The organism is Burkholderia sp. JP2-270 (genome assembly GCF_003233675.1).
Classification (GTDB): domain Bacteria; phylum Pseudomonadota; class Gammaproteobacteria; order Burkholderiales; family Burkholderiaceae; genus Burkholderia; species Burkholderia pyrrocinia_C.
On record NZ_CP029824.1, the window covers coordinates 1,531,627 to 1,589,297 of the forward strand.

49 protein-coding genes and 1 pseudogene (2 of these 50 only partly in view) are annotated in these 57,671 nt (G+C 64.4%); 25 read left to right on the forward strand and 25 right to left on the reverse strand.

Going from position 1 to position 57,671, the window contains the following annotated elements; all coding sequences use genetic code 11:
- On the reverse strand, window positions 1-1,225 hold the 5' portion of the coding sequence (locus DM992_RS07315; RefSeq protein WP_111016270.1) for a TnsD family Tn7-like transposition protein. The gene continues 245 nt to the left of window position 1, outside the view; the window shows 1,225 of its 1,470 coding nt (coding positions 1-1,225); its start codon is at window positions 1,223-1,225; its stop codon lies off the left edge, out of view.
- A 104-nt stretch (window positions 1,226-1,329) separates the two neighbouring features.
- Between DM992_RS07315 and DM992_RS07320 the strand changes: the two genes are divergently transcribed.
- Together DM992_RS07320 and DM992_RS07325 are read left to right on the forward strand one after the other, a co-directional pair.
- Complete coding sequence (locus DM992_RS07320; protein ID WP_162631607.1) at window positions 1,330-1,686, forward strand: helix-turn-helix transcriptional regulator; 357 nt, start codon at window positions 1,330-1,332, stop codon at window positions 1,684-1,686.
- On the forward strand, window positions 1,676-3,244 hold the full coding sequence (locus DM992_RS07325; protein WP_162631608.1) for a TniQ family protein: 1,569 nt from the start codon (window positions 1,676-1,678) through the stop codon (window positions 3,242-3,244). Before DM992_RS07320 ends, DM992_RS07325 begins: the two co-directional genes overlap by 11 nt.
- A gap of 199 nt (window positions 3,245-3,443) precedes the next feature.
- Here DM992_RS07325 and DM992_RS07330 read toward each other — a convergent pair whose 3' ends face one another.
- The 3 genes from DM992_RS07330 to DM992_RS41535 form a co-directional block, all read right to left on the reverse strand.
- Entirely contained in the window at window positions 3,444-3,950 is a 507-nt protein-coding gene (locus tag DM992_RS07330) for a hypothetical protein (RefSeq protein ID WP_059668182.1), read from the reverse strand.
- An 80-nt stretch (window positions 3,951-4,030) separates the two neighbouring features.
- A complete protein-coding gene (locus tag DM992_RS41530) occupies window positions 4,031-4,348 on the reverse strand; it encodes a hypothetical protein (RefSeq protein ID WP_131753839.1) in 318 nt (105 codons plus the stop codon).
- Window positions 4,349-4,485: 137 nt separating this feature from the next.
- Window positions 4,486-4,713 (reverse strand): hypothetical protein, encoded by a 228-nt coding sequence (locus DM992_RS41535; RefSeq protein ID WP_155626692.1) that lies wholly within the window; start codon window positions 4,711-4,713, stop codon window positions 4,486-4,488.
- A 589-nt stretch (window positions 4,714-5,302) separates the two neighbouring features.
- On the opposite strand from DM992_RS41535, the gene tssI reads away from it, so the two are divergent.
- From tssI to DM992_RS07350, 4 genes are all read left to right on the forward strand, one after another.
- Complete coding sequence (tssI, locus tag DM992_RS07335) at window positions 5,303-8,083, forward strand: type VI secretion system tip protein TssI/VgrG (protein WP_111016272.1); 2,781 nt, start codon at window positions 5,303-5,305, stop codon at window positions 8,081-8,083.
- A gap of 82 nt (window positions 8,084-8,165) precedes the next feature.
- Window positions 8,166-10,019: a GPI inositol-deacylase gene (locus DM992_RS07340; RefSeq protein WP_230943682.1), complete on the forward strand. Its 1,854-nt coding sequence runs from the start codon at window positions 8,166-8,168 to the stop codon at window positions 10,017-10,019.
- A gap of 98 nt (window positions 10,020-10,117) precedes the next feature.
- Entirely contained in the window at window positions 10,118-11,077 is a 960-nt protein-coding gene (locus DM992_RS07345; protein WP_111017849.1) for a T6SS immunity protein Tli4 family protein, read from the forward strand.
- A gap of 15 nt (window positions 11,078-11,092) precedes the next feature.
- Window positions 11,093-11,380: a PAAR domain-containing protein gene (locus tag DM992_RS07350; protein WP_111016273.1), complete on the forward strand. Its 288-nt coding sequence runs from the start codon at window positions 11,093-11,095 to the stop codon at window positions 11,378-11,380.
- Here DM992_RS07350 and DM992_RS07355 read toward each other — a convergent pair.
- A pseudogene (locus DM992_RS07355) lies at window positions 11,380-11,535 on the reverse strand (IS3 family transposase); the annotation flags it as partial. The gene DM992_RS07350 and the pseudogene DM992_RS07355 overlap by 1 nt on opposite strands.
- A gap of 297 nt (window positions 11,536-11,832) precedes the next feature.
- Between DM992_RS07355 and DM992_RS07360 the strand changes: the two are divergent.
- The 4 genes from DM992_RS07360 (at window position 11,833) to DM992_RS07375 (ending at window position 16,962) form a co-directional block, all read left to right on the forward strand.
- Window positions 11,833-13,362, forward strand: coding sequence for a patatin-like phospholipase family protein (locus DM992_RS07360; RefSeq protein ID WP_111016274.1), 1,530 nt, complete (start codon window positions 11,833-11,835; stop codon window positions 13,360-13,362).
- Window positions 13,363-13,498: 136 nt separating this feature from the next.
- Window positions 13,499-13,750, forward strand: a complete 252-nt coding sequence (locus DM992_RS07365; RefSeq protein WP_111016275.1) for a helix-turn-helix domain-containing protein — start codon at window positions 13,499-13,501, stop codon at window positions 13,748-13,750.
- A 97-nt stretch (window positions 13,751-13,847) separates the two neighbouring features.
- A complete protein-coding gene (locus DM992_RS07370) occupies window positions 13,848-15,575 on the forward strand; it encodes an ATP-binding protein (RefSeq protein WP_111017850.1) in 1,728 nt (575 codons plus the stop codon).
- A gap of 10 nt (window positions 15,576-15,585) precedes the next feature.
- Window positions 15,586-16,962: a UvrD-helicase domain-containing protein gene (locus tag DM992_RS07375; RefSeq protein ID WP_196483825.1), complete on the forward strand. Its 1,377-nt coding sequence runs from the start codon at window positions 15,586-15,588 to the stop codon at window positions 16,960-16,962.
- A gap of 504 nt (window positions 16,963-17,466) precedes the next feature.
- Here DM992_RS07375 and chrA read toward each other — a convergent pair.
- Complete coding sequence (gene chrA, locus DM992_RS07380) at window positions 17,467-18,678, reverse strand: chromate efflux transporter (RefSeq protein WP_111016276.1); 1,212 nt, start codon at window positions 18,676-18,678, stop codon at window positions 17,467-17,469.
- 87 nt (window positions 18,679-18,765) lie between these two features.
- Window positions 18,766-19,473 (reverse strand): Crp/Fnr family transcriptional regulator, encoded by a 708-nt coding sequence (locus DM992_RS07385; protein WP_111016277.1) that lies wholly within the window; start codon window positions 19,471-19,473, stop codon window positions 18,766-18,768.
- Window positions 19,474-19,554: 81 nt separating this feature from the next.
- Between DM992_RS07385 and DM992_RS07390 the strand changes: the two genes are divergently transcribed.
- On the forward strand, window positions 19,555-20,079 hold the full coding sequence (locus tag DM992_RS07390; RefSeq protein ID WP_111016278.1) for an Mpo1-like protein: 525 nt from the start codon (window positions 19,555-19,557) through the stop codon (window positions 20,077-20,079).
- Between the two features lie 142 nt (window positions 20,080-20,221).
- On the forward strand, window positions 20,222-20,827 hold the full coding sequence (locus DM992_RS07395) for a methyltransferase domain-containing protein (RefSeq protein WP_111016279.1): 606 nt from the start codon (window positions 20,222-20,224) through the stop codon (window positions 20,825-20,827).
- Between the two features lie 19 nt (window positions 20,828-20,846).
- Here the strand turns inward: DM992_RS07395 and DM992_RS07400 are convergent, their stop codons facing one another.
- Together DM992_RS07400 and mdtD are read right to left on the reverse strand one after the other, a co-directional pair.
- Entirely contained in the window at window positions 20,847-22,121 is a 1,275-nt protein-coding gene (locus tag DM992_RS07400; RefSeq protein WP_072442887.1) for an EAL domain-containing protein, read from the reverse strand.
- A gap of 192 nt (window positions 22,122-22,313) precedes the next feature.
- The gene (gene mdtD, locus DM992_RS07405; protein WP_034179410.1) at window positions 22,314-23,750 is read right to left on the reverse strand and encodes a multidrug transporter subunit MdtD; all 1,437 of its coding nucleotides are present in this window, start codon (window positions 23,748-23,750) and stop codon (window positions 22,314-22,316) included.
- 219 nt (window positions 23,751-23,969) lie between these two features.
- Here mdtD and DM992_RS07415 point away from each other — a divergent pair, with 219 nt between their 5' ends.
- Complete coding sequence (locus DM992_RS07415) at window positions 23,970-24,293, forward strand: DUF2917 domain-containing protein (RefSeq protein WP_072442888.1); 324 nt, start codon at window positions 23,970-23,972, stop codon at window positions 24,291-24,293.
- On the opposite strand, the gene DM992_RS07420 is transcribed toward DM992_RS07415, so the two are convergent.
- On the reverse strand, window positions 24,266-25,498 hold the full coding sequence (locus tag DM992_RS07420) for a citrate/2-methylcitrate synthase (protein WP_111016280.1): 1,233 nt from the start codon (window positions 25,496-25,498) through the stop codon (window positions 24,266-24,268). The two genes, DM992_RS07415 and DM992_RS07420, sit on opposite strands and share 28 nt — an antisense overlap.
- Window positions 25,499-25,646: 148 nt before the next feature.
- Here DM992_RS07420 and DM992_RS07425 point away from each other — a divergent pair, with 148 nt between their 5' ends.
- A complete protein-coding gene (locus DM992_RS07425; RefSeq protein ID WP_111016281.1) occupies window positions 25,647-27,038 on the forward strand; it encodes a CoA transferase in 1,392 nt (463 codons plus the stop codon).
- Between the two features lie 21 nt (window positions 27,039-27,059).
- Here DM992_RS07425 and DM992_RS07430 read toward each other — a convergent pair whose 3' ends face one another.
- On the reverse strand, window positions 27,060-27,806 hold the full coding sequence (locus DM992_RS07430; protein WP_105390077.1) for a GntR family transcriptional regulator: 747 nt from the start codon (window positions 27,804-27,806) through the stop codon (window positions 27,060-27,062).
- A 166-nt stretch (window positions 27,807-27,972) separates the two neighbouring features.
- Between DM992_RS07430 and DM992_RS07435 the strand changes: the two genes are divergently transcribed.
- Window positions 27,973-28,818 (forward strand): aldo/keto reductase, encoded by an 846-nt coding sequence (locus DM992_RS07435; RefSeq protein WP_111016282.1) that lies wholly within the window; start codon window positions 27,973-27,975, stop codon window positions 28,816-28,818.
- Window positions 28,819-28,845: 27 nt separating this feature from the next.
- On the opposite strand, the gene DM992_RS42635 is transcribed toward DM992_RS07435, so the two are convergent.
- From DM992_RS42635 to DM992_RS07465, 6 genes are all read right to left on the reverse strand, one after another.
- Window positions 28,846-30,480: a hypothetical protein gene (locus DM992_RS42635; protein WP_111017851.1), complete on the reverse strand. Its 1,635-nt coding sequence runs from the start codon at window positions 30,478-30,480 to the stop codon at window positions 28,846-28,848.
- A 289-nt stretch (window positions 30,481-30,769) separates the two neighbouring features.
- A complete protein-coding gene (locus tag DM992_RS07445) occupies window positions 30,770-31,783 on the reverse strand; it encodes a HoxN/HupN/NixA family nickel/cobalt transporter (protein WP_111016283.1) in 1,014 nt (337 codons plus the stop codon).
- 166 nt (window positions 31,784-31,949) lie between these two features.
- Complete coding sequence (gene fusA / locus DM992_RS07450) at window positions 31,950-34,061, reverse strand: elongation factor G (RefSeq protein ID WP_034178833.1); 2,112 nt, start codon at window positions 34,059-34,061, stop codon at window positions 31,950-31,952.
- Between the two features lie 216 nt (window positions 34,062-34,277).
- Window positions 34,278-34,778, reverse strand: coding sequence for a DUF192 domain-containing protein (locus DM992_RS07455; protein WP_111016284.1), 501 nt, complete (start codon window positions 34,776-34,778; stop codon window positions 34,278-34,280).
- Window positions 34,779-34,937: 159 nt separating this feature from the next.
- Window positions 34,938-35,156: a hypothetical protein gene (locus DM992_RS07460; protein WP_072444916.1), complete on the reverse strand. Its 219-nt coding sequence runs from the start codon at window positions 35,154-35,156 to the stop codon at window positions 34,938-34,940.
- Between the two features lie 280 nt (window positions 35,157-35,436).
- The gene (locus tag DM992_RS07465) at window positions 35,437-36,015 is read right to left on the reverse strand and encodes a pseudouridine synthase (RefSeq protein ID WP_111016285.1); all 579 of its coding nucleotides are present in this window, start codon (window positions 36,013-36,015) and stop codon (window positions 35,437-35,439) included.
- 277 nt (window positions 36,016-36,292) lie between these two features.
- On the opposite strand from DM992_RS07465, the gene icd reads away from it, so the two are divergent.
- On the forward strand, window positions 36,293-37,549 hold the full coding sequence (gene icd, locus DM992_RS07470; RefSeq protein WP_034178829.1) for an NADP-dependent isocitrate dehydrogenase: 1,257 nt from the start codon (window positions 36,293-36,295) through the stop codon (window positions 37,547-37,549).
- 281 nt (window positions 37,550-37,830) lie between these two features.
- Window positions 37,831-40,059: an NADP-dependent isocitrate dehydrogenase gene (locus tag DM992_RS07475; protein ID WP_111016286.1), complete on the forward strand. Its 2,229-nt coding sequence runs from the start codon at window positions 37,831-37,833 to the stop codon at window positions 40,057-40,059.
- Between the two features lie 123 nt (window positions 40,060-40,182).
- Here the strand turns inward: DM992_RS07475 and DM992_RS07480 are convergent, their stop codons facing one another.
- Window positions 40,183-40,407: a hypothetical protein gene (locus DM992_RS07480; RefSeq protein ID WP_034178827.1), complete on the reverse strand. Its 225-nt coding sequence runs from the start codon at window positions 40,405-40,407 to the stop codon at window positions 40,183-40,185.
- Between the two features lie 667 nt (window positions 40,408-41,074).
- Between DM992_RS07480 and DM992_RS07490 the strand changes: the two genes are divergently transcribed.
- A complete protein-coding gene (locus tag DM992_RS07490) occupies window positions 41,075-42,664 on the forward strand; it encodes a multicopper oxidase family protein (protein ID WP_111016288.1) in 1,590 nt (529 codons plus the stop codon).
- A 182-nt stretch (window positions 42,665-42,846) separates the two neighbouring features.
- Here the strand turns inward: DM992_RS07490 and DM992_RS07495 are convergent, their stop codons facing one another.
- Together DM992_RS07495 and DM992_RS41545 are read right to left on the reverse strand one after the other, a co-directional pair.
- Window positions 42,847-43,050, reverse strand: coding sequence for a cold-shock protein (locus tag DM992_RS07495; RefSeq protein ID WP_006478030.1), 204 nt, complete (start codon window positions 43,048-43,050; stop codon window positions 42,847-42,849).
- A gap of 87 nt (window positions 43,051-43,137) precedes the next feature.
- Window positions 43,138-43,305: a hypothetical protein gene (locus DM992_RS41545; protein WP_162631610.1), complete on the reverse strand. Its 168-nt coding sequence runs from the start codon at window positions 43,303-43,305 to the stop codon at window positions 43,138-43,140.
- A 289-nt stretch (window positions 43,306-43,594) separates the two neighbouring features.
- Between DM992_RS41545 and clpS the strand changes: the two genes are divergently transcribed.
- The 4 genes from clpS to DM992_RS07520 all read left to right on the forward strand — a co-directional run bounded on the left by clpS (window position 43,595) and on the right by DM992_RS07520 (window position 48,614).
- Complete coding sequence (gene clpS, locus DM992_RS07505) at window positions 43,595-43,909, forward strand: ATP-dependent Clp protease adapter ClpS (protein WP_006398529.1); 315 nt, start codon at window positions 43,595-43,597, stop codon at window positions 43,907-43,909.
- A complete protein-coding gene (gene clpA / locus DM992_RS07510) occupies window positions 43,906-46,206 on the forward strand; it encodes an ATP-dependent Clp protease ATP-binding subunit ClpA (protein ID WP_034178825.1) in 2,301 nt (766 codons plus the stop codon). The genes clpS and clpA overlap by 4 nt, the downstream gene beginning before the upstream one ends.
- A gap of 103 nt (window positions 46,207-46,309) precedes the next feature.
- Window positions 46,310-47,689 (forward strand): amino acid permease, encoded by a 1,380-nt coding sequence (locus tag DM992_RS07515; protein ID WP_111017852.1) that lies wholly within the window; start codon window positions 46,310-46,312, stop codon window positions 47,687-47,689.
- A gap of 154 nt (window positions 47,690-47,843) precedes the next feature.
- Complete coding sequence (locus DM992_RS07520) at window positions 47,844-48,614, forward strand: hypothetical protein (protein ID WP_111016289.1); 771 nt, start codon at window positions 47,844-47,846, stop codon at window positions 48,612-48,614.
- A 51-nt stretch (window positions 48,615-48,665) separates the two neighbouring features.
- Here the strand turns inward: DM992_RS07520 and dut are convergent, their stop codons facing one another.
- The 5 genes from dut to DM992_RS07545 all read right to left on the reverse strand — a co-directional run bounded on the left by dut (window position 48,666) and on the right by DM992_RS07545 (window position 54,881).
- The gene (dut, locus tag DM992_RS07525) at window positions 48,666-49,112 is read right to left on the reverse strand and encodes a dUTP diphosphatase (RefSeq protein WP_021160741.1); all 447 of its coding nucleotides are present in this window, start codon (window positions 49,110-49,112) and stop codon (window positions 48,666-48,668) included.
- Between the two features lie 55 nt (window positions 49,113-49,167).
- Entirely contained in the window at window positions 49,168-50,379 is a 1,212-nt protein-coding gene (coaBC, locus tag DM992_RS07530) for a bifunctional phosphopantothenoylcysteine decarboxylase/phosphopantothenate--cysteine ligase CoaBC (RefSeq protein ID WP_111016290.1), read from the reverse strand.
- A 67-nt stretch (window positions 50,380-50,446) separates the two neighbouring features.
- Window positions 50,447-50,947: a signal peptidase II gene (lspA, locus tag DM992_RS07535; RefSeq protein ID WP_111016291.1), complete on the reverse strand. Its 501-nt coding sequence runs from the start codon at window positions 50,945-50,947 to the stop codon at window positions 50,447-50,449.
- Window positions 50,948-50,949: 2 nt separating this feature from the next.
- On the reverse strand, window positions 50,950-53,787 hold the full coding sequence (ileS, locus tag DM992_RS07540; RefSeq protein ID WP_111016292.1) for an isoleucine--tRNA ligase: 2,838 nt from the start codon (window positions 53,785-53,787) through the stop codon (window positions 50,950-50,952).
- A gap of 101 nt (window positions 53,788-53,888) precedes the next feature.
- Window positions 53,889-54,881, reverse strand: a complete 993-nt coding sequence (locus DM992_RS07545) for a bifunctional riboflavin kinase/FAD synthetase (protein WP_072444889.1) — start codon at window positions 54,879-54,881, stop codon at window positions 53,889-53,891.
- A gap of 121 nt (window positions 54,882-55,002) precedes the next feature.
- On the opposite strand from DM992_RS07545, the gene purN reads away from it, so the two are divergent.
- The 3 genes in view from purN to DM992_RS07560 are tightly spaced (at most 18 nt apart) and all read left to right on the forward strand, a layout consistent with a single transcriptional unit that may run on beyond the window.
- On the forward strand, window positions 55,003-55,665 hold the full coding sequence (purN, locus tag DM992_RS07550; protein ID WP_043189977.1) for a phosphoribosylglycinamide formyltransferase: 663 nt from the start codon (window positions 55,003-55,005) through the stop codon (window positions 55,663-55,665).
- Window positions 55,662-56,924, forward strand: a complete 1,263-nt coding sequence (locus DM992_RS07555) for an RsmB/NOP family class I SAM-dependent RNA methyltransferase (RefSeq protein WP_111016293.1) — start codon at window positions 55,662-55,664, stop codon at window positions 56,922-56,924. Before purN ends, DM992_RS07555 begins: the two co-directional genes overlap by 4 nt.
- Before the next feature lie 18 nt (window positions 56,925-56,942).
- Window positions 56,943-57,671: the 5' portion of a mechanosensitive ion channel domain-containing protein gene (locus tag DM992_RS07560; protein WP_111016294.1), read on the forward strand. 669 nt of this gene lie beyond the right edge of the window; 729 of the gene's 1,398 nt are visible here — the first part of the coding sequence; its start codon is at window positions 56,943-56,945; its stop codon lies beyond the right edge, outside the window.

The following is a 57,671-nucleotide window of genomic DNA, read 5'->3' on the forward strand; positions in this document are numbered from 1 at the left end:
GCGATCGTGGAAGGGGGCGCGGCGTGTTTGCGGTAAGCCATGAGCGGTCATGCCGGTAAAGCCAACGCCAGGGACCACCGCACGCCTTGATGAGTTTTGAGCGCGTGCAGTCAGGGTGGGCGCGAACGTATTCGAGAATGATGGCCACACACTGATCTCGATGCGGCCCGTTTCTGTCGACGCGCGAGAGTCCGTTATGAGCGTTTGCGGAAGTGAGGTTCGTTTGCGAGCCGCGAGGTCGGTCCGGCTCTCGGCACATTGTGCGTTCCCATTCATACGTCGATACGAATTGATTCCACGATCCGAAGAGAAAATCAATTAGAACCAGATGAGGAAGCGTATTGAATGTCTTTGTTGTGGTGCGAAGTATGTCCGCGAGGGCATCGGTCTCTCTGGATAGTTCAGGACGGCACAGGCGCACGGACATCGGCAATCTACTAATGTACGAGCCCAAATGCTTTTGTAACGACGCAAGCCTCAGACGGTTTCCTCGTGATAAAAATCCGGCCGCGTTAAGCCCGTGTCGATACGTGTGGTAGAGCGCTTCGGCGCTGAATTCGCCAGGGAGCTGTTGCGCCAACGCTGCCGCGGCGAGAGTGGCTAGGTTCAGCGCACCGCTTTTTGCTGCTGCATTCTGCATCTCCCCGGCCGAGCGCACCCACCGCAACTCGTCAGGTAAGAGTAGCGTAGTCTGCTTGCCCTGACTGATCGGTGTCGATTCGACCAACGGTGATGAGTGTATTGGACACATGATCACGCCTGGCAATTGATGAACACGATGCCAATAGGCGACCCCCAGTGTCGCCAGGTCTTCGCTCATGCAGTCCTCGCAGGCCTTAACGGCCGACTGTGGTCCCGCCGCGCACGCACGGAGACCAAGATCGTCCTTTAGGGCTGCGACGGATTGGCCGCACATCTTTTGAATTGCACGCTCCTCAACCGTTCGATCGCGAAATCGAGTAAAGAAGGGCAGACAAGTTGCGGTTGTTGCGAGTACGGCAGGGTCCGACAGTTGCCCGTGCAGGTGATGGCTCAAATCGCGTAGCCGCCGAGGAAAATCGAAAAGCAGCGCCGCCTTGTCATCACCGAGAAAGATGCGGCTCGTGGTGATAGCGCTGGCATATCCACCCAAACGATGAGCGCGAGCGAGCAGACTGAATACGGTCTCGTCCGAAGCGAGGTCGGGGAGTGCAATTGGTTCGATGATAGTGCCGGATCGATTCATGCCCGCGACTCACTTCTGGTTGGTGTTTCCATGCTAGGCCCGGCAATGCGCAAGTGGCAATTTTGATATTGCATGGAATTATGCAAATATGCATAATCGGAAAAATGGACACTGCTGACAAAGAGCTACTTTCCTGGCTGCGGGCTGCAATCGCTGATCGACGGCTGACGCAGCTCGAAGTCTCGCGCGCAACTGGGGTTCACCAGTCGCAAATCAGCCGCATTTTGAAAGGGGAGGTCAAGCGAGCGTCGGAAAATGTTACTGCGCTATGCCGTTACGCGGCCGAAGCTTCCCGCCGGACTTCGATTCCGCAGGAAGTTCCGGCCGCAGCGCGGGCACGAGCGCTCCTCGATGAGCTCATGAATGGGAGCGCCGAGGAGCAGCGCGCGATTGCCGAATTGCTGGCTCAGCTTGTCGTCGCCCGGAATGCGTCGCGACGAAGGAGGAAACGTGAAGCATAGCGCGGTCTGCATCCCTGCCAGCCCACGAGGCGCGACATTGTTCTCAATTGTTGTCGCGGCACACAGGATCTCGGGTAACGGTCTGAAGAAAGCGACGCTGAGGCAGTTGTTTGGTCGCGCCGACGCAAACATTGTTAGTAGCTTCTCTGCGAGTGCAATTCTTGCCGAGGAAATGGGGCTCGTCGAAGACGGTGCCGATTTGCTTTCGCATGCAGGACTGTTTGGCTTTTATGCATCCGCAATGTCCAAGGTGCGAGCCGAAGGCTGGCTCTCAGCTTTGCGATGTAAAGCCTCCGGCCGCCACCGTCCGCAGCAGTTCATCACAGGTATGGCGCAGCAGAAGTTAGTCAAAAGAGCCATGTATTGCTGCCCACGGTGCGTGAGCGATGACGAAGAGAAATACGGTCTAGCCTGGTGGCACACAATTCATCAAATCCCGGGCGTCCACCATTGCCCTATCCATCGCGTACCGCTACTCGGCGCTTGTCTTGGCTGCGGACGCAGTCAAGGATCAGAACACGAATGGAATCTTCCTGCGTCTAGCTGCCCTCACTGTGGAGCCTCCGCATTTTCTACTTCGACGGCGGCAGGATCACATGGTTATGAGCGTCACCTTTCGCTCGTCCAGCAGGTATGCTTGGGGCAGGGCGAATTCCTCCGGCCGCAAGCGCGGAACAAGCTGTTCAAGATGGCGTTCGGCGGGCGAGGTCGTCCGGACGTCCAATTGATTATCCAAAGAATGCTCGAGATGTGGGGGTGTACGACTCTGTCCGAATTGTCCTCGGTATTAGGCTCGAAAATCACACCGCAATTCGTAGATAAGGCGATTCGCGGCGCGGATGCGGGCGTCAACCCGAGTGCTCATCTCGCTCTTGTATCCGTTGCGCAGTCAACTTTGCGGTCTCGATCAGGAAAGGGTAGGGATCCGCTTGGACCGAATGACGAACTGTCTCGGACCCGATATCCGCCTACACTCACGCGCCTCGAGGCTGCACTGGACAGCGTTGGTTTGCCAACGGGAATAGCCGCGCATCTCGGTAGCGGCTTCAGTCTTACAAAGATTGGCGCAATTGAGGCCATCCCTTATCCTCGGCTGAGGCGGCAAGTAGGGCGTGTGCTTGAGAGAAACATTGACGAACTCTGTTGCTTTGACGATGGCTCAGTCGACCAAACAAGCAAGCGAATGCTGGAAACATTGGCGGAGAAACTACGTGGACCGCTTCGCCGCAGCAACCGATTCAGCCCGCAAGCTAACGTCCGCGGATTTGAGGAGCTTCGAGCTCTGAACCGCGCCAAGGTTGATCGCTACCTCCAGCAGGGCATCCGCACACGTAAACAGTTGCACTACAAGAATTCTGATCTGGGTGACTGGTGCCGCATGTTTGACACAGAGTGGTTCGAGTCGGTGTTACCGATAGTTCCGCAATCGGAAAGAAGGGGTGTAGGACGACGAAAAGGCGGTCGAAATTCGAAAGTTCGGGACGCTATGAGGCACACGGCGTGCGCGGATCGTCCAGATGGAGAGGCGCTGACGCCAGAGACTCCCGAGCAGTGTTAAAACATCCATCGGTCTTGTCCGCGAAGTCACAGAGCTGATGAATGACGACGAACATTGTCGTTCCCGATATGGTCGCGATGTGGATCGAATACAGATGAAGTGGAACCACTCACGATCGAGGCTTATAGGATCTCGGCCGGGTCCTTCAGGGGTGTCGACAGCTGATCGCGGAGTGGGCGGCTCAAAGACAGTTGCGCTGTCAGACTTGACTGTCGCCCCCTGCAACTTTGCGAGCGTCCATCCACGCTAGCCAGCCACGGCGGTACGCGCGTGCATCAACAAGAGCGTTGTGCATGCGGTTATCCTTCTGATACCAACTAGATACCGCCTGATCGTAGACCGTCGTGTCGATCAGCGGCCGCAAGTCATAATACGTAGCGGCTAAATTGATCGGAGGAGGGTTACCCAATAATTCCAGCAGGAAGGCGAAGTCTGTGCCGGAATCGCAAGCGATTTGAACGGCCCTCGGAGCATTGAGAAACCATTCGCGTAGGCGAGCGCGTCCTTGCTCGCGCGTGATAGGCGCGCCTTCGAGCAACGGCAGCACTTCTTTTCTAACGAAAGCCGTGCAATCATCGATTTTCCACGTGTCCGCGAGTTCGAAATACAACTCTCGGCGACCATCCTCGGCGACAATCCCGAGGCTAATTAGTCCGGGAGTTCGCTGCTTGAGGCCGGTGTACTCGGTATCTAGGAACAGTAACATGATGGATACCTTTGTCCTTCATCGCGTCGGTGAGACTGGACTTGCCCCTGTATCTCCGGACACGCGCTAGAACAGACTCGTCAATATTGCGAATCAGGTGTTCGACAGATATCCGTAATGATGCCATCTGCGAAGACCTTGCCCTCCCACATCTGAATTTCCTTGCCGACGGCCAGAAGTGGGGCAACTAGGGCGAAAGACAGAAACTTTACCGGTACATCGTGTTCGTGACCAAGTTCGAGAAGTCGACCCTCCAGCAACCAGCGACAATCGAAATGCCGACCGTCGATGATCAGAGGGCAACCGAAGTGCGTGCCTGGATTTACGAACACCGGCCGATTTCGTCCTCCTTCGGCCGTGGTTCTGAGTCGAAGAAGAAGTACCACATCCGGTTGCATCAGACTCCTTCCCTGACCATGGATCGCCTGAACTCACGTGGAGAGCGATATTTCAAGGCGCCGCGAGGATGCTGCTCGTTGTAATGTTCGACGGCGGTGGCGAGATTGCGCACGGCATGCGTCTTCTGCGGTTTTCGCTACTGCCTGCCGATCGAAATCACTGCGGCATCCGGGAGTCCGGTCGGACCTGCGAGGTCGGGCGCTGTGGCGACACGACCGTTTCTCGCGCACCAGAGCATAAATGTGTGCATGCGTTCGATATCGTTGGCGCCGTCGCACAGCGGGCGCAATTGCCCCCATGGAACCTCTTTGGAAACGCCAGGCGATACGGTTGCATCGAGAATTTCCTGAAGCAGTGAATCCATGTTCGGCTCCCTCGTCGGCCCAGAGCAATCTTAGGAAAAACGCCCGTGCTCCGCTAGACGGAGTGGAGACGTTCGTGTCGGCTGGGGCGCGAGCTGGCGAGTACCATGCGCGGCGGGCGCGAGGACTGAACGTTTGCGCATGCGGAACCCCTTTGAACGGGGACGTCCGCTGGACGTCATCACCGCGACACTGCGCCGAAGTCGCAGTGGAACTGGAGACCGACCACGTGGGTGGCGTCGCCCGCGGCGGTGTCGAAGTAGGTCAAGGTGCCGTCAGAAATCCCGCTCGATCAACATTTCATCGTGAAAGACTGCAAAAACGGCGAGCAGAATTCGTTCGGAATTTCGCAAAGACGGTGTGGCGACGTCGTGTTTCTGGGTTCGATCGAGTATGAAATATCGTCAAATGCGTGCGATATCATATTGGTGATTTGATACGATGTTTGGCGTATCAATGGGATGAGCGTCGTTCTCCGTCGCCTACATTTTCCCAACAATGATTTCGATACAGCGAGAGCGACGTGATCACCGGTCCGGACGTTCTTGCCTCCGCGGCCGTGCGGGGTATCTGAGAGGAAGGAAGAACAAAATGGAAGCCAGGGCATCCTCGGTCGGGGATCTGTCGTCGAGCGGTCTTTTTGACGCTTTTCACCGGGGCATTTTGCAGAATGATCGGCTGCTGAAACTCGATACGCCCCTTGGCGCGAATACCCTCGTTGCATTACGTGCCGAGGGGCATGCAAAAATAGGGCGCGACTATCGGTGGACTGTCGATGTAGCGTCGATGCGCACCGATCTTACGCTTCTGTCGTTGATGCATCAGGCCGTCACTTTGTGGATTCAGCAGGAAACCGCGCCATTCGCTGAGTCGACCTACCTTCCCGTCCACGGCTTTGTACACCGTATCGGGATGCTGGGTGCAGATGGTGGCCTGGCTGTCTACCAGCTAGAGATCTCGTCGGCTTTGCACTTCCTCGGGCATACCCGAGACGATCATTTTTGGCTCGAAAAGGATGCACGGGAGATTCTGGCGAATGTGTTCGACCGATATCCGCAGCTGCAAGGTCTCTATCGATTCGACACCGTCAGCACCCCGCGGGTGCGCTCGTATTGCAGACAGGCAGAGTCCGACCTGAATTTCGTCCATCGGCTGCTCGAGGATGAGGGTTGGTATTTCTACTGGGAACACGCGACTACCCAGTCAGGGGAGCCACCGAAGACGACCCTGGTCATCGTCGACCGTCTTTCCTCGCTACCCCAGCCAAAGGATGCGACCTATACTCGCGGCAACGCGAGCAATGAAAGCAATGGCGTGGCGCAATGGGCAGCTATCCAGACGCTCCAGAGCGTGCGTTATACAACGCGTTCATTCGACTACAAGCGCCCGAATTACGACTTCGAGGCAGTTAGCGAAATCGAGTCGACGACCTACGAGACCGAGCAGCGGCGACAACGTGAAACGCAAAGCATCCCGACGGTGCCAATGGAGGTCTTCGAATCGACGCCGTATGGGTATCCCACCACGGATGCCGGTGGATCTCGCGCGCAATTGCGCACGCAGGCCTGGGATGCACAGGCATTGCGCTACGCGGCAGTCGCCGGATTGCGATGGATCGACGCTGGGACGCGTTTCGTGCTGCACGACCACCCCCGGCATTCGAGCGCGGACGCCAAGCACCGCGAGTTTGTCGCAATCGAAGCGCGATGGCTCGTCGAAAACAATGTGCCTATCGCTCGCCAGGGAGCTGCTTTCCCGCACAGTTTGCAGCGGCGAGTTTCCGATGCAAAAGCAGTTCGCGGGAGCGATTTCCAGTCGCCGCCACACCCGGCCGACGGCGAAACTGGATTCTTCGTCGTGGACGTCGAAGCTCAACCCACGACTATCGAATATCGGAGCCCGTTCGAGCACCGCAAACCAATCATGCATATCGAGCATGCAATCGTGGTGGCGCCAGAGGGAGAAGAAGCTTGGGCCGATGAATCGAATCGAATTCGCGTGCGTCACTCATGGGACCGCCAGAGTCCTGCAGGGTCTTTCAATACATCACCGTTGCTGTTGTCGTTGCAGTCCGACACCGGGAATTCGTACGGCTCCGTACACGTTCCGCGCGCGGGCGAATGGGTGGCGATTAGCCACTGGGGCGGCGATTGTGATCGCCCGTTCGTGCTTGGACGGCTCAATGGCGGTACGACTCCACCGCCTTGGCATACGAATGTGTTGCTATCGGGTTTTCAGTCGAGTGGGTTCGGCGGTACGGGCGCTTTCAACTCGTTCGTTCACGACGACTCAACCAATCAAGGTGCGACGCGACTGACCTCCTTCACGGGTTCAAGCTACAGCTCGTTCCATCAGGGATATCTGATCAGCCAAGACCGGAACAAACGTGGGCGTTACCTTGGTGCCGGTTTCCAGATTCACACCGACGACTACGGCGCGGTACGAGCGAACCGCGGCCTTTATTTGAGTACGCATGCCAAAGCGCACGACGCAGAGCAGCTCGACGTCGTTGAGGCGAGGGATCAGCTGACGCGATCGGGCATGCTTGTTGAATCGCTATCAAGCGCCAGCGCGACGGCGCAGGCCGAGTCGCTGGAGGGAAGTCAAGACACTCTGAAAGCCGTAGCCAAGGCCACCGAGCATCCCATTTCAGGACAAACTTCCGGGGGTAGGACCGATGGCGGCGGAACAGGGGAGGCCAACGGATTCGCCACCCCGATGATCATGATGGCCACGCCAGCCGATATCGGATTAACGTCCCGACAGTCGACTAGCATTGCAGCGGATCGACACATCAATCTGACCAGCGGCGAACACACTCACCTTGCCACGGGCAAATCCCTCATCGTTGCGGCCGCAGAAAAGATCAGCCTGTTTGTGCAGAAGGCGGGGATGAAGCTGTTCGCTGCAAAGGGCAAGGTCGAAATCGCTGCGCAAAGCGACGCGTTGAGCCTGTTCGCCGATCGCGACGTAACGGTTACCAGCAATCAAGGTAGAGTCGTAATCGAGGCGAAGCAGGAGCTGATTCTGAAGTGTGGTGGCTCGTACATTCGCATCACCGCGGAAGGTATCGAAGACGGCTCGCGAGGACCTCGCACGATCAAATCGGCCTCGTTCAGCCGTCAAGGTCCGAGCTCGATCGCTGAACACATGAACAGCTTGCCTAAGACCGCGTTCAATGACCCCTATGTGCTTCGCCACTCGATCACAGGTGAAGTGCTCAAGAATCACCCGTACGAGTTCGTACGGAGTGATGGAACAGTCATCAAGGGCGTGACGGACGAACTCGGTAAGACTTCGGTGCAGAAAAACGTGGACGTCGAGACGATGACTGTGCGTGTGTTGCCTCGCACGCTCAACGACGTCGGCTAGCGGTCCGAATCGTGGATCGCGTCAATCGCCATCAGCACATCTTGAATCTCTCCGATCAACCGCAGTAATCGTAGGTACCGGTATGGGTCCGAACAATTCCGGCAGCAACAACGCAGCGAAGCAATCCGATACGGTCGTCATTCAAGGGCAGCACGAGCCAGGCGGTGGGTCGTCTGCGAAGGTGACGTTAACGCCGGATGCCAACAAATGCACTAAAGAGTTTCATTGCGACCCGCGGCCACCTATCCCGGTGATTTTTATTCCCGGGGTGATGGGCTCCCTGTTAATCAACAGAAATACCGGGCAGGAGATTTGGAATCCGCCGAATGAAACCAACCGCGCTGCGATAGCATTCGGCTGGAATGGATACTTCTCAGATGCGTCGGAGCGCGAAACAAAGTACGACACATCGTCGGCAGTCGTCTCCACGCTCGGCGCGATCGTGACGACGGGTTGCGATCTGACGGCCGACGAAGCGCGAAGGCGAGGCTGGGGATCGGTCCATTCGAAGAGCTACCATGGATCGCTCGCTTGGCTTGAGCGTGAGCTCAATCACCCAATGAAGGCGGGAAAGCTCCTTGGCGCCTGGGCAAGCGGTGACCCGAAAGGTGAAGACTTCACTTTGAATCCGGTCATCGGGACAGCGCCATCGAGCTACGGCGCGAATGGTCCGGGTATCGACCCGCTTAAGGTCGACTCGGATGAATTTAAGAAGTTCTGCCAGTACCGATATCCGGTGTATGCGATCGGCTACAACTGGTTGCAATCGAATCTGCTGTCGGCCGAAGACGCTGTGAAGGGCGTTGACTATGTCGATCGGAAAACCCACAAGAAATACCATTTGATGGGCATCAAGGAGATCTGCGCCGAGAACAAAGTAAAGAAGGCAATCATCATCACCCACTCCATGGGAGGGCTCGTCGCCCGCATGGCTTCAGTGATAGCGGGTTACGACGACTTGATGTACGGCGTGATCCACGGGGCGCAGCCAGCGACTGGCGCACCGTTGGCCGCACGACGGTTTCGCGCCGGCGCTGAAGGGGAGGGGGCAATCCTCAATAAGGTACTCGTGGGGCGAAACGCGCCGGAATTCACGGCAATCACGGTCAACGCACCCGGGCCGTTGGAGCTCCTTCCGATGCCCGACTATCACGACTATGAACCATGGTGGGTTGTTCGCGACATGAAGCGACAGGAAGTACTCGCCCTGCCGAAGAAGAACGACACGCTGAAGTTGTTCACGTCACAGGCGTGGTACGGCTTGGTCCCCAACCAGTCCGACGCAATGCTCGATCCTGCTGGAATTGCCAAACAGCGCCTGCAAACGACTCAGCCTGGCATGACGCTGCAGAAGAACTTTCTGACGACAATGCAGGACGTGGTTGACCGGCAGCATCAACTTATAAACAACTATCATCCGAACACCTTTGCTTTCTACGGGAACGGTCCCTTGCGACGGTCGAGCGAGGTTGACCCGACAAAGGGCGGTACAGCCAAGGCTCCTACGAAGCAGGAGACCACCGCACCAGCGGATAAGCTGCTCACCTTCGGCCGAATCTATTGGCGTGGTGACTTCCCAGCAGGTACGACCGAAGAGGACCTGATGAAGGCCGAACTCTTGAGCGACGACCAGAAGGGCCAGGTCCGTATTCGCGTCAAGGGGCTCGTCTGTACACTCTTTGCGGAGATCATGGATCCCAATTTTCCGCAGGAGCGAGGCTTGATCTTTGGGGATGGCACGGTGCCGAGCTGGTCTGGGGAATCCGTCGCACGTGGCCTGAAGGCCGGTGTCCCTGGCGAAAAGGCGAAGGGTGTGCAGATCGCCTTCACGCAGAACGGGTTTGATCACCAAGGCTGCTTCGGTCATCCGTGGGCGAAGTGGGCCACACTCTATAGTATGGTCAAGGTCGCAAAATCGATCGACGTTCCCGTATGACAACATTAAACCAGTTCACAAATCGAATCGCAGTCGCGCTCGTGGCCTTCTCGGTAGGGATGGCCGCGTGCTCGAAGAGTAATCCGTCGGAGTTGCCTATGACCACCCCCGTGATGCATGACACCCGCCCGTGGTGTATTGGCCGTTTCGTTGTCGACCTTCCCCATGATGCAGAGGTGTACAACCAAGAATATAAGTACATGGGGTACTCGATCGATGTAGCGAAGAACGTAGGTCAACAGGAATTCGTACGGAGAGTAGAGGCGCGCGAGCACGAGCTGAAGACCAAGCTGCGGGTTGATCCGCATAATTCCTTCTCGCCGACGAAGACACCGTGGCTCCATCAGGCGGTACAGCCCAATGACTACTCGCGTCTCTTTGTTTTCGGGCGATACGACGTCCCGCCCGCCGAGCTCTCATACGACGTGGAAGGGTACGCGTGGTCGCACGACACGCAATTCACCCTGAAGAACAAGTTCGGCGATGGTTATGACCAGAGCGCGGTCCAGAATGCGTCCGAGATCCTGCGAAATATTCGTCCGCGTGATGACGGGGACGTGCCGAACGATGGCGCATTTTGCTTTAACGGCGGCTTGATCGGCGGCAAGCAACTTCCGGCTTTCGATGCCACCGTCGCGGCCGGTCTTGTTCCGGGGCGACCGTCTAATCTGATCGTGAAGCTGCGCGAATCTGTTGCTGCCGATCAGAAGGCGTCGCTGTTGAGCGGGCTTTCGGAATTTGAGGCTCAGCTGAAGCCGTACGCGGGGCACTATAAGGTATTGCGAAAGGGCAAGCGTCAAGTCGCCGGCATTCAAGCCGAGGAAATTCTCGTCGACATCCATGAAGATGGCGTCCAGAAGTACCAGTTCTATCTGTTGGCGGCCGGGGTAGAGGGAGATCCATCAAAACCGCACACCGCCATTCAATTGTTGTTCGGCGCGGAACCTGACGCGGTGAATCCCGCCTCCGTGACGACGTCACCAGTGAACGAGGAACAGGCCGTCCAGGCGTGGGATGCGGTCCTGAACAGCTTCCACTATCGTGGTGCCGCGAAGTAAGGAGGAGGTGGAGGAATGCCGCGCTATGACATTGTGAAGGGCGATCTGACAACCGTTGGCGGAGTGGTGCAGGGTGGGGATGGGGCTGACCTGATAAACGGTCGCGAGCAAGCCTACGAAGATGATCCCGTCTTTTGTCCAGTCTGCAAAACCGTCGGGAAAATCGCGTGCGATGGCCCGCGGATTTCCACCACCGGTCCCGATGGCCGGCAGGCAGCGCTCAGTGACGATCTTTGCATCTGTCTTTGTTCTCCGCCACCACGTCTGGTCGCCTCGCAGACGACGTCGTGTAGCGACACTTAGCTGCCGCGACTGGCCCGATAGATGGCCGCCGCTTCGACGTCCAGTGCCTCGTTGGCCAGTGCCTTGGCGCTGGGCGGGCGAGCCCGCCACTGGCAGTACCCGCGGCGCGAGACGGCCGGCACCCTGCACAGCCGGCTCACACTGTACTGGTCCCGTCCGCATACGGCTAACGTTTCGCCGGCGATGCTTTCGTGCCTCAAGTTTTTGTAGCACGTTGTCGATAAGTTGGGCACATCTCCGAGACCTGTTGACCTATGCTACTAAACGTCCCGTGCGCCACGGTTGTCAAGCCCTTCTTTTTTCGTTTATGTGTTGGCGCGATACTCGTCGCGCTCGTCGGCGCCTGCGCTAGTACTGATCCCGCAGCGAATAACTACGTTAACAAGCCAAACACATGGTCGGTTTCAGAGCGTACGTTTAGCGCTGTCACCCGAACGTCGGCAAGCGCTGACATGAGTGCAGCAATAGAAATTCCAGAATCTGAAAAGAAGTATCGCCCGTTTTTGGGGGTGGCGATATCTGGGGGTGGAAGCCGGGCGGCGAATTTTGGCATGTACGTTTTGAAGGAACTGGAAAGGCTTGGTGTTCTGAATCGCATAGACGCTATTTCTTCAGTATCAGGCGGTTCTATCGTTGCCGCCCACTTCGGACTTTACTATCCAAAACTTAGGGGCGATTACTGGGATTTTGCTGAAAAAGATCTACGTCAGGATTTCCGAGATGATTGGCTTGCGAGACATGCCAATCCTGCTAATTGGCGAACGTTGAGCGGTAAAGGGTTTAATGCAAGTACCATACTGGCCAAAACGTACGATGACATGCTTTTTCATGGTGCGGTTTTCCGGCAAATGAGTTTTCCGGGGCCAGGGAGTCCGCACATTTTGATAAATTCCACCGTTGTTGGTGGTCCAGAGCTGCTGAGCAATTGTTTGGCACAGGGAAGAAATGCTTTCAGTCAGCGACTGAGTACGTTTGTCTTTTCTGACGACGCGTTCAAATTTTGTCTTGGCTCCGACTTAGGCACTTATTCAATCGCCCAAGCTGTTGCGGCTTCGTCAGCATACCCACTTGTATTTTCACCTGTGGTATTGACAAGCTACCCGCGTGTCATGATGGGGGATAAAGGAAATGAACCTCTTCAATATCTGCATGTCATGGACGGTGGTGTATCTGACAACCTCGGGGTTGACGCGCTGGTATCGGCGGCCAACGGGCGATGGCATCATGGACTTGCAGAAGAAAGTCTCAACACATCGTTGGCAGTTTCATCCGACAAGGTCCCTTGTTTCTTAATTGTGGTGGATGCGTTCATCGACGATGGAGAAAAACTCGAAGAAGAGTACCCGGACCTAAGACATTCATTGTTGGACAGAATCATTGACCCGTCATGGCACTACGCCTTCGACGCGCTGCTCCAACGGCGGCGCTCGGATTCATTGCTAAATCTTGGAATCGATCTCGAAGCAAGAACACCGTCCGGTGACTACACAAGAGCCGTTTCAAGTCATGCGATTCCGCTGAGGGGTGAGCGCGGAATGGTTCAGAAGCGCTATGGAGACCTCATTGTTTTGGAGCCGAATACGGGCGACTTGACATGTGGGGTTTGGCATATCTCGCTTCGTGACGTCTTTGAGCTTGGCGCCGGTACCCCCGGGTTTTTTTCCAATTTCGATAACGTAATGCTGCGCGGAACTACATATGCGCTGATCACAAATACAAAAACTGATCTTAAATTCACTGGAGCGGAATCCTGCAGGCCAGAGGTATATCAACGCGCGTTGGCTGATGCTGCGAAAATTCTTGTCCGAGAAGATGCCGAAGGATTGAGTGTTCTGCATAAGTGGATGATCGATCATTCGATCGATACCAATACGAGTTGGGCGCCCGACCCACCGGGAACGAACGGTGAACGATTCAATGTGACGGCGGTAAAGAAAGGACCTTCTGGAAAGCCTTCTGGATTAGTGAGATGCTTGAACTAGCGGACGATGGTTCGCGAGTAGTAGATTGTCTACTTGTGACGCCAACGTCGTCAGCCGGCGGACAGTGCTTTACGAATGGCAACGTTGAAATGAGCTTAAATCCGAAGCGGTTCGTAGCAACCACGCCTATTTTTCGATGGCATCGTACGAAACCATCTCCGAGCGGACCGGCATCTCCGAGCGGGACATCCGCAAGGCGATCAGTCTGTTGATCGGCACCGGGCTGCTGCTCGGAGTCAACCGCGACCACAACCACGTCTCGACCGTGAATGAGGCAAACAAGTACTACCTGACGGGCTACCAGGCGCTGGTGCAGCAGAAGAGCGGCACCCCCGACGGAGGGACCGCCGCCACGCCGGCATCGACGGTCGTAGCTGCCATTACCTAGCGCGAGTGGTTGCCCCGAGGAGGATTCCTGCGGCAGCTTCGTTCTGCCGACAGAAGAGGGAAACGTGGAGTGCATGGCGGACAGGACGGAGTATGGGATGCAGGTAAGACAACTGAAGATCAGCAACTTTCGTGGGATCGGTGCACTCGACTGGAAACCGCAGTCTCCGCTGTGCTGTCTCATCGGCGTGGGCGATACCGGTAAATCCACGGTCCTCGACGCCATCGAGGCAGCCCTGTCCTCACGCTGGCTCACCTTCAGCGAAGTTGATTTCCTCGATGGAGATACGGCGACGCCAATCTGCGTCGAGGTCACGGTCGGAGAATTGTCGAAGGCACTGAAGTCAGACGAGCGCTTTGGCCTATACATCGGCGGCTGGTCGGTAACTGGGACGCTGAACGACGAGCCGGAAGACGGCGATGAACCGGTGCTCACCGTGCGACTAACTGTCGACGCCACGATGGAACCAATATGGGAGCTAGTGCGCGACTCTGCCACCCACCCGCGCACACTCTCGAACAGGGACCGAGCGTTGTTCGGCCTGGTGCGGCTGGCAGGTGACGACGCCCGACACCTGACTTGGGGCCAAGGCTCGGTGCTTGCCAAGCTGACGGGTGATGCCGACGACGCCGCTCGCAACCTTGCCGATGCCTACCGCACGGCGCGCAGCAGCGCGAAGCTCGACAAGGTGACGGCACTTGCGGATGCCGCGAAAGTGGCGCAGGCGCAGGCCTCCTCCCTCGGCGCTTACGTGCAGGATGAGTACGGCCCCGGCCTTGAGCTGCTGCGGGGTGGGTTCTCCACCAGTTCGATCGCACTCCATGACGGCAGCGTCCCCTTGCGGCTCGCGGGCCTAGGAACCCGGCGGCTGGCGACGCTGGCAATTCAGCGTTCCGCCATCACGGAAGGTGCCATCGTCCTAATCGACGAAATCGAACATGGCCTTGAACCGCACCGTGTGATCGGCGCGATTGCACGCCTCAAGGAGGCACAGGCGGCCGCCGCGACGGAGAAGAGGGCGGTGGGACAGCTTCTCATGACCACGCATTCCGATGTCGCTATCGGTGAGATCGAGGCGCGCAACCTCTATGTCGGGCATCGCGACAGGGCCAGCAAGTGCGTCGAATTCCACGCACCTTCGATGCTCTCATCCTTTGCGAAGTTGATGAAGAAAACGCCGCGAGCCCTGTTCGCGCGCCGCATCGTCATATGCGAGGGCGTGACAGAGGTGGGTCTGTTGCTTGGCTTCCGCGATCCTTTCTGCGCAAGCAACAGGGGTGTCCCCGTCGAACAGCGCGGCGTCGCTTTTGCAGATGGCGAAGGAGCGCAAGCCCCGCAACTGGCAATAGCGCTTGCGGCGCTCGGCTACCCCGTCGCCTTGTATCGGGACTCCGACCGTCCGCTGACACCCGACGAGACGCGCGACGTTGTCGCCGCCGGCGTCGTGATTTTCCAGTACGACGGCGCGATGGATACGGAGACGGCGCTGTTCACAGCAGCCAGTGATGCGCAGGTGCAGGCACTGCTAGACTACGCTCGCGCGGAGAAGACCGAAGAATCGGTCGCGGCGACCCTGAAGGGCAGGGACGCCGAGCTGACGCCTGAGATGACGAGCCTTGCCTTCAACACGTGGGAACTGTTTGTTACCGCAGACGGGGCTGCTCTTCGCGCGACTCTGGCGGAAGTCGCGTCAAAGAAAAACTGGTTCAAGGAACTGCATTCGGGGCGCGCCATCGCGCCCATCGCATGGGAGATTGTCGAGCAAGCGCCCGCGTCGGCTTTCTCGAGGTGCGTACGAGCACTGGGGGCTTGGCTCTATGCCTGAGGCCCGCATCTTGGCCGAGCTTCCCGTCGGCTCTCTGATCGCACCGGCGGGCCACGGAAAGACCGAGGCTATCGCGAAGACGGCGGCGCTAGGTATCCGGACGCTTGTCCTCACGCATACACATGCGGGCGTAAACGCGTTGCGCAGCAGGCTGAAGCGTCTCGGCGTACCAGCAGCTGCGGCGAACGTAGACACCATCGACGGATGGTGCATGCGCTATGTGCGCGCCTTCCCCAAGCGCGGCCACCCGCCAGCGGGCATGCCCAGCGGAGCCGAATGGAGCGCGCTTCGGCAGAACGCCCTCAACGTGCTGAAGATCTCGGCGGTCCGCGACGTGGTGCGATCCTCGTATGACCGTATCCTGATTGACGAGTATCAGGACTGCGATCCCGGCCAGCATGCGCTTGCCATCGCGCTCTCCGAGATTGTTCCTACGATCGTATTCGGCGATCCGATGCAGGGCATCTTCGAATTCGCGAACGCCCGGCTGCGCTGGCAGCGCGATGTTTATCCGATCTTCCCGCTCGCGCTCGAACTGGAAGAGCCGCGCCGCTGGCAGAAGAAAAACCCGGCCCTTGGTGCTTGGATCGCCGAGACGCGCCAGCGCCTCATCCGCGGCGAGCGCATCGATCTGGACTCCGGTCCGGTCACGTTTCGGTACACCGACGAAGCCTTCGACATGGGCGCGTTTTTCGAAGGCATCGGGGATCGCGAGGGAACATCCGCTGCGATCCATTGCCGCCGGGGCATGTGTGACAACCTGGCCCGCGCAACGCGAGGCATGTACCAGTCCATCGAGGAGGTTGCTGCTAGGCGGCTGACGAGATTCGCTTCCGACTGGGATGGCAGCGCAGACGCACAACAGCGTCTGGACACCGTCTTGGCCCTGAGCAAAGATTGCTTCCATAAGCGCGAGAAGCAACCCAACGAGGAGTTGTCGCCCGACCAAACGCAGGTCATCGACGAAATGAAGACTGCCGCGCGACAACTGGGAGGCGCTGACTGTGCCGAAGCGGCTCGCGAGTTCATGCGGCTCGCGCGGCGTCACCCGCGCTGGCGGTTATTCCGGGGGGAACTATGGCGCGACGCCGAGCGTGCACTGGGCGAGCTGGCTGCCGATCGAGCGGCTACCCTCGTCGAAGCCGTGCTGAAGATCCGACTGCGTGTGAGTGCTGCGGGCCGCTCTCTGCAGCGACGGACGATCTCGACGCCCCTGCTGCTCAAGGGCCTGGAGTTCGATCACGTGCTGATTCCCGACGCCTCGCACTTCGGCAACGAGGACTACGCGCAGGCGAAGCTCTTCTACGTCGCAATCTCTCGAGCGACGCAGAGCCTGACTATCACAGCACCGGGTCGGTATGTTCAATTTCCACGGCCCGATCTATGAGGGGGATGCTCTTTAGGTGGGTCAATCGGGACACCGCGCGCACGACCTTGATGGCTGCTGTTCGTGCCTCGAAGGCGGGATTCTTGTACGGCGGCGGTGGAAGTCGTCGACAACCCAGAGTCTTCCGCAATGTAACGCTGGCGGTGTGATCGTCTTTACCCGCCCACTGCGATTGCGCAGATGAACAAAAAAGCCAGGAAATACGCTTTCAATGAGATTTCATGCCGGGCTGAAAACGCAGATGACATAGGGAACATACGCGATTGTTTATGAATGAATGGAATTTAATGCTAAATTTGATATAAAGAGCCGATGATTTCCTGATCCAACTGCGCATGCGCGAGGTTGGTGCGTTCCAAACTTGATTGCGAAACATTCCAGACTTTATTGTCACGGGACAGGTGCGGCGCGCGCCATAGCGGCGCGCAGCACCCCGTAGAAAAGCCCTCGTTGCCGAGGGCTTTTCTGTTTTTTGTCCGCCAGGATCGTGCCGCGCTTGCCGGCTCAGCCGACGACGCCGAGCACCCAGCCGAGTGCTGCGCTCGCGATCACGACGGCCCATGGCGGCACGCGCCAGAACACCAGCGCGACGAACGCGACGAGCGCGGCGGCCAGGTCGCGCGGCGCGACGATCGTGTCGGTCCAGACCGGGTGATAGAGCGCGGCGAGCAGCAGCCCGACGACGGCCGCGTTCACGCCCGCGAGCGCGGCCTGCATGCGCGTGCTGCGGCGCAGGCGTTCCCAGAACGGCGCGGTGCCGGCAACGAGCAGGAACGACGGCGCGAAGATCGAGACGAGCGCGATCGTGCCGCCGAGCCAGCCGTTCGGCGCATCGCGCAGCGAAGCGCCGAGGAATGCCGCGAACGTGAACAGCGGCCCCGGCACGGCCTGCGCGAGCCCGTAGCCGGCGAGGAACGCCGAATCGCCGACCCAGCCGGGCGCGACCACGGCCGCCTGCAGCAGCGGCAGCACCACGTGCCCGCCGCCGAACACGAGCGCGCCCGTGCGGAAGAACGCATCGACGACGGCAAGCGTATCGGAGCGGAGCACACGTGCCGCGAACGGCAGCGCGACGAGCAGCGCCGCGAACAGCGCGAGCCACAGCGCGCCGGCGCGGTGCGATACGTGCAGCGGCAACGGCTCGTGGGCGTCGCGCGCCGGCTGCGGCAGCAGGACGAGACCGGCCGCACCGGCCGCGACGATCACCGCAACCTGCGTCCACGCGGCCGGCGCGAGCAGCGCGATGCATGCGGCCGCGGCCATCAGCGTGACGCGGCGCGCATCCGGGCACAGCGTGCGCGCCATGCCCCAGACGGCTTGCGCGATCACCGCGACCGACACGATGCGCAGCCCGTGCAGCGCGCCGGCTTCGATCGGCGCGCCCGTCGCGTGAACGCCGAGCGCGAACAGCATCATCAGCAGCGCCGACGGCAGCGTGAAGCCGAGCCACGCGGCGAACATCCCCGCATAGCCGGCGCGCGCGAGGCCGATCGCCATCCCGACCTGGCTGCTCGCTGGCCCCGGCAGGAACTGGCACAGCCCGACGAGATCCGCATACGTGCGCTCGGTGAGCCAGCGGCGCCGCGTGACGAATTCGGCGCGGAAGTAGCCGAGATGCGCGACCGGGCCGCCGAACGACGTAAGGCCGAGCCGCAGGAATGCGACGAACACGGGCCATGGATGACGGAAAGGGGCGGGGACGGTCGATGTGTTCAAGACAGGGTACGGGATAGGCGGAGCGAGCCGACACGATAGCGCAACGCGGCGACGGCGGGGTGTCGCGTGGCGGCCGTTGCGCGACGTTCAGTGCATATCGCCGGCCAGCCCGCTCGCGCGGCGCAGCGCGTCGATGTCGACGAGTTCGATCTCGCCGACATGCAGCCGCACGACACCGTCGGCCTGCAGCGCCTTCAGCAGCTGGTTGGTGGTCTGCCGCGTCAGCGACAGCATCGACGCCAGCGTTTCCTGCGACAGCCGCACGCGCGTGCGCCCGGCGCTGATGCCGCCGTAGCCTTCGGCGATCATCAGCAGGCGTGCGGCGAGCCGCTGCGCGGCCGGCATCACGCTCATCGATTCGACGGTGAGGAAGCTCAGGCGCAGCTTCTGCGCCATCAGCAGCGCGAACTGCCGCCAGTATTGCGGCGTCGCGTCGAGCATCGCGAGCAGCGCGGCCTGCGGCACGTGCAGCAGCAGCGCGTCGTCGAGCGCGATCGCGTCGTGCGTGCGCGGCTGGCCGTCGAACAGCGCGATTTCGCCGAACCACGTGACGGGCTCGGCGACCGTCAGCAGCGCTTCCTTGCCCTGCGGATCGACCGCACCTATCGTGAGTGAACCGGCCAGTACCGCATACAGCCCGCACGGCGGGTCGCCGCGTCGGAACAGCGCGTGGCCGGCCGGCAGGCGGCGCAGCGCCGCACGGGCGAGCAGGTCCGCGCGCAACGCGGGCGGCAGCGCGGCGAACCACGGGTTCGCCTCGATCTGCGGCACGTAGGGGGCGAGCGACGAAGGCATGGGCACGCGATGTCGGGTAGCTGACAGAGGTTCTCGGGCGTGACGCGCATCATAGCGCTCAACGACCGACCAGGAGACGCGATGAAGACGCTCGAAGACCATCTTTCCCAGTATGCGGCCTACCATCGCGACGCGCGCAACATCGCGACGCATCTGGTCGGCATTCCGATGATCGTGTTCGCGGTCGAGGTGCTGCTGTCGCGGCCGGCGATCGGCATGCTGGCCGGCATCGCGCTGTCGCCGGCGCTGCTGCTCGCCGTCGCGTTCGCGGTGTTCTACCTGCGTCTCGACCTGCGGTTCGGGATCGTGATGACCGTGCTGTTCGCACTCGGCCTGTGGGCCGCGCAGGCGCTCGCGTTGCTGCCGACCGCGCAATGGCTCGGCATCGGCATCGGTGCGTTCGTCGTCGGCTGGATCGTGCAGTTCGTCGGGCACTGGTTCGAAGGGCGCAAGCCCGCATTCGTCGACGATCTGGTCGGCCTGATGGTCGGGCCGCTGTTCGTCGTGGCCGAAGTCGCGTTCTTCGCGGGGCTGCGCGGCGACGTGCGCCGCGAAGTCGAGCGGCGGGCCGGACCCGTGCACGGCGGCGCGCACTCGCATGTCTGACTCGATCCGCTCGCGCGCGAAGTGCGGGCCGCGTAGGGCCGGTTCTGCGCGATCGTTGCGTGGGCGGCGCGCGACGCCACAGGCGGGGCGCAGCGGCTAAGATGCGGGGTGCGTCATACGACGCCTATGCGGAGCAATCGCCATGGTGGATCGCCCTACTCTCGACGCCTACGATGCCCATGCCGCGCAATATGCGCAGGACTGGCTCGACCAGGCCGCGCCCGACGACATGTACGCGCTGCTCGAACAGCATTTCTCGCCGGGGCCGACCGCGGACGTCGGCTGCGGAGCGGGGCGCGACACGGCCTGGCTCGCTTCGCGCGGCTTCGACGTACGCGGTTACGACGCGAGTGCCGCGCTGCTCGACGAGGCGCGGCGGCGCCATCCCGACCTGAGCTTCGAGCTGGCCGCACTACCGGCGCTGGCCGGCGTGCCGTCCGGCGCGTTTCGCAACGTGCTGTGCGAGACGGTCGTCATGCATCTCGAACAGGCGGACGCGGCGGCCGCCGCCGCACGGCTGGCCGATCTCCTGATGCCGGGCGGCACGTTGTACCTGAGCTGGCGGGTGGCCGGAACCGGCGCGCTGCGCGACGAGCGCGGTCGCCTCTATACGCCGCTCGACTCCGCACGGATGCGTGCGGCGCTCGGCGCCGGCATGCACGTGATCGACGAGCACGAGGTTGTCAGCGCGTCGTCCGGCAAACGCGTGCACCGGCTGATCGTGCGCAAGCTGGCCGCCGCCGCGTGAAGGCGGCGCGCGGTCGCGTTCATTCGCGGTTGAGCGCCGCCTCCCAGTTGATGTCGACGCAGAGCACCTGCATGCCGGCCGCGGCGGGCGCGGCGACCGATGCGGTCACGCACAGGTGCGCCTCGTTGATCGACAGGTAGGGCGGTGTCAGATGCACACGGCCCGGCGCGCGCATCGCGTCGATGAAGTACGGGCGGCGCTCCCAGCTCGCACCTTCGGAATGCAGCAGCGGCCGGAAGCGCTTGGCGCGCTGCGACACGCTGCCGCGCGCGAGCACGTTGTCGCCGATCTGGCGCCCCGATGCGTCGAGCAGGAAGCAGCGCGCGGTTTCGGGCAGCCCGAGCACGGCGGCGGCCGCATCGGTGAGCGATTCGCCCGCAGCGAGCTTCCGGCTCGCTTCCTCGAGCGCGGCGACATACGGTGCGAGCCGTTCCGCCTGCGTGCGCTCACGTTGCGCGACGCGCAGCCGCAGCGCGGCCGACAGCGTATCCATGCAGCCCGCCGCAGCCTGCGGTTGTACGGGGTCGACGCTCGGCCCCGCGAAATACTGGCCCTGCACGAAATCGACGTTGCACTCGAGTGCGATCAGTGCGTCGCGCTCGGTCGCGAGGCCGCCCATCAGCACGAGCTGGCCGGATTCGTGCAGCAGCGACACGAGCCCCGGCAGCACGCGTTCGAGATGCGAGTGCTCGCTCGCCTGCGCGAGGATGCCGCGGTCGAGCGTGACGATGTCGGGATGCAGGTGCCACACGCGGTCGATGTTCGAATGCTTCGCACCGAACCCGCCGAGCGCGATCAGGAAGCCGGCCTTGCGCAGCCCGTCGACGATCGCCGCGTAGCGCGGCGTCTCGCCGCCCGCCTGCTCGGGCACCTCGAGCACCACGCGGTGCGGCGGCAGCCCGAGCGCCTTCAGGTTCGCGAGCAGCGCGTCGCCGTAGACGGTGTCCATCAGCGCGGCCGGATGCAGGCTCAGGAAGAGCCATTCGTCGTGACTGTCGAACGCGTGGAAATTGCCGAGATGCAGCGATTCGGCGAGCCGGCCGAGTTCGAGCAGGTCGCCGCGCCGTGCCGCCTGCGTGAACACCTCGTGCGACGCCACCTGGCGGCTTTCCTCGTCGTGCGCGCGCAGCGATGCGTGATAGCCGATCGCGCGGCGGTGCGACACCGAGAAAACGGGCTGGAACACGCTGAACACGGTGTAGCCGCCGTACAGCACGGTGCGCCGGTTCCCGTCGTCGCCGGCGACGGGGCGGGGCGGCTGAAAGCCGGGGGGATCGATTTCGATCATGCTCATGATGTCGGCCGAAGGAAGACTGCCAGTTTACCTAGAGAATAGGTGAGCAAGAAGCATGCACGGCATCGTGCCTCATGCGGCGGCCCGTCGCGGCCGATGGGCGGGATATCGCAGCGCGCATTGCAGGGGCGGGCTGCACCGAGATGGTGCGCGCGGTGGCGGTGCGGTGCCCGAAACGGCGCGCACCGCGCGTCACGCGCGCTCGGACGGATCGGTCTTGCGCGCGGTGCTGCGGATCTCGGGCGCGAGCTGCGCGAAGATCCACGCGGACGCGGCCGTGATGATCCCGACGCAGATGAACGTCGCATGGAACGCCGGCAGCGTGTTGCTCGGCGTCACGGTGCGCAGCATGCCGGTGAACGTTGCGAGCAACGCGCCGGCGACCGTGACGCCGAGGCTCATCGACAGCATCTGCACGAGCGAGAACAGGCTGTTGCCGCTGCTCGCGCCGCCCGTGCCGAGATCCTTCAGCGTCAGCGTGTTCATCGCGGTGAACTGCATCGAGTTGAAGCCGCCGAACAGCGCGAGGTGCACGACCTTCACCCATACGGGCACCGTGTCGCGCATCAGCGCGAAGCTCGCCATCATCACGCCGACCATGATCGTGTTCGCAAGCAGCACCTTGCGGTAGCCGTGCTGCGTGATCAGCCGCGTGATGATCCGCTTCGAGAACATCCCGGCCGCCGCGACCGGCAGCATCATCAGCCCGGCCTCGAACGCCGAGTAGCCGAGGCTCACCTGCAGCAGCAGCGGGATCAGGTACGGCATCGCGCCGCTGCCGATCCGCGCGAACAGGTTGCCGAGCAGCCCGACGCTGAACGTGTGGATCCTGAACAGTTCGAGCGAGAAGATCGGTTGCGGCGCGCGCACCGCGTACAGCCCGTACGCGACGAAGCACGCGAGGCTCAGGATCAGCAGCACGAGCACGGCTGCGTGCTGCATGCCGAGATCGGCGAGCCCGTCGAGCGACAGCGAGATCGCGACCATGCCGATCGTCAGCAGCAGATAGCCCTTCAGGTCGAAGCGGCCGACGGCAGGGTTGCGCGAATCGGGCATCGAATAGAAGGTCGCGATGCAGCCCGCGACGCCGACCGGCACGTTGATCAGGAAGATCCAGTGCCACGACGCGATCTTCACGAGCCAGCCGCCGAGCGTCGGCCCGATCAGCGGCCCGATCAGGCCGGGAATCGCGACGAACGACAGCGCGGACAGGTAGCGTTCGGCCGGGAAGGTGCGAAGCACCGCGAGCCGCCCGACCGGCAGCAGCATCGCGCCGCCGACCCCCTGCACGACGCGGAACGCGACGAGCTGCGTCAGCGTATGCGCGTTCGCGCACAGCAGCGAGCCGAGCGAGAACACCAGGATCGCGCTGAAGAACACGCGCCGCGTGCCGAACGTATCGGCGAGCCAGCCCGACACGGGGATCATCACCGCCATCGTCAGCGAGTACGCGATCACGACCGACTGCATCCGCAGCGGCGATTCGCCGAGGCTCGCGGCCATCGACGGCAGCGCCGTGTTGACGATCGTCGCATCGAGCGTCTGCATGAAGAAGCCCGTCGCAACGAGCCAGAGCATCACGGTGAGGTTTTTTTCGCCGGGAGCGGCGGCGGGCGGGCTTTGGAACATGAAGGCGGGGCGGTGGCGCGGGACAGCCGACATTGTAGGGAAAGCCGCCGTGCCGTGCAGGTTCGGTGCGGAGCGCAGCGCGAAGTCCGGCCGGCGGATGCCCGTCCCCGTCGGTTGACCAGTACAGTTTAGTCGAAAGTGTCTGTAGCCGTATCTATCCGTGTGCTGCCACTGTCCGAAATACTGGAGGCATCGAACCCGTGCGACCAGGAGGCTGCCATGCGCGAACTGCGACTCTACGTGATGGACGGTGACGAGCCGGCCGGACGGTGGCGGATCGTCGATCGCACCGTACTCGAGGTGGCCGAAGGCGACGTCTGGGTGACCGTCGAGGGCCGCCCCGACGACCACTGGCTCGCTGCCGGCGATTCGCTGACGTTGATGTCCGGCATGCGCGTGTGGGTCAGCGCGGGGCCGCACGGCGCGACGTTCGCGTTCGGTCCGCTCGCGGTGCCGGCCGTGCGCGCCGCGCAGGCGTGGTGGCGGCCGCTCGTCGCATGGCGCGACGGCCGTCGTCACGCGGCCGCGTCGCTGCCGACGTAGCGCGCCCGGGGCCGGATCAGCTTGCCGTCCGCATATTGTTCGAGCGCATGCGCGATCCAGCCGGCCGTGCGGCCGGCCGCGAACAGCGTGAACGCCGCGCCGTCCGGCAGCGCGAGCGTGCGCTCCAGCACGGCGAGCGCGAAATCGATCGCCGGCCGCAGGCCCGTCGCCGCTTCGACGCGCGCGGCGAGCGCGCGCGCCATGTGCAGCGCCGGGCGGTCGGGCACTGCCGCGTGCAGTGCGTCGAGCAGCGCCAGCGCGCGCGGATCGCCGTCGGGATAGAGCGGGTGCGCAAAACCGGACAGGGCCGTGCGGCCGCCGTCCGCGCGTTCGTCGTGCGCCAGCCGCAGCGCGAGGTAGCGATCGAGGTCGGCGGCGCGGGCCGCTTCGTCGAGCAGCGTGCCCGCGCGGAACGTCTCGCCGCCGTGACGCGGGCCCGACAGCGCCGCGAGCCCGCCCGCGATCGCGCCGAACAGGTGAGTGCCGGTCGACGCGATGCAGCGCACCGCAAAGGTCGACGGATTCAGCTCGTGATCGGCGCACAGCACGAGCGCGCGGCGCAGCAGGTCGGCTTCGTCGCGCCGTCGCACGCGCCATGCGGCAGCGAGCTGCCGGTGCACGGGCGCGTCGCCCGGCGCGATGCCGGCGAGCGCGGCCGTCGCGACGCGCAGCAGCAGCGCGGCCGAATCGAGCTGCGCGTCGCGCCCCTGCGCCCACAGGCGCGGCAGCGCCGCCGCCGCGGCAGGCAGCAGGACCAGCGTGCGTTCGAGCGGCGCGAGATGCGCCCAGCGGCGCGCCCAGTCGTCCCACTGAGCGGCGTCGAAACCGGTCGATGCGAGCGACGCGGCAGCAAGCCGCGCGGGCGGGCACTCCCAGAGCCTTGCGGCCGTCTGTTCCAGCGTCGCCTCGTCGGCAAGCGCGATCGCATCGGCGCCGCGGTAGCGCAGGCGGCCGTCGGCGATCTGCGTGATCCGCGATTCGAGCACCGGCACGCCCCAGTCGAGCGACCGCTCGGCGACGCCGCCCGCGCGTTTCGCGTCGGCGCGGCGGCGCGCGAGCAGGCGCACCTCGTCCGCGTCGTAGCGGCGGCGCTTGGTCGCGCCGTCCGGCAGCGAGCGCAACAGCCCGCGGCTCACATACGCATAGAGCGTGCTCACGCTGACACCGAGGGTGCCGGCGGCTTCCTGCGCGCTGAGGGATGTCATGCCGGTCGCTCCTGTCGGGGTGCATGAAGTGCGGCCCCGCTACAACTATTCGTTATGTATTGATTCTCGCAATCAAGATTGATCGCGCCTGTCGCGAATTCTAGACTCGATTCCGTCTCCCCTCCGACGCTGACGCGCTCACTTCACCATGACACCCGAACTCGCATTGACACATCTGTGGCAACTCGCGCACGGCGACCGCGACGCGCTGGCCCGCGCGACCGTGACGGGCCGGGACCCGACGCTGCCGTCGACGTTCCATGTCGGCACGCTCGCCGCGGCGACGATCGCGGCCGCCGGGCTCGCGGCTGCCGAATGCCACCGGCTTCGCACGGGCGTCGCGCAATCCGTCGACGTGCCGGTGCGCGACGCGCTCGTCGCGTTCCGCAGCGAACGCTACCTGCGCGTGGACGATGGCCCGCCGCCGGAGTTGCGTCATCCGGTGACGGGCTTCTTCGAGACGCGCGACGGGCGCTGGATCCAGTTGCATGCGAATTTCCCGCATCACCTGCACGGAATCCTCGACGTGCTCGGTTGCGGCGCGCAGCCGACTGACGTCGCCGCGGCGATTCGCACGTGGGACGGCACGGCGCTCGATACCGCGCTGGCCGAGGCCGGCCTGTGCGCGGCATTGATCAGAACACCTGATGAATGGGCGGCGCATGAGCAGGCGCGCGCGATTGCGTCGCTGCCGATGTTCGAGATCGAGCGGATCGGCGACGCGCCGGTCGAGCCGATCGGCCGCGGCGAGGCGCGCCAGCCGCTCGCGGGCGTGCGCGTGCTCGATCTCACGCGCATCATCGCGGGGCCGGTCGCGGGCCGCACGCTGGCATCGCACGGCGCGCAGACGCTGCTCGTCAATGGCCCGCACCTGCCGAACATCGCGCCGCTCGTGATCGACAACGGGCGCGGCAAGCGTTCGACGTGGATCGATCTGCGCGAGGCGGCTGGCGTCGATGCGCTGCACGCGCTCGCACGCGACGCGGATGTGTTCCTGCAGTCGTACCGGCCCGGCGCGCTCGCGGCGCGCGGCTTCGCACCGCAGGCGCTGGCGGAGTTGCGGCCCGGCATCGTGTGCGTGTCGGTGTCCGCATACGGGCACGCGGGGCCGTGGGCGAAGCGGCGCGGCTTCGACAGCCTCGTGCAGTCGGCGAGCGGGATCGCGTGGCAGGAGCAGCAGGCCGCGCGTGCGAACGAACCGCGCCATCTGCCGTGCCAGGCGCTCGATCATGCGACGGGTTATCTCGCGGCGTTCGGCGCGATGATCGCGCTTGCGCGCCGGGCGCGCGAAGGGGGAAGCTGGCACGTGCGGCTGTCGCTCGCGCAGACGGGGCGCTGGCTGCAGTCGTTCGGCGCCGTGCCGGACGGCCTGCGGGCGCCCGATCTCGCGGCTGCCGACGTGCGTGACCGGATCGATCGCATCGCATCGCCGTTCGGCACGATCGATGCCGTGCGGCCGGCCGAGCGGTTGTCGGCGACGCCGCCGTCGTTCGCGCGGCCGCCCGTGCCGCTCGGCACCGACGATGCGTGCTGGCTGTGAGCGCCGGCGGCGTGGCTTGCGTTATTTGCGCAGCTCGACGACGAAGTCGTAGTAGTCGTTGCGGCAGTAGGTATCGGTCAGCTCGATCGCGCGCTGGTCCGACGTGTAGCCGATCCGCGTGATCAGCAGCAGCGCGTCGTGCGGCGCGATGCCCATCTGTTCGGCGATCTCGTCGGTCGCGTTGACTGCGCGGAAATGCTGCAGCGCGCGCACGATCGGCGTGCCGCGCGCTTCGAGATAGCTGTACAGCGAACCGCCGATCGCCTGCGGATCGGGGATCAGCGTCGCGGGGAACGTCGAGTTCTCGACGGCCATCACGATGCCGTCGGCGAGGCGCAGGCGTTTCAGGCGCGTAACCGACGCGGCCGGCGACAGTCCGAGCTGGATCACCTCGTCGCGGTTCGCGGGCTGGATCTCGCGCGCGATCCATTGCGAGCTCGGCTTGAAGCCGCGGCGCTCGAGCATTTCGCTGAAGCTCGACAGCCGCGACAGCGGATCCTCGTAGCGCGGCTGGATGAAGTTGCCCGCGCCCTGCGTGCGTCGGATCAGGCCCTGCTCGACGAGCAGCGCGATCGCCTTGCGTGCGGTGATGCGCGACACGCCGAGCGCATCGGACAGCACGCGCTCGGACGGCAGCGCCTCGCCGGCCGTCCAGCGGTTCTCGTGGATCGCGTCGCCGAGCTTGCGGGCGAGCTGCAGGTAGAGCGGCGTGTCGTTGTCGGGGTCGGGGCGCAGGTCCTGCCAGCGGTCGTCCGTGGGTGACTTCATGGAGTGGGTATCGATCAGATTGCGGCCATTCTAAGTCATCATGCGGCGCCGTTATAGCCGGTTTTTGCCTTGCGATAGGCCGGTGCCGCGCCGATTGACTACACTGATGCGTCGTATTCCATGCTTCGGCCGCGGTGCGCGGCCACGAATCCGCAGCGAGGCGCGCATGACAGACACGATCACCACGGTCGTCCTGCCGAACGGCGAGACGATTCCGAAGCTCGGCCAGGGCACCTGGGAAATGGGCGAGCGGCCGGCCCGCCGCGCGGACGAGATCGCCGCGCTGCGCGAAGGCGTCGAACTCGGGATGACGCTGGTCGACACCGCCGAGATGTATGGCGAAGGCGCGACCGAGGCGCTCGTCGGCGAGGCGCTCGCCGGCCTGCGCGACGACGTGTTTCTCGTCAGCAAGGTCTACCCGCACCATGCGAGCCGGCGCGGCGTCGCCGCCGCGTGCGACGCGAGCCTCAAGCGGTTGCGTACCGATCGGCTCGACCTGTACCTGCTGCACTGGCGCGGCTCGGTGCCGCTCGAGGAGACGGTCGAGGGCTTCGAGGCGCTGCGACGCGCGGGCAAGATCCGTCACTGGGGCGTGAGCAACTTCGATACGGCCGACATGGCCGAGCTCGTCGACGACGCGGGCGGCGACGCGTGCGCGACCAACCAGATCCTCTACAACATCGCGCGGCGCGGCCCGGAATTCGACCTGCTGCCGTGGCTCGCCGAACACCGGATGCCTGCGATGGCGTACAGCCCGGTCGATCACGGACGGTTGCCGAAGCGCTCGCCGCTCGACGAGATCGCCCGGCAGCGCGGCGTGTCGGTGATACGCGTCGCGCTGGCATGGGTGCTCGCGCAGCCGGGCGTATTCGCGATTCCGAAGGCGTCGCGGATCGAACATGTGCGGGACAACCGTGCCGCGCTCGATTTCGTGTTGAGCGATGACGAGCGCGCGCAGCTTGACGCGTACTTCCGTGCGCCGCGCAGCAAGCGCGCGCTCGAGATGCTCTGACGGCACCCGGCCGGGCAACGCTTCCGGTCAGTGGCGGCCTCCGGACGATCCGCCGTTACCGTGACCGCCGCCATTGCCGACACCGTTGGCACCGCCATTGCCGGCGCCACCACTGCCGTTGCCGTTGCCATTGCCGCCGCCGTTGCCGTGACCACCGTTGCCGCCGGCGCCACTGCCGCTACCGCCGCCGTTACCCGTGCCGCCACTGCCGTTGCCACCGCCGTTGCCGTGACCACCGTTGCCGCCGGCGCCGCTGCCGTTACCGCCGCCGTTACCTGTGCCGCCTCCGTTGCCACCGCCGTTGCCGTGACCACCGTTGCCGCCGGCGCCGCTGCCGTTACCGCCGCCGTTACCTGTGCCGCCTCCGTTGCCACCGCCATTGCCGTGGCCACCGTTGCCGCCAGCGCCACTGCCGTTACCGCCACCGTTACCCGCGCCGCCTCCGTTGCCACCGCCATTGCCGTGGCCACCGTTGCCGCCAGCGCCACTGCCGTTACCGCCGCCGTTACCTGTGCCGCCCCCGTTGCCACCGCCATTGCCGTGGCCACCGTTGCCGCCAGCGCCACTGCCGTTACCGCCGCCGTTACCTGTGCCGCCCCCGTTGCCACCGCCATTGCCGTGGCCACCGTTGCCGCCAGCGCCACTGCCGTTACCGCCGCCGTTACCTGTGCCGCCCCCGTTGCCACCGCCATTGCCGTGGCCACCGTTGCCGCCAGCCCCACTGCCATTACCGCCGCCGTTACCTGTGCCGCCTCCGTTGCCACCGCCATTGCCGTGGCCACCGTTGCCGCCAGCGCCACTGCCATTACCGCCGCCGTTACCCGCGCCGCCGCCGCCATTACCGTGACTGCCGTTACCGTTGCCGCCACCGTCGCCATGGCTACCATGTCCGCCATGGCCTCCGCTACCGGAGGTACCGCCACCCGAAGTGCCGCCACCCGAAGTGCCGCCACCCGAAGTGCCGCCACCCGAAGTGCCGCCACCCGAAGTGCCGCCACCCGAAGTGCCGCCACCCGAAGTGCCGCCACCCGAAGTGCCGCCACCCGAAGTGCCGCCACCCGAAGTGCCGCCACCCGAAGTACCGCCACCCGAAGTACCGCCACCCGAAGTACCGCCACCCGAAGTGCCACCACCCGAAGTGCCGCCACCCGAAGTACCGCCACCCGAAGTGCCGCCACCCGAAGTGCCGCCACCCGAAGTGCCGCCACCCGAAGTGCCGCCACCCGAAGTACCGCCACCCGAACCACTGTTACCTGACGCATTGCCTCCGCGGCCCGTGCCACCCGTGCCGCCGGACGTTGCGCCTGTCGCTCCGCCGACACCGGCAGGTCCGACAGCGCCGTTTCCGCTATTTCCGCCGCTCCCACTCCCACTCCCGCCGCCGGGGTTGCCGCCACTGCCGCTCGCACCGGCGCCGTGACCGCCGATGCCACCGCCCGCATAGACGAGCGCAGCGCACGCAGCCGGATTGGCCGCGCACGACGAAGCGTCCTCGACCAGCATCATGACGGGGTCAGCGTTGGCGTTCGCGTCGGGCGCGGAGTCAGGCGCCGCGTTCTGCGCGACTGCATACGAGCAGCAGCACGCAAACGCGGCTGCGGCCATCAAGGTCGCGCGATAGCACCGTCCCGCCGCGCGGAACGGCTGTTTTGTCTTCAGCATCATGGCCTCCCAATGCGCGCGATGCCTCGTCGCCGCGCGGCTATCTACGTGTGGTGCAGGGGGCCAGTAAAGATTCGTTGTCCTTTCGGTGGCCGATTGCCTTCGGGCTGGCGCTTGAAGCCAGCTGCGAACGCGGATCGGCACGCGGGCCCGCCGTGCGGGGCCCTATCTGCGAGATTCGTGCCATCGGCCGCTTACGCTCGTGGCACAAGGCGCGCGCATGCATGCGACGGCGCATGAAACGTCGTTGCGGGAGTTTTGTTTCCGAAATGAAACGTCTGAACGATGCTCAGCGCGCCGGCGCGTCGGCCGCGCGCTGCCAGCGGTGGAACAGGATCGATGCGATCCAGCAGACGAGGAACAGCGCGACGATGCCGTAGCCGATCGAGCCGAAGCGTTCGCCGAGCGCATCGAGCGCGTCGCGCACCGGGCCCGTCAGCGACAGCTTGTCGGCGAGCAGGCCGGCCGCCTCGATCCCGCCGATCGCAAGCGCGACGGCCGCCGACACGAACGTGATGCTCGCGTTGTAGAGCAGCTTGCGCTGCGGATCGTCCATCGCCCAGCCGTACGCATGAATCATCAGCACGTTGTCGGTCGAATCGATCAGCGTCATGCCGGCGGTGAACAAGGCGGGAAACAGCATGACCGTATAGACCGGCAGTCCCTGGCTCGCCTGTGCGGCTGCGATCGCGAGCAGGCCGATTTCGGTTGCAGTATCGAAACCTAACCCGAACAGCACGCCGACCGGATACATGTGCCAGCTCTTCGACACGAACCGGAACAGCGGGCGCAGCAGCCGCGACACGAATCCGGCCGGGCGGTGCACGTGCGGCGCGCCGTGCGCATGCTCCGGCGCGGCTCGATAACGCCGCCACACGTCGCGCAGGATCATCAGGTTCACGCATGCGAGCACGAGCAGGAAGGTGGCCGACACCGCCGTGCCGATCGTGCCGCCGATCTCGCGGAACGCATCGAACCGGTCGCGCAGCGCGAACGCGGTCAGCGCGATGCCGAGCGTCGCGACGATCACGATCGTCGAATGGCCGAGCGAGAAGAACAGCCCGACGCTCACCGGACGCTGGCCGTCCTGCATCAGCTTGCGCGTCGCGACGTCGATCGCCGCGATGTGATCGGCGTCGACCGCATGACGCAGCCCGAGCCCGTACGCGATCGCCGCGGTGCCGAGTAGCAGCGGATGGTTGCGCAGCACCGCGAGCGCCCACAGCCAGACGGCGACGTTCGCGGCGATCAGGCCGGCATAGAGCATCAGCAGACGGCGCAGGGCAGGGGTGGGCGGCGGCATCGGGACGGTTCCATCAGACGAATCGCATGTCATTGTGGCATGCGAAAAAAAACGCGTGACGGGCCGATCAAAAAGCCGCGGGCGGTGCGCATCGGACAAAAAAAGCCCGTCCGGCGGAACCGGACGGGCTCAGCATGATGCGCGGCAGGGCGCAAGCGCCCGGCGCTTACTTCGTCTTCGCGTTGATCACGCCTTCCGATACGTTGGCCGGCGTTTCCGCGTAGTGCTTGAACTCCATCGAGTACGTCGCGCGGCCCTGCGTGGCCGAACGCAGCGACGTCGAATAGCCGAACATCTCCGCGAGCGGCACTTCGGCGCGCACGAGCTTGCCGCCGCCGCCCGCGATGTCCTCCATCCCCTGCACGATGCCGCGCCGGCTCGACAGGTCGCCCATCACGTTGCCCATGAAATCCTCGGGCGTCTCGACCTCGACGGCCATCATCGGCTCGAGCAGCACGGGCTTCGCGCGGCGCATCGCTTCCTTGAACGCCATCGAGCCGGCCATCCGGAACGCGTTTTCGTTCGAATCGACGTCGTGGTACGAACCGAACGTCAGGTGCACCTTCACGTCGACGACCGGGTAGCCCGCGAGCACGCCGCTCTTCAGCGTTTCGGTGATGCCCTTGTCGACGGCCGGGATGAATTCGCGCGGAATCACGCCGCCCTTGATCTCGTCGAGGAACTCGTAGCCCTTGCCAGGGTTCGGCTCGAGCGTGATCACCGCGTGGCCGTACTGGCCGCGGCCGCCCGACTGCTTGACGAACTTGCCCTCGACGTCGGACGCGGTCGTGCGCACCGTCTCGCGATACGCGACCTGCGGCTTGCCGACCGTCGCTTCGACGCCGAATTCGCGCTTCATCCGGTCGACCAGGATTTCGAGGTGGAGCTCGCCCATCCCCGAAATGATCGTCTGGCCGGACTCTTCGTCCGTCTGCACGCGGAACGACGGGTCTTCCTGCGCCAGGCGGTTCAGCGCGAGGCCCATCTTTTCCTGGTCGGCCTTCGTCTTCGGCTCGACGGCCTGCGAGATCACCGGCTCCGGGAATTCCATCTTCTCGAGGATGATCGGCTTGGTCGGATCGCACAGCGTGTCGCCCGTCGTCGCTTCCTTCAGGCCGACGGCCGCCGCGATGTCGCCCGCGCGCACTTCCTTGATTTCCTTGCGTTCGTTCGCATGCATCTGCAGGATCCGGCCGAGCCGTTCCTTCTTGTCCTTCGTCGCGTTGAGCACCGTGTCGCCGGATTCGACGACGCCCGAATACACGCGGAAGAAGATCAACTGGCCGACGAACGGGTCGGTCATGATCTTGAACGCGAGCGACGAGAACGGCTCGTCGTCGCTCGGGTGACGTTCCGCCGGCTTTTCCGGATCGGCGAAGTCGTGGCCGAGGATCGCCGGCACGTCGACCGGCGACGGCAGGTAGTCGATCACCGCATCGAGCATCGCCTGCACGCCCTTGTTCTTGAACGCGCTGCCGCACAGCATCGGCACGATCTCGTTCGCGATCGTGCGCTTGCGCAGCGCGGCCTTGATCTCGTCCTCGGTCAGCGATTCGTGGTCGTGCAGGTACTTCTCGAGCAGTTCCTCGCTCGCTTCCGCCGCGGCCTCGACCATCTTCTCGCGCCATTCGTGCGCAAGCTCGACGAGATTCGCGGGGATCTCCTCGTACGAGAACTTCACGCCCTGGCTTTCGTCGTCCCAGACGATCGCCTTCATCTTCACGAGATCGACGACGCCCTGGAAATGATCTTCCGCGCCGACCGGAATCTGGATCGGCACGGCGACGCCCTTCAGGCGCTCGCCGATCTGCCGCTGCACGCGGAAGAAATCGGCGCCGACGCGGTCCATCTTGTTGACGAACGCGATGCGCGGCACCTTGTACTTGTTCGCCTGGCGCCACACGGTTTCGGACTGCGGCTGCACGCCGCCGACCGAGTCGTAGACCATGCACGCGCCGTCGAGCACGCGCATCGAGCGTTCGACCTCGATCGTGAAGTCGACGTGGCCCGGGGTATCGATGATGTTGATCCGGTGTTCCGGATAGTTGCCGGCCATGCCTTTCCAGAAGGCGGTGGTCGCCGCCGACGTGATCGTGATGCCGCGTTCCTGCTCCTGCTCCATCCAGTCCATCGTGGCCGCGCCGTCGTGCACTTCACCGATCTTGTGGCTCACGCCGGTATAAAACAGGATGCGCTCGGTCGTCGTGGTCTTGCCGGCATCGATGTGAGCGCTGATCCCGATATTGCGATAGCGCTCGATGGGGGTTTTGCGGGGCACGTGAACCTCCTGGTGGTTCGGATCGTAAGCGGGCAGGCTGGGCCGGCCCGGGTTTGGAACAAGCGAGACTTAAAGCATAGCGCTTGCGCGTGGCTTTTGCAGATGCGGCCGGCGCCGGCGGAATCAAGCCGGGCGGCGCGCGGCCGGCGAAAAAAAAGCCGGCGCGCACGGGCGGCCGGCTTCGGTCGGGGTGCGGCGCGAGGCCGCGGACCGCCGTTATTGGGCCTTCGGCAGGCCTTCGAGCTTCATGCCGGGTTTGATGCCCTTCGCGGCGAACCAGCCCTTGCCCATTTCGAGCGCGTAGACGCCGTTGTTGCGCGGGCAGTGGTTGTCGGTCGTCTCTGCCTTCATCTCGTCGATGTCGGTGATCGTGCCGTCCGCGCGGATGAACGCGATCGACAGCGGGATCAGCGTGTTCTTCATCCAGAAGCAGTGCACGGCATTCTCGTTGAACACGAACAGCATGCCTTCGTTCGGCGCAAGCTGCGAACGGTACATCAGCCCCTGTTCGCGGTCGGCGTCGTTCGCGGCGACGGCTGCATCGATCACGTACATGCCGGCGCGCAGCTTCACGTGCGGGAACTCGCTCGGCTGCTTGGCGCCGGGCGGCATCTGGGCGCTGGCGGCCTGCATGCCGAGCGCGAGGACGGCGAGCGCGGCGGGAAACACGGCGGCGCGCGCAAGGCGGCCGAGCGACGAGCGCAGGGAGAATTGCACAGCAAGGCTCCTATCTGGAAAACGAGACCCGCATGGTACGCGATGCGCGCCGGCGGGCACAAAAAAGAAAAGGCAGATCGCCTTGCGGTGATCTGCCTTTCAACGCCGTAAGAACGGCAAGACTGCGTGTTCTTGACTGCGTTATTACAACTTGCTTGCTTAGTTCGAAGCAGCTGCCGGGGCTTCGGCTTCGCTAGCTGCCTTCTTAGCAGCGTGGTGCTTCTTAGCAGCGTGGTGCTTCTTGTGCGTTGCCTTCTTAGCCGGTGCCGAAGCAGCTTCTGCCGGAGCAGCAGCAGCCGGAGCGGCCGGAGCCGAAGCTTGTGCGAAAGCAGCCGTTGCGAAGAGACCAGCGACCAGAGCGGCGATCAGTTTGTTCATGTTGTGTTCCTCAGCTTTAGTTAATTAACCAAATGACCCGGCATTGGAGTCATGACGTCTAACGGTGCCATCCACCTTTCGGTTGACAGACGCTTCGAGAAATTTCTCTTTGCGCTGCGGGCGTCGAATCGTATTCGAAAAAAGACGTCGCTTTCGTGACGCAAACACGTTCGGCTGCCGATACCGGATAGCTCAGGGTGGCATCTGCGTGGTTTAACGCGCGATCTTTGCAGGCGGTTGACGAAAAAGACGACGAAAAAAATCGGGCGTCCCGAATCCGTCATCCGGCGTGCGCGAAACCGTCCCACGGCGCGCGCGGCGGCAGCGTGATTGTTTCGCCTGGTGCAATGCCGAGTGCGAATATATCCAGCGCGCCGATGCCGACGCGCACCAGACGCAACGTCGGGAAGCCGACGGCCGCCGTCATCCGGCGCACCTGCCGATTCTTGCCTTCGGTGATCGCGAGCTCGATCCACGTGGTCGGGATCGCGGCGCGGTAGCGGATCGGCGGGTTGCGCGGCCACAGCGCGTCGGGCGGCTCGATGAATTCGGCGCGGCACGGGCGCGTCACGTAGTCGCCAAGATCGACGCCGCGCGCGAGCGCCTTCAGGTCGGCCGGGCCGGGCGCACCCTCGACCTGCGCCCAGTAGCGCTTGACGAGCTTGTGGCGCGGCTCCGCGATGCGCGCCTGCAGCGCGCCGTCGTCGGTGAGCAGCAGCAAACCCTCGCTGTCCGCGTCGAGCCGGCCGGCCGCATAGACACCGGGCGTTTTTACCCAGTCGCCGAGCGACGGCCGCGTCTCGTGCGCGGAAAACTGGCAAATCGTGCCGAACGGCTTGTTGAGGGCGATCAGGTTCATGGCGGGGCGTCCGCCCGGCGCGCCGCGGGAGGCGGGCAGAGCGGTCTATGGCAAATGGCGGAATCTTAATGCATAATACGGAACGGCAAGTCCTCTGTCTTATATAAGACATAAGTGAGGTCTTGATACGCAGTGCCGCGCTTCATGCCGAAGTGCCCGGTTGGGGCGCTAGAATAGCGGCTCGCTGTTGCCGTCACGGGGTGGCCAAGCCGCGACCCCCGCCGCGCGCGCAGCTTCGACCAGCATCACCTGCTCAGCCACGTCACTGGAGTCGATCATGCCGTATCAGCACATCAAGGTTCCGGAAGGCGGTGACAAGATCACCGTCAACAAGGACTTCTCGCTCAACGTTTCCGATCAGCCGATCATTCCCTATATCGAAGGCGACGGTACGGGCTTCGATATCACGCCGGTCATGATCAAGGTCGTCGATGCGGCGGTCGCGCATGCCTACAAGGGCAAGCGCAAGATCCACTGGATGGAGATTTTCGCGGGCGAGAAGGCGACGAAGGTGTACGGTCCGGACGTGTGGCTCCCGGACGAAACGCTGCAGGTGCTGAAGGAATACGTGGTGTCGATCAAGGGGCCGCTCACGACACCGGTCGGCGGCGGCATCCGTTCGCTGAACGTCGCGCTGCGCCAGGAACTCGACCTGTACGTGTGCCTGCGCCCGGTCCAGTACTTCAAGGGTGTGCCGTCGCCGGTGCGCGAGCCGCAAAAGATCGACATGGTGATCTTCCGCGAGAACTCGGAAGACATCTACGCAGGCATCGAATGGGCCGCGGGCTCCGAGCAGGCGAAGAAGGTGATCAAGTTCCTGCAGGACGAGATGGGGGTGAAGAAGATCCGCTTCCCGGAAACCTCGGGGATCGGCGTCAAGCCAGTGTCGACCGAAGGCACCGAGCGCCTCGTGCGCAAGGCGATCCAGTACGCGATCGACAACGACCGCAAGTCGGTCACGCTGGTGCACAAGGGCAACATCATGAAGTTCACGGAAGGCCTGTTCCGTGACGCCGGCTACGCGCTCGCACAGAAGGAATTCGGCGGCGAGCTGATCGACGGCGGCCCGTGGATGCGCGTGAAGAACCCGAAGACGGGTAACGAGATCGTGATCAAGGATTCGATCGCCGACGCGTTCCTGCAGCAGATCCTGCTGCGTCCAGCCGAATACGACGTGATCGCGACGCTGAACCTGAACGGCGACTACATCTCCGACGCGCTGGCCGCGCAGGTCGGCGGCATCGGGATCGCGCCGGGCGCGAACCTGTCGGATTCGGTCGCGATGTTCGAGGCGACGCACGGCACCGCGCCGAAGTACGCGGGCAAGGATTACGTGAACCCGGGTTCCGAGATCCTGTCGGCGGAAATGATGCTGCGCCATCTCGGCTGGACGGAAGCGGCCGACACGATCATCGCGTCGATGGAGAAGTCGATTCTGCAGAAGCGCGTCACGTACGACTTCGCGCGCCTGATGGAAGGCGCGACGCAGGTGTCGTGCTCGGGCTTCGGCGAAGTGCTGATCGAGAACATGTAAGTCCCCTTCCGGGGTGGCCGGAGCGTTTCCGGCCGCCCCGGCGCCTACTGCCGGCGCCGGGGCGTTTCGTGGATGGCAGGTTTGTTGGCAGGGCGGTCCGGCATGCGGGCCGCGGCGCCGCGATGCGGCCCGGATGCCCTGCAAGGTAGAACATGACGGCCCTCGCAATACCACCGCCCGGCTGAGCCGGCGCGGCCCCGTTCGCGACCGATCCGGTCGCCCCTCCGCCGGTTACCGCCGGCGATCTTCAGTTCCAATATTCACGTAGCAACGCATCGACCATGTCCACTTCGCCCAAGATCATCTATACCCTCACCGACGAAGCGCCCGCGCTCGCGACCTATTCGCTGCTGCCGATCGTCAAGGCCTTCACGCGTTCGTCCGGCGTCGCCGTCGAAACGCGCGACATCTCGCTCGCGGGCCGCATCGTCGCGGCATTCGCAGACATCCTGCCGCCGGAGCAGAAGGGTTCCGACGATCTGGCCGAGCTGGGCCAGCTCACGCTGAAGCCGGAAGCGAACATCATCAAGCTGCCTAACATCAGCGCGTCGGTGCCGCAGCTCAAGGCCGCGATTGCCGAACTGCAGGCGCAGGGCTACAAGCTGCCGGCCTATCCGGAAGACCCGTCGACCGACGAGGAAAAGGCCGTCAAGGCCCGCTACGACAAGATCAAGGGCAGCGCGGTGAACCCGGTGCTGCGCGAAGGCAACTCCGACCGCCGCGCGCCGCTGTCGGTCAAGAACTACGCACGCAAGCATCCGCACAAGATGGGTGTGTGGCAGGCCACGTCGAAGGCGCACGTCGCGCACATGAGCGAAGGCGACTTCTACGGCAGCGAGAAGTCGGCGCTGATCGCCGATGCAGGCAGCGTGAAGATCGAGCTCACGACGACCGACGGCGCGAAGAAGGTGCTGAAGGAAAAGACGGCCGTGAAGGCCGGTGAAGTCATCGACGCATCGGTGATGAGCCGCAACGCGCTGCGCAGCTTCATCGAAGCACAGATCGCCGATGCGAAGGCGCAGGGCGTGCTGTTCTCGGTGCACCTGAAGGCGACCATGATGAAGGTCTCCGATCCGATCCTGTTCGGCCATTTCGTGTCGGTGTTCTACCGTGACGCGCTCGCGAAGCACGCGGACGTGCTGGCGCAGGTCGGTTTCAACCCGAACAACGGGATCGGCGATCTGTACGCGCGCCTGAAGGACCTGCCGGCCGACACGCGCGAAGCGATCGAAGCCGACGTCAAGGCCGAATACGCGGTGCGCCCGCGCCTCGCGATGGTCAACTCGGACAAGGGCATCACGAACCTGCACGTGCCGAGCGACGTGATCGTCGACGCGTCGATGCCGGCGATGATCCGCGAGTCGGGCTGCATGTGGGGCCCGGACGGCGCGCTGTACGACGCGAAGGCCGTGATTCCGGACCGCTGCTACGCGGGCGTCTACCAGGCCGTGATCGAGGACTGCAAGCAGCACGGCGCATTCGATCCGGTCACGATGGGCAGCGTGCCGAACGTCGGCCTGATGGCGCAGGCGGCCGAAGAATACGGTTCGCACGACAAGACGTTCCAGATCCCGGCGGACGGCGTCGTGCGCGTCACCGACGAAGCCGGCAACGTGCTGCTCGAGCATGCGGTCGAGTCGGGCGACATCTGGCGCATGTGCCAGACGAAGGACGCGCCGGTGCAGGACTGGGTCAAGCTGGCGGTGAACCGCGCCCGCGCGACCGGCGCACCGGCTGTGTTCTGGCTCGATCCGGCGCGCGCGCACGATGCGCAGATCATCGCGAAGGTCGAACGCTACCTGAAGGATCACGACACGAACGGCCTCGACATCCGCATCATGACGCCGGAAGACGCGACGCGTTTCTCGCTCGAGCGCATCCGCGCGGGCAAGGACACGATCTCGGTCACCGGCAACGTGCTGCGCGACTACCTGACCGACCTGTTCCCGATCATGGAGCTCGGCACCAGCGCGAAGATGCTGTCGATCGTGCCGCTGATGGCTGGCGGCGGGATGTTCGAGACGGGGGCGGGCGGTTCCGCGCCGAAGCACGTGCAGCAGTTCGTCGAGGAAGGCTTCCTGCGCTGGGATTCGCTCGGCGAATTCCTCGCGCTGGCTGCGTCGCTCGAACACCTCGGCCATGCTTACCAGAACCCGAAGGCGGTCGTGCTCGCGAAGACGCTCGACCAGGCGACCGGCAAGTTCCTGGACGAGAACAAGTCGCCGGCGCGCAAGGTCGGCGGTCTCGACAACCGCGGCAGCCACTTCTACCTGTGCCTGTACTGGGCGCAGGCGCTCGCCGAGCAGACCGAGGACGCCGCGCTGAAGGCGCAGTTCGAAGGCGTGGCGAAGGCGCTGTCCGACAGCGAAGCGCGCATCCTGGAAGAACTGGCGGCCGCGCAGGGCAAGCCGCAGGCGATCGGCGGCTACTACCGTCCGAACGTCGACCTGACGAGCCAGGCGATGCGCCCGAGCGCGACGCTGAACGGCATCGTCGACGCGGTCGCCTGACGCCGGCCGCGCAATCGCGCGGGCCAATGCGGGAGTCGGCGCGGCGGGTTTTGCCGTCCGCCGCTCTACACAAAAGAAAAACGCCCCGGCCGCCCGGGGCGTTTTTCGTTGCAGGCTTGCCATTCAGACGTGAACGATTTCCCACTCGGCGATTTCATGCGGCACTTCGAGCGTCGCCGTGTCCATGTCGGACAGTTGCGGGCAGTCGCCGCGGGAGATGTGGTCGGCTGCCACTTCGGGGCACGAGAACGCGCCGAGCAGGGCGTTGCCGAACGTCGCTTCCCAACCGCCGTTACCCGGCAGGATGTAGAACGACCCGAGCGCTGAACCAAAGCGAAATCCTTTCATTTCCGTTCTCCCTTTCTGATCACAAGCGATTCTGTTGTGCTGCCAGCCGGCTTGGCCGGCTATGGCCCGACTGGCTGCTTGCGCCGGGTTCCGTATCGAACGTCGTGGCGAAGCGTCGGTGCATGGAACAAAGTCTACGTCCGCGACCCGGTCGGATGGTGCGCTTAGAACAGCTTCTCGAAACAAAAATTCCATTTTAAAAACATATAGTTATTTCTGTCGTTTCGTATTGCGGAACGTTTTTTGGCATCGCGAAACAGGAAATTTGTGCCCTGCACCACGAATTTTTACAACGCAGAGACTTGTTCCGCATCGTGAAATATTCGCGGTTTCGCGGGGGATGCGACGAGCGCCGGTGCAGGGATGAATGACAGGCGCCAAGCGATCGTCCCGAGGTCGTAATCGGCGTGGATAAATGGCGGCGATCGTTGGCGAAGGGCGGCGCATCGCTGATCGGCGCCGCCGCCGATGCGTGTGTCGAAATCCGGCGCGACACCGCCGCGTGCTGTGGCGTATCGCCGTCCGACCGGCGGCGGCGCGCTTCGACAGGGGCCTGCAGTTATGATGACGCGGGCATCAGGTTTCGCGTCGGGCATCGGCATTCGAGCCGGCCGGCGCGGGCGTCGCGGCTGCCGCGCGACGCAGCATGGATAACGAGGAACGATTGATGATACGGAGAACCTTCCTGTCGCGCGCCATCGGTGTCGCGGCCGCGTCGCTGTTCGCGCGCACCACGTGGGCACAGCATGCCGGTCATGTGGGCATGGCCGACATGGATTCGATGGACGACATGCCCGGCATGTCGGGTCACGCGCAGCACGGCAAGCCCGCGCCGGCCGCGCTCGCGGCCGCCGACGCGCTGCCGGCCGGCGCGCCGCTCGCAGCGTTGCGCACGCTCGCGAACGAGAGCCGCGAGCCCGGCACGTTCCGGGCCACGCTGGTGGCGCAACCCGTGGCGCGGCCGATGCTGCACGGTGCGCGGCCGACCACCTTCTGGCAGTTCGGCGCGGGCACGCAGGGCCCCGTCGTCGGCCCGCTGATCGACGTGCGCGAGGGCGATACGGTCGAGATCAGGTTCGTGAACAAGCTGCCGCAGCCGTCGACGATCCACTGGCACGGGCTGCCGGTGCCACCCGACCAGGACGGCAATCCGTCCGATCCGGTTGCGCCCGGCGCGTCGCGCGTGTACCGCTTCACGTTGCCGAAGGGCAGCGCCGGCACCTACTGGTACCACCCGCATCCGCACATGATGACGGCCGAGCAGGTGTTTCGCGGGCTGGCCGGGCCGTTCGTGGTGCGCGCCGCGGACGATCCGCTCGCCGGCTGGCCCGAGCGCAACCTGTTCGTGTCGGATCTGAAGCTTGCGCGCGACGGCACGATTGCACGGAACGACATGATGGACTGGATGAACGGCCGTGAAGGTCAGTTCGTACTGGTCAACGGCGCACGCCGGCCGCGGATCGACGTCGCTGGCGACGAGCGCTGGCGGGTATGGAATGCGTGCAGCGCGCGCTACCTGAGCGTCGCGTTCGACGACGGCCGTGCGTTCGAGCACGCGGGAACCGACGGCGGGCTGTTCGCCGCGTCGCGTCGCGTGACGTCGCTGCTGATTGCGCCGGGCGAGCGAGCGGAGCTGCTGGTGCGTGCCGGCGATCGTGCGTCGCGCGCGGTGCTGCAGGCGGCCGAATACGACCGGCGCAAGATGGCGATGTCGCACGACGACGGCCACGGCAGCCTGCCGCCCGATCCGGCGCTGGCGCTGGCCGATGTCGCGTTTGCGCCCGCCGCGGCGCGCGCACTGCCCGCCGTGCTGCGTGCGGTCCCGCCGCTGGGCGAACCGGTTGCGTACAAGACGGTCGAGTTCGGCGAAGAAATGGACATGGACGCGATGATGAAGGGCGCGGCGCACGGCCGCCCGGCGGGCATGCGCTTCACGATCAACGGCGACACCTACGCGCCGCACCGCGCGACGCTGACGAGCCGTCGCGGCGACGTCGAGCGGTGGGAGATCCGCAATGCCACCGACATGGATCACCCGTTCCACCTGCACGGCACGCAGTTCCAGGTGATCGAGCGCGCGTCGGGCGGCTCGCGCACGAGCGAACCGTTCCGCGCATGGCGCGATACCGTGAATGTGCGCAGCGGCGAAACCGTAACGATTCTCGTCACGCAAGACATGCCCGGTGAGCGCATGTTTCATTGCCACATTCTCGAACACGAGGATCTCGGCATGATGGGCACGCTGAAGGTCGTGTAACGAAATGGTGAATGTGTTTCACATGCCGGATCGGTATTCAATCTGCATGCGTGACAAGACAATGCGTGTTCAATTATCGGGATTGAACGAAAAGGCCGGCCAATCGATTATCGATTGGCCGGCCTGAAAAAAAAGAAACCCGGCGCAATGCGCCGGGTTTCTTCGTCCGATATCCGATGCCTTTATGCGGCCTGGATGTTCGACGCTTGCTTGCCCTTCGGTCCTTGAACGACGTCAAAGCTCACCTTCTGGCCTTCCTTCAGCGTCTTGAAGCCATTCATGGTGATAGCCGAGAAGTGCGCAAACAGATCCTCACCGCCCTCGTCGGGAGTGATGAAACCGAAGCCCTTCGCGTCGTTGAACCACTTAACGATACCAGTTGCCATACCTACTTCCCCTGTCACACAGTCGCTGCTACTTACCACGAGCACGCTCGAAAAGCTAAACGACCGGAAAATGCAGCCGTTCCCCCCTCACAAGCTCACCTCGGCCTCTTTCATTTCACCAACCGGCGATATGAAAAAAGTGCCAGCTTGATTGTTGGCGCTCTTTATTGGAGTGTCAAGAGGAATTTTTAGACGGTTGGAGGGACGTTGTAAAGAACCCATTTTCAGGGTTTTTCCGGCTTTGCTTCGCAGCATGCGGCCAAGCGCGAGGACTTGAAAAGCCGCATAATCGGCTCATATACCAGGCTCGAGTGACACGCGTTCGAGTCGTCCCGGCTTGTGGGATACTGGATGCGGATACGACGCTCCGGTGCGGTTCCCCCTGACGGTTCGTGTTCCGCGCCACGCGTGAAAGCCGGCACCGCAGCCGGCTTTCGTATGGCACGAAGAAGGTCGCGTGTTCCGGGATACCGGGGAGGGCGCCGGCCGGTCGGTCGGGTAATGGCAGGATTGCGGGCCTGTCCGAGTTGTTTAGAATGGGTGTATGGCGATTATCCCGGACAAGCAGGACAGTACCGTCCTGGAACGCAAGCAGCAGAAGCTCAAGCCGCCTTCGATGTACAAGGTGGTGCTGCTGAACGACGACTTCACGCCGATGGAATTCGTCGTGATGGTCGTCCAGGAGTATTTCAAGAAGGATCGCGAGACGGCCACGCAGATCATGCTGAAGGTCCATCGCGAAGGGCGAGGGGTTTGTGGGGTCTATACGCGGGACATCGCGTCGACCAAGGTTGAGCAAGTCGTTACCCATGCGCGGCAGGCAGGGCATCCGCTGCAGTGCGTGATGGAGGAAGCATGATTGCCCAGGAATTGGAAGTCAGCCTGCACATGGCGTTCATGGAAGCACGCCAGGCGCGCCATGAGTTCATTACGGTCGAGCATCTGCTGCTGGCCCTGCTGGATAATCCGACGGCAGCCGAGGTGTTGCGCGCGTGCGCGGCAAACATCGAGGACCTGCGTCAGAACCTGCGCAATTTCATCCACGACAACACACCTACCGTCCCGGGCACCGACGATGTCGATACCCAGCCGACGCTCGGTTTCCAGCGCGTGATCCAGCGCGCGATCATGCACGTCCAATCGACATCGAACGGCAAGAAGGAAGTGACCGGCGCGAACGTGCTGGTCGCGATCTTCGGCGAGAAGGATTCGCACGCGGTGTACTACCTGCAGCAGCAGGGCGTCACGCGCCTCGACGTCGTGAACTTCATTTCGCACGGCATCGCGAAGACGAACAGCGGCGAAGCCGCGAAGTCGACCGACGCGAACGCGGAAAGCGAAGACGCGAATGCGCAGAAGGAAACGCCGCTCGCGCAGTTCACGCAGAACCTGAACCAGATGGCGAAGGACGGCCGCATCGATCCGCTGATCGGTCGCGAGCCCGAAGTCGAGCGCGTCGTGCAGGTGCTGTGCCGTCGCCGCAAGAACAATCCGCTGCTCGTCGGCGAGGCCGGCGTCGGCAAGACCGCGATCGCGGAAGGGCTCGCCTATCGCATCACGCGCGGCGAAGTGCCCGACATCCTCGCGAATGCGCAGGTCTATTCGCTCGACATGGGCGCATTGCTCGCGGGCACCAAGTATCGCGGCGATTTCGAGCAGCGTCTGAAGACGGTGCTGAAGGAGCTCAAGGAGCGCCCGCACGCGATCCTGTTCATCGACGAAATCCATACGCTGATCGGCGCGGGCGCCGCGTCGGGCGGCACGCTCGATGCGTCGAACCTGCTGAAGCCGGCGCTGTCGTCGGGCACGCTCAAGTGCATCGGCGCGACCACGTTCACCGAGTATCGCGGCATCTTCGAGAAGGATGCGGCGCTGTCGCGGCGCTTCCAGAAGGTCGACGTGAGCGAGCCGACCGTCGAGCAGACGGTCGCGATCCTGCGCGGGCTGAAGTCGCGCTTCGAGGAGCATCACGGCGTCAAGTATTCGTCGGGTGCGCTGTCGGCCGCGGCCGAACTGTCGGCGCGCTTCATCACCGACCGTCACCTGCCGGACAAGGCGATCGACGTGATCGACGAAGCGGGCGCCGCGCAGCGCATCCTGCCGAAGTCGAAGCAGAAGAAGACGATCGGCAAGAGCGAGATCGAGGAAATCATCTCGAAGATCGCGCGCGTGCCGCCGCAGAGCGTGTCGCAGGACGATCGCAGCAAGCTGCAGACGCTCGACCGCGACCTGAAGAGCGTCGTGTTCGGCCAGGATCCGGCGATCGACGCGCTGGCGGCATCGATCAAGATGGCGCGCGCGGGCCTCGGCAAGATGGACAAGCCGATCGGCGCGTTCCTGTTCTCCGGCCCGACGGGTGTCGGCAAGACCGAAGTGGCGCGCCAGCTCGCGTTCACGCTCGGCATCGAGCTGATCCGCTTCGACATGTCGGAGTACATGGAGCGTCATGCGGTGAGCCGTCTGATCGGCGCGCCGCCGGGTTATGTCGGGTTCGACCAGGGCGGGCTGCTGACCGAAGCCGTCACGAAGAAGCCGCACTGCGTGCTGCTGCTCGACGAAATCGAGAAGGCGCATCCGGACATCTACAACGTGCTGCTGCAGGTGATGGACCACGGCACGCTGACGGACAACAACGGCCGCAAGGCGGATTTCCGCAACGTCATCATCATCATGACGACGAACGCGGGCGCCGAGTCGATGCAGAAGGCGACGATCGGCTTCACGACGCGCCGCGAAACGGGCGACGAGATGACCGACATCAAGCGCCTGTTCACGCCGGAGTTCCGCAACCGCCTGGATTCGATCATCAGCTTCCGGTCGCTCGATGAGGAAATCATCATGCGCGTGGTCGACAAGTTCCTGATCCAGCTCGAAGAACAGCTGCACGAGAAGAAGGTCGACGCGCTCTTCACCGACGCGTTGCGCAAGCATCTCGCTAAGCACGGCTTCGACCCGCTGATGGGCGCGCGGCCGATGCAGCGGCTGATCCAGGACACGATCCGTCGCGCGCTGGCCGACGAGCTGCTGTTCGGCAAGCTCGTCAACGGCGGTCACGTGACCGTCGACGTCGACGAAAACGACAAGGTGCAGTTGTCGTTCGACAAGCTGGCGAATCCGCCGCACAAGCCGAACGAAGAGACGGTCGAAGTCGAGTAAGCGATAATTCGTTGTTCATGCGAACGGCGCGGGAAGTTCTCCGCGCCGTTTCGTTTTATCCGGCGCCGGCGGCGCAATGGTGGTGCAGGGGAGTGGTAACGCAGTGACAAAACAACAACGATCGTTCGACAACATCGTCGCGCGCGAACAAGGGTTGCGCCACGCACTGACGTCGGGGCAAATGGCGATGATCGCGATCGGCGGCGCGATCGGCACGGGGCTGTTCCTCGGCAGCGGGTTCGCGATCGGGCTCGCCGGCCCGAGCGTGCTGGTCTCTTATGCGATCGGCGCGCTGATCGCGCTGCTGCTGATGGGCGCGCTCGCTGAAATGACCGTCGCGCATCCGACGGCCGGCTCGTTCGGCGCGTATGCCGAACACTACGTCGGCCCGCTCGCGGGCTTTCTCGTGCGCTATGCGTACTGGTTCGCGGTCGTGTTCGCGATCGGCACCGAGATCAGCGCGATCGCCGTGTTCATGAAGTACTGGTTTCCGGCCGTGCCCGGGTGGTACTGGGTGATCGGCTTTTCCGCGCTGCTGATCGCCGTGAACCTCGCGAGCGTCACGCTGTACGGCTCGGTCGAGTACGCATTCTCGTTGCTGAAGATCGCGGCGATCGTCGTGTTCATCGTGCTCGGCGCGTACCTCGTGTGGTCGGCGCCGGCCGCATCGGGCATCGGTTTCGCGAACTACACCGCGCACGACGGCTTCATGCCGAAGGGGCCATGGGGTACCTGGGTCGCGGTGATCGTCGCGATCTTCAGCTACATGAGCATCGAGGCCGTCGCGATCGCGGCCGGCGAAGCGCGCGATCCGCAGCACGCGGTCACGCGCGCATTCCGCTCGACGGTGTTCCGGCTCGTGCTGTTCTACCTGCTGACGCTGTCGCTGATGCTCGCGATCGTGCCGTGGACGCAGGCCGGCACCGACGAAAGCCCGTTCGTGAAGGTGATGGCCGCGACGCACGTGCCGTACGCGGCAGGCGTGATCAACTTCGTGCTGCTGATCGCGGCGCTGTCGGCGATGAACAGCCAGCTCTACGTGACGACGCGGATGATGTTCAGCCTGTCGCGCGCTCGGCTCGCGCCCGCGGTATTCGGCCGGCTCGGCACGAACGGCGTGCCGCGTGCGGCGCTGTGGATCTCGACGAGCGGCGTCGCGGTGGCGGCCGTGCTGGTCGCGCTGGCGCCCGACACGGCGTTCACCGTGATGATGGCGATCGCGATGTTCGGCGCGCTGTTCACGTGGCTGATGATCTTCGTCACGCACCTGCGCTTCCGTTTGCGGTATCGCGGCCCCGCGCTCGCATTCCGGATGTGGGGCCACCCGTTCGGCAGCCTGCTCGGCGCGGGACTCGTCGCGGCGATCCTGTTCACGACCGCGTTCACGCGCGAATTCCGGATGACGATGGTGGTCGGCGTCGTGTTCGTCGTGCTGCTGACGCTCGCGTATGCATTGCACTATCGGCACCAGCACGCACGCTGACGGCGCCGACGCGGTCGTGACGGCTGCGTCTGCCGGCCGTCCCGCTCTTCACATTCGCTAAGGTTCCGTTAAGCCGGCGGCGACTACATTCGAGCCTGTCTGCAGCGCAGGCCGGCACGCGCCGGCTCGCCGCTTTCCTGCAAAAGGGGTTCGAATGAACAAACTTCCCGAAATCACGCTTGCGTTCTGGATCATGAAGATCTGCGCGACGACGCTCGGCGAAACCGGCGGCGACCTGCTGTCGATGACGCTGAACGTCGGTTATGCGGTGAGCTCGATCCTGCTGTTCGGCTTGTTTCTCGTGGCGCTGGGCGCGCAGCTCAAGACGACGCGCTATCGCCCGGCGGTCTACTGGGCCGTGATCGTCGCGACGAGCACGGCCGGCACGACGATGTCCGACTTCATGGATCGCACGCTCGGCCTCGGTTATGCGGCCGGCTCGTCGATCCTCGTCGCGATCCTGCTGGCGATCTTCGCGGTCTGGCGGCTCAGCGGCGAATCGCTGTCGGTCGACCTGATCCGCACGCGCAAGGTCGAGCTGCTGTACTGGATCGCGATCCTGTTCTCGAACACGCTCGGCACCGCGCTCGGCGATTTCCTCGCGGACAGCTCGGGCCTCGGCTTCGGCGGCGGCGCGCTGCTGATCGGCGGGCTGCTTGCGGCGATCGTGCTAGCGTCCTATTTCACGCGGATTTCCGGCGTGCTGCTGTTCTGGGCCGCGTTCGTGCTCACGCGCCCGTTCGGCGCGACGGTCGGCGACCTGCTGACGAAGCCGGTCGCGAAGGGCGGGCTCGCGCTCGGTACGGTCGGCTCGTCGGCCGTGCTGCTCGGCGTGCTGGTCGCGATGGTCATCTATGCGAGCGTCGCGCAGGCGCGGCGACGCGAACCGGTGCCCGCGCGAATCGCGCAGCCGGCCGGCGAATGACGGCGAACGAAAAAAGGGCCGCGAGGCCCTTTTTTTTGTGTGTCGCGTCGTTCAGTGGCGGCCGGTGCTGCCGAAGCCGCCTTCGCCGCGATCGCTTTCCGCGAAGTCGTCGACGATGTTGAACTGCGCCTGCACGACCGGCACGATCACGAGTTGCGCGAGCCGCTCGAACGGATTCAGCACGAACTCGGTCTGGCCGCGATTCCACGTCGAGACCATCAACTGGCCCTGGTAGTCGGAGTCGATCAGGCCGACGAGGTTGCCGAGCACGATCCCGTGCTTGTGGCCGAGGCCCGAGCGCGGCAGGATCAGCGCGGCATAGCCCGGGTCGGCGAGGTGGATCGCAAGGCCGGTCGGCACGAGCGTCGTTTCGCCCGGCTGCAGCGTGACCGGTGCGTCGAGGCACGCGCGCAGGTCGAGGCCCGCGCTGCCGGTGGTCGCATAGGCGGGCAGGTAGTCGCGCATGCGCGCGTCAAGAATCTTCAGGTCGAGTTTCATGCGGTCGTCGAATCGGTCGGGAGAGGCGCGGCGGCGAGCGCCGCCGCGCAGGAGGTCAGATCAGGCGGTTGTCGGGCAGGCGCTTCGCGATTTCCGCGACGAGCGCATGCGCGAGTTCGTCCTTCGGCGCGCGCGGCAGGCGCGTGAGGCCGGCGGCTTCGAACAGCACGACTTCGTTGTCGTCGCGGCCGAACGTCAGTGGGCCGAGGTTGCCGACGAGCAGCGGCACGTTCTTGCGCTTGCGCTTCTCGTCGCCGTGCACGTCGAGGTCACCGCTTTCGGCCGCGAACCCGACGCAGAACGGCGGATCGGGCAGCGCCGCGACCGACGCGAGGATGTCGGGGTTCTCGACGAACGCGAGCGCCGGCATCTTGCGGTCGGCCGTCTTCTTAATCTTGTGCTCGGCAGGCTGGTCGACGCGCCAGTCGGCGACCGCGGCCACCGCGATGAAGATGTCGGCATCGGCGACCGCTTGCATCACCGCGTCGTACATCTGCTGCGCGGTCTGCACGTCCTGGCGGGTCACGCCCCACGGCGTGTCGAGCGCGACCGGCCCCGCAACGAGATGCACGTCGGCGCCGGCCTGCTGCGCGGCGCGCGCGAGCGCGAAGCCCATCTTGCCGCTCGAGCGGTTCGTGAGGCCGCGCACGGGGTCGAGCGGTTCGAACGTCGGCCCGGCCGTGATCAGCACGCGCCGGTGTGCGAGCACCTTCGGCGCGAAATGCGCGACGATCGCTTCATAGATCGCGTCGGGTTCGAGCATGCGGCCGTCGCCGACTTCGCCGCACGCCTGCGCGCCCGAATCCGGGCCGAGCACCGACACGCCGTCCGCGCGCAGTTGCGCGACGTTGCGCTGCGTGGCCGGGTTTTGCCACATCTGGCGATTCATCGCGGGAACGACGAGCAGCGGACAGTCGCGCGCGACGCACAGCGTCGACAGCAGGTCGTCCGCGAACCCGTGCGCGAGCTTCGCGAGGAAATCCGTCGACGCGGGCGCGATCACGATCGCGTCGGCTTCGCGCGACAGGTCGATGTGCGCCATGTTGTTGTCGATGCGCGCGTCCCACTGGCTTGTGTAGACGGGCCGGCCCGACAGCGCCTGCATCGTGACGGGCGTGATGAACTGCGTGGCGGCTTCGGTCATCGCGACCTGCACGGTCGCGCCGGCCTTCGTGAGCAGCCGCGTGAGCTCGGCGATCTTGTAGCAGGCGATGCCGCCCGTCAGGCCGAGAACGAGGTGTTTTCCTGCGAGTTCTGCGTGTGCCAACTCAGGCCTCCAAGGGTCAAACGGGACGGCCGGCGCGAGGCCGGCCGTCGACGCCGAGTATGCGCGCTTAGCGCGAGCCGCGCACGCGACGCAGTTCGTCGTAGATCAGCAGCACCGCGCCGACCGTGATCGCGGAGTCGGCGAGGTTGAACGCCGGGAAGTGCCAGGCGCCGAGGTGGAAATCGAGGAAGTCGATCACGTGGCCGTAGACGAGCCGGTCGATCACGTTGCCGAGCGCGCCGCCGAGGATCAGCGCGAGCGACACGCTGAACAATCGCTGATGGCCGTGGCGCTTCAGCAGGAAGCAGATCACGAGCGTCGCGCCAATGCCGAGCGCGGTGAACGCCCAGCGCTGCCAGCCGTTCGCGGTCGACAGGAAGCCGAACGCGGCGCCGCGGTTGTACACCAGCACGAGGTTGAAGAACGACGTCAGCGCATGCTGCGCGCCGTACGCGAACGTTTTCAGGATCGCGATCTTCGACAGTTGATCGAACAGGATCACGATCAGCGAAATGCCGAGCCAGGGCGCAAGCGCTCCGCTGGCCGGTTTCGACAGGGTTTTCGCCATATTTAAGCAGCGCTCCGGATTTCGCCGTTTTCAAAGAGGTTCGAGAAGCAGCGGCCGCACAGCGTCGGATGATCGGCGTGCGCGCCGACATCTTCGCGGTAGTGCCAGCAGCGTTCGCACTTCTGGTACTTCGACGCGGCCACGTCGACGCTTTCCTGCGCTTCGTCATCGACCTTGACGACCGTCGCGGCCGACGTGATCAGCACGAACTTCAGGTCTTCGCCGAGGCTCGTGAGCGCGTCGTAGCGCGCGCCGCTCGCGTGCACGGCCACTTCGGCCTGCAGCGACGAACCGATGCGGTTCGCGGTGCGCGCTTCCTCCAGCGCCTTCGTCACGTTGCCGCGGACGTCGCGCAGCAGCGCCCACTTCTCGATCAGCGCGGCCGAGCCGGCGACTTCCGGATACGCGTAGTACGTTTCCGTGAAGATCGTGTCGCTGGCCGGCTGGAACACCTTCCATGCTTCTTCCGCCGTGAACGACAGGAACGGCGCGAGCACGCGCAGCAGGCCGTGCGTCAGGTGGTACAGCGCCGTCTGCGCGGAGCGGCGTGCGTGCGAATCGGCCGCGCTCGTGTACAGGCGATCCTTCAGCACGTCGAGGTAGAAGCCGCCGAGATCCTCCGAGCAGTACGTCTGCAGCTTTGCGACGACCGGGTGGAATTCGTACTTCTCGTAGTGGCCGAGCAGTTCCGTCTGCAGTTGCGCCGAGAACGCAACCGCATAGCGGTCGATCTCGAGCCATTCGCCGACCGGCACCGCGTGCTGCGCGTAGTCGAAGTCCGACAGGTTCGCGAGCAGGAAGCGCAGCGTGTTGCGGATGCGGCGATAGCCTTCGGTCACGCGCTTCAGGATTTCCTCGGAGATCGCGAGCTCGCCCGAATAGTCGGTCGACGCGATCCACAGGCGGATGATTTCCGCGCCGAGGCGGTTCGCGACTTCATGCGGATCGACGCCGTTGCCGAGCGACTTGCTCATCTTGCGGCCTTCGCCGTCGACCGTGAAGCCGTGCGTGAGCAGGCCCTTGTACGGCGCGCGGCCGTCGATCATCGACGCGGTCAGCAGCGACGAGTGGAACCAGCCGCGATGCTGGTCCGAGCCTTCGAGGTACAGATCGGCCGGGAACTGCAGTTGATCCTTGTGCGAGCCGCGCAGCACGTGCCAGTGCGTCGTGCCCGAGTCGAACCACACGTCGAGCGTGTCGCGGTTCTTTTCGTACAGGTTCGCGTCGTCGCCGATCAGCTCGCGCGGGTCGAGCGTCTGCCACGCCTCGATGCCCGACTGCTCGACGCGCTTCGCGACTTCCTCGAGCAGCTCGAGCGTGCGCGGGTGCAGCTCGCCGGTTTCCTTGTGCACGAAGAACGCCATCGGCACACCCCACTGGCGCTGGCGCGACAGCGTCCAGTCGGGACGGTTCGCGATCATGCTGAACAGGCGCTGCTTGCCCCACGACGGGTAGAACGCGGTCGCATCGACGCCTTCGAGCGCCGTTTCGCGCAGCGTCTTGCCGCCAGCGCGCGGCGTGACGTCCATGCCGGCGAACCACTGCGACGTCGCGCGATAGATGATCGGCGTCTTGTGGCGCCAGCAGTGCATGTAGCTGTGCGTGTACTTCTCGCTGCGCAGCAGCGAGCCGGCCGCGTTCAGCGCGTCGACGATCTTCGGGTTCGCATCCCAGATCGACAGGCCGCCGAACAGCGGCAGCGATTCGATATAGCGGCCGTCGCCCATCACCGGGTTGATGAAGTCCGAATCGGTCATCCCGTGCGCCTTGCAGGACATGAAGTCCTCGATGCCGTACGCGGGCGACGAGTGCACGACGCCGGTACCCGTGTCGGTCGTCACGTAGTCGCCGAGGTAGACGGGCGCGGTGCGCTTGTAGCCGGGATGGGCCGGTGCGAGCGGGTGGTGGAAGCGCAGGTTCGCGAGCTTCACGCCCGGCGCGGTCGCGACGACGCGGCCCGTCAGCTTGAACTCTTCCATGCACGCGGCGACGCGTTCTTCCGCGATGATCAGCAGCCCGCGCTCGGTGTCGACCAGCGCGTAGACGATTTCCGGATGGAGGTTCAGCGCCTGGTTCGCGGGAATCGTCCACGGCGTGGTGGTCCAGATCACGATGCCGCCTTCGGCGCGCGGCAGTGCCGGCAGGCCGAACGCCTGCGCGGTCTTTTCCGGTTCCGCGAATGCGAACATCACGTCGATCGTCGGATCGGTGCGGTCCTTGTACTCGACTTCCGCTTCGGCGAGCGCCGAGCCGCAGTCGAAGCACCAGTTCACCGGCTTCAGCCCGCGATACACATAACCCTTCTCGATGATCTTGCCGAGCGCGCGGATCTCTTCCGCCTCGTTGACGAAGTTCATCGTCTTGTACGGATTGGCCCAGTCGCCGAGCACGCCGAGGCGCTTGAAGCCGACCTTCTGCTTCTCGATCTGCTCGGTCGCGTACGCGCGTGCCTTGCTCATCACTTCGGCCGCCGGCAGCGATTTGCCGAACTGCTTCTCGATCTGGATCTCGATCGGCATCCCGTGGCAATCCCAGCCCGGCACGTACGGTGCGTCGAAGCCGGCCATGTTGCGCGACTTGACGACGATGTCCTTCAGGATCTTGTTGACGGCGTGGCCGAGGTGGATGTCGCCGTTCGCATACGGCGGGCCGTCGTGCAGGATGAACTTCGGCCGGCCCTTGCTGGCCGCGCGGATCTTGTCGTAGATGCCGCGCTCTTCCCATTCCTTGACCCACTGCGGCTCGCGCTTGGGCAGGTCGCCGCGCATCGGGAACGGCGTGTCGAGCAGGTTGACCGGATACTTGGCCTGCGGTTTCGAATCGGCTTTCTTGTTGCTCATGATGGGATCGCTATCAAATCGGGGGACGCTCGTGCGTCGTGAATCGGGTATGCGCGCGACTGTGCGGCGCGTGGGTGCGGCGCGGGGCGCCGCCGTCCGGATCAGCTAATTCGGTCGGTTGCCGACGTCGAGAAGCCCGTTGCGCGGCTGCCCGGCGCACGATCGCGCTCGACGAAATACGCGCGCGCGTTCGCGACGTCCAGTGCGATCGCGCGCGACAGCGCCTCGAGATCGTCGAATTTCGCTTCGTCGCGCAGCTTCTTCAGGAATTCGACGCGGATGAGCTTGCCGTACGCGTCGCCGTGCCAGTCGAGCAGGTGGACTTCGAGCAGCACGCGGCCCGAATCGTCGACGGTCGGGCGCAGGCCGAGGCTCGCGACGCCCGGCAGCGGGTCGGGGCCGAGGCCGTGCACCTGCACGACGAAGATGCCTGCGAGCGCCGGCCGCTTGTGTGCGATCGGCAGGTTCAGCGTCGGGAAGCCGAGGTCGCGGCCGAGCTTCAGCCCGTGCGCGACGTGGCCGCTGATCGCATAACCGTGGCCGAGCGCCTGCGCGGCGGCGTCGAGATCGCCGGCCGCGAGCGCCGCGCGCACGCCCGAGCTCGAGATGCGCGTGCCGTCGCTGCCGGCCACCGTGCCCATCTGCTCGACTTCGAAGCCGTATTGCTCGCCGGCCGCCTTCAGCGTGTCGAAGGTGCCCGCGCGCTTCGCGCCGTAGCAGAAATCGTCGCCGACCATCATCCAGCGCGTGTGCAGCCCGTTCACCAGCGTGCGCTCGACGAACGCCTGCGGCGACTGGCTCGCGAACGTGTGGTTGAAGTGCTCGACGACCACCCGGTCGACGCCGTGCTCGCGCAGCGCCTCGAGCTTGTCGCGCAGCATCGCGATGCGCGGCGGCGCGCCGGCCGGGTTGAAGAATTCGCGCGGATGCGGCTCGAAAGTCATCACGCACACGGGCAGGCCGCGCGCGTCCGCTGCCGCGCGCACGCGCGCGAGCAGGGCCTGGTGGCCGCGATGGACACCGTCGAAGTTGCCGATCGTCAGCGCGCACGGGGCGCGGCTCTCGGCGTTGGGCAGGCCGCGGAAGACTTTCACGATAGCGGATGCAGCGTCGGGGAATGGGCGGTGGGATGCCGCAAAGCAGAAGATTATAAACGTTCGGGCGGGCCGGCGGCCGAGAAGGGGGAAACGCGGGGGCGAATGGTAAAATTCGCGAATGAAAAAACTCGTGATCCTGATTTCCGGTCGCGGCAGCAACATGGAGGCCATCGTCCGCGCGTGCGCGCAGGAACGCTGGCCGGCCGAGGTCGCTGCCGTGATCGCCAACCGGCCCGATGCGGCCGGCCTGGCTTTTGCCGCGTCGCACGGGGTGGCGACCGCGGTGGTCGACCACCGGTCGTTCGACGGCCGCGACAGCTTCGACGCGGCGCTCGCCGCCGAAATTGACCGCTTTGCCCCCGATCTCGTGGTCCTCGCGGGCTTCATGCGCATCCTCACGCCGGCATTCGTCCGACGATACGAGGGCCGGCTGCTGAACATCCACCCGTCGCTGCTGCCGAGCTTCAAGGGCATCCATACGCACCAGCAGGCGCTCGATGCGGGGGTCGCGCTGCACGGCGCGAGCGTGCACTTCGTGATTCCCGAGCTCGACAGCGGCGCGATCGTCGCGCAGGGCGCGGTGCCCGTGCGCGCGGGCGACGACGCGGCCGCGCTCGCGCAGCGCGTGCTGACGGTCGAGCATGTGCTGTATCCGCGCGCGGTGCGCTGGTTCGTCGAGGGGCGTTTGCGCCTCGAGAACGGCCGGGCAGTGGTGGCGCCGGAAGAGGCGCGCTGGATTTTCGCGGATCAACCGCATACCGAAACGAGTGAGGGCGTATGAAGCTGCACGGATTCCTGATCGGCCAGACCGAGACTTTGCTGGCCGAGGTGCTGAAGTTCGCCGGCCCCGCCGACGCGACGACGAGCCGGTTCTTCCGCGCGCACCCGAAGCTCGGGCATGCCGAGCGCGGCGTGATCGCCGAGGCCGTGTTCGCGGTGCTGCGCCGGAAGATGGAGTTTTCGCATCTCGCCGAGAGCGGCACGGGCACGCCCGCGCGGCGCCTCACGCTGCTCGGCCTGATGCAGACGGCCGGCCGCAATGCGCTGAAGCCGTTTTTGTCCGACACCGAGTCCGCATGGCTCGAGCATGTGTCGAAGATCGATCCCGCGAGCCTGCCGGTGCGCGTGCGCACGAACCTGCCGGACTGGATCCACCAGGCGCTGTCGGCACGTTTCGATGCCGATGAGCTCGCGCAGCTCGCCGCCGCGCTGAACTACCCGGCGCCGCTCGACCTGCGCGCCAACGCGCAGAAGGCGACCCGCGACCAGGTGATCGACGCGCTGCGCGCAAACGGCATCGATGCGGGTGCGACGCCGTTCGCGCCGTTCGGCGTGCGCGTGGTCGGCAAGCCGGCGCTGACGCGCCTGAAGCTGTTCGAAGAAGGCGAGATCGAGGTGCAGGACGAAGGCAGCCAGTTGCTGTGCTCGCTGGTCGCGCCGCGCCGCGGCGAGATGGTCGTCGATTTCTGCGCGGGCGCGGGCGGCAAGACGCTCGCACTGGGCGCGATGATGCGCTCGACCGGGCGCCTCTATGCGTTCGACGTATCGGAAAAGCGCCTTGCGAAGCTGAAGCCGCGCCTTGCGCGCAGCGGGCTGTCGAACGTGAACCCCGTGCTGATCGACAGCGAGCACGACGCGAAGATCAAGCGGCTCGCCGGCAAGATCGACCGCGTGCTGGTCGACGCGCCATGCAGCGGCCTCGGCACGCTGCGCCGCAATCCGGACCTGAAGTGGCGCCAGACGCGCACCTCGATCGACGAGCTGACGCCGAAGCAGGCGTCGATCCTCGCGAGCGCAGCGCGCCTCGTGAAGAAGGGCGGCCGGCTCGTTTACGCGACCTGCAGCGTGCTCGACGCCGAGAACGAGCGCATCGTCGAGCAGTTCCTGGCCGACCATCCCGAGTTCGTGCTGGTGCCTGCGCAGAAGGTGCTGGCCGACCAGCGCATCGAACTCGAGACGGGCGACTACCTGTCGTTGTGGCCGCACCGTCACGCGACCGACGGCTTCTTCGCCGCGGTGCTCGAGCGGCGCGCGCAGTAACGGCGGCACGGACGGACGATGGAGAATCTGCAGAGCCGCCTGCTGTCGCACCGGCTGGCATCGGTAATTCGCGACTTTCACCAGCCGGTGATGATCTGGCAGGCGGCGATCCTCGTCGGCGCGCTGTGTTTCGCGTGGCTGGCCGCGCGCTTCGTGCACGGCCGGATCGATGCGCGCCGGCGGGCGGCCGGACGCGCGCCCGGCGCGGGTGCGCATAGCCTGAAGCGCGCGTTGTTTCCGTTGTTCGGCGGCATCTTCGTGGGCGTTGCGCAGCTTGCGTTCGACCCGTTCATGTCGACGGCGCTGCTGTCGCTCGCGCTCGTGCCGTTGTTCGGCATCGGGCTGATCTACGTGCTGTTCTTCTTCGCGCGGCGCGTGTTTGCGCGCGACGGCCACACGCATGCGTGGCTATCGATCGTCGAGAAGATCGTGTCGACCGTCGTGTGGGCCGCGATGGTGCTGACCGTGCTCGGCATCCAGCGTGACGTGCTCGGCTGGCTCGACAGCGTGCAGTTCCGGGTCGCCAATGCGCACCTCACGCTGCTGTCGCTGATCTCCGGCGCGCTGTGGGTCTGCGTGACGCTGATGGTCGCGATGTGGCTCGGCTCGGTGCTCGAGGATCGCCTCACGCGCGCGAGCACGCTCGATGCGAACCTGAAGGTCGTGCTGTCGCGGGTCGGCCGCGCGCTGCTCGTGTTCGCGGCGATCCTGATCGGGCTGTCGCTCGTCGGCATCGACGTGACGGTG

Coding starts and splice junctions, on each gene's coding strand:
- DM992_RS07320 (WP_162631607.1), top strand. CDS start 1,330: ATGGACACTGCTGACAAAGAGCTACTTTCCTGGCTGCGGGCTGCAATC.
- DM992_RS07330 (WP_059668182.1), bottom strand. CDS start 3,950: ATGTTACTGTTCCTAGATACCGAGTACACCGGCCTCAAGCAGCGAACT.
- DM992_RS41530 (WP_131753839.1), bottom strand. CDS start 4,348: ATGCAACCGGATGTGGTACTTCTTCTTCGACTCAGAACCACGGCCGAA.
- DM992_RS41535 (WP_155626692.1), bottom strand. CDS start 4,713: ATGGATTCACTGCTTCAGGAAATTCTCGATGCAACCGTATCGCCTGGC.
- tssI (WP_111016272.1), top strand. CDS start 5,303: ATGGAAGCCAGGGCATCCTCGGTCGGGGATCTGTCGTCGAGCGGTCTT.
- DM992_RS07340 (WP_230943682.1), top strand. CDS start 8,166: ATGGGTCCGAACAATTCCGGCAGCAACAACGCAGCGAAGCAATCCGAT.
- DM992_RS07345 (WP_111017849.1), top strand. CDS start 10,118: ATGACCACCCCCGTGATGCATGACACCCGCCCGTGGTGTATTGGCCGT.
- DM992_RS07350 (WP_111016273.1), top strand. CDS start 11,093: ATGCCGCGCTATGACATTGTGAAGGGCGATCTGACAACCGTTGGCGGA.
- DM992_RS07360 (WP_111016274.1), top strand. CDS start 11,833: ATGAGTGCAGCAATAGAAATTCCAGAATCTGAAAAGAAGTATCGCCCG.
- DM992_RS07365 (WP_111016275.1), top strand. CDS start 13,499: ATGGCATCGTACGAAACCATCTCCGAGCGGACCGGCATCTCCGAGCGG.
- DM992_RS07370 (WP_111017850.1), top strand. CDS start 13,848: ATGCAGGTAAGACAACTGAAGATCAGCAACTTTCGTGGGATCGGTGCA.
- DM992_RS07385 (WP_111016277.1), bottom strand. CDS start 19,473: ATGCCTTCGTCGCTCGCCCCCTACGTGCCGCAGATCGAGGCGAACCCG.
- DM992_RS07390 (WP_111016278.1), top strand. CDS start 19,555: ATGAAGACGCTCGAAGACCATCTTTCCCAGTATGCGGCCTACCATCGC.
- DM992_RS07395 (WP_111016279.1), top strand. CDS start 20,222: ATGGTGGATCGCCCTACTCTCGACGCCTACGATGCCCATGCCGCGCAA.
- DM992_RS07400 (WP_072442887.1), bottom strand. CDS start 22,121: ATGAGCATGATCGAAATCGATCCCCCCGGCTTTCAGCCGCCCCGCCCC.
- mdtD (WP_034179410.1), bottom strand. CDS start 23,750: ATGTTCCAAAGCCCGCCCGCCGCCGCTCCCGGCGAAAAAAACCTCACC.
- DM992_RS07415 (WP_072442888.1), top strand. CDS start 23,970: ATGCGCGAACTGCGACTCTACGTGATGGACGGTGACGAGCCGGCCGGA.
- DM992_RS07420 (WP_111016280.1), bottom strand. CDS start 25,498: ATGACATCCCTCAGCGCGCAGGAAGCCGCCGGCACCCTCGGTGTCAGC.
- DM992_RS07425 (WP_111016281.1), top strand. CDS start 25,647: ATGACACCCGAACTCGCATTGACACATCTGTGGCAACTCGCGCACGGC.
- DM992_RS07430 (WP_105390077.1), bottom strand. CDS start 27,806: ATGAAGTCACCCACGGACGACCGCTGGCAGGACCTGCGCCCCGACCCC.
- DM992_RS07435 (WP_111016282.1), top strand. CDS start 27,973: ATGACAGACACGATCACCACGGTCGTCCTGCCGAACGGCGAGACGATT.
- DM992_RS42635 (WP_111017851.1), bottom strand. CDS start 30,480: ATGCTGAAGACAAAACAGCCGTTCCGCGCGGCGGGACGGTGCTATCGC.
- DM992_RS07445 (WP_111016283.1), bottom strand. CDS start 31,783: ATGCCGCCGCCCACCCCTGCCCTGCGCCGTCTGCTGATGCTCTATGCC.
- DM992_RS07460 (WP_072444916.1), bottom strand. CDS start 35,156: ATGAACAAACTGATCGCCGCTCTGGTCGCTGGTCTCTTCGCAACGGCT.
- DM992_RS07465 (WP_111016285.1), bottom strand. CDS start 36,015: ATGAACCTGATCGCCCTCAACAAGCCGTTCGGCACGATTTGCCAGTTT.
- icd (WP_034178829.1), top strand. CDS start 36,293: ATGCCGTATCAGCACATCAAGGTTCCGGAAGGCGGTGACAAGATCACC.
- DM992_RS07475 (WP_111016286.1), top strand. CDS start 37,831: ATGTCCACTTCGCCCAAGATCATCTATACCCTCACCGACGAAGCGCCC.
- DM992_RS07480 (WP_034178827.1), bottom strand. CDS start 40,407: ATGAAAGGATTTCGCTTTGGTTCAGCGCTCGGGTCGTTCTACATCCTG.
- DM992_RS07490 (WP_111016288.1), top strand. CDS start 41,075: ATGATACGGAGAACCTTCCTGTCGCGCGCCATCGGTGTCGCGGCCGCG.
- DM992_RS07495 (WP_006478030.1), bottom strand. CDS start 43,050: ATGGCAACTGGTATCGTTAAGTGGTTCAACGACGCGAAGGGCTTCGGT.
- DM992_RS41545 (WP_162631610.1), bottom strand. CDS start 43,305: ATGCTGCGAAGCAAAGCCGGAAAAACCCTGAAAATGGGTTCTTTACAA.
- clpS (WP_006398529.1), top strand. CDS start 43,595: ATGGCGATTATCCCGGACAAGCAGGACAGTACCGTCCTGGAACGCAAG.
- clpA (WP_034178825.1), top strand. CDS start 43,906: ATGATTGCCCAGGAATTGGAAGTCAGCCTGCACATGGCGTTCATGGAA.
- DM992_RS07520 (WP_111016289.1), top strand. CDS start 47,844: ATGAACAAACTTCCCGAAATCACGCTTGCGTTCTGGATCATGAAGATC.
- dut (WP_021160741.1), bottom strand. CDS start 49,112: ATGAAACTCGACCTGAAGATTCTTGACGCGCGCATGCGCGACTACCTG.
- lspA (WP_111016291.1), bottom strand. CDS start 50,947: ATGGCGAAAACCCTGTCGAAACCGGCCAGCGGAGCGCTTGCGCCCTGG.
- ileS (WP_111016292.1), bottom strand. CDS start 53,787: ATGAGCAACAAGAAAGCCGATTCGAAACCGCAGGCCAAGTATCCGGTC.
- purN (WP_043189977.1), top strand. CDS start 55,003: ATGAAAAAACTCGTGATCCTGATTTCCGGTCGCGGCAGCAACATGGAG.
- DM992_RS07555 (WP_111016293.1), top strand. CDS start 55,662: ATGAAGCTGCACGGATTCCTGATCGGCCAGACCGAGACTTTGCTGGCC.